49 protein-coding genes and 1 pseudogene are annotated in these 56,998 nt (G+C 66.5%); 19 read left to right on the top strand and 31 right to left on the bottom strand.

Translation table 11 applies throughout. From position 1 onward, the window contains the following. The first annotated feature begins 44 nt into the window (after positions 1-44). The 3 genes from AUL28_RS12235 (at position 45) to AUL28_RS22100 (ending at position 2,983) form a co-directional block, all read left to right on the top strand. Entirely contained in the window at positions 45-947 is a 903-nt protein-coding gene (locus AUL28_RS12235; RefSeq protein WP_058636498.1) for a sugar phosphate isomerase/epimerase family protein, read from the top strand. A 228-nt stretch (positions 948-1,175) separates the two neighbouring features. After that, positions 1,176-2,279: a branched-chain amino acid aminotransferase gene (locus AUL28_RS12230; RefSeq protein WP_062233031.1), complete on the top strand. Its 1,104-nt coding sequence runs from the start codon at positions 1,176-1,178 to the stop codon at positions 2,277-2,279. 260 nt (positions 2,280-2,539) lie between these two features. Continuing rightward, positions 2,540-2,983, top strand: coding sequence for a GNAT family N-acetyltransferase (locus AUL28_RS22100; protein WP_082640424.1), 444 nt, complete (start codon positions 2,540-2,542; stop codon positions 2,981-2,983). On the opposite strand, the gene AUL28_RS12225 is transcribed toward AUL28_RS22100, so the two are convergent. Together AUL28_RS12225 and AUL28_RS12220 are read right to left on the bottom strand one after the other, a co-directional pair. Further along, positions 2,978-3,934, bottom strand: coding sequence for an aminotransferase class III-fold pyridoxal phosphate-dependent enzyme (locus AUL28_RS12225; RefSeq protein WP_192843453.1), 957 nt, complete (start codon positions 3,932-3,934; stop codon positions 2,978-2,980). The genes AUL28_RS22100 and AUL28_RS12225 overlap by 6 nt on opposite strands. Beyond that, positions 3,849-5,124, bottom strand: a pseudogene (locus AUL28_RS12220) (RhtX/FptX family siderophore transporter). The gene AUL28_RS12225 and the pseudogene AUL28_RS12220 overlap by 86 nt, the downstream one beginning before the upstream one ends. Positions 5,125-5,561: 437 nt before the next feature. Here AUL28_RS12220 and AUL28_RS12215 point away from each other — a divergent pair. Then, on the top strand, positions 5,562-7,847 hold the full coding sequence (locus tag AUL28_RS12215; protein WP_062232907.1) for a TonB-dependent receptor: 2,286 nt from the start codon (positions 5,562-5,564) through the stop codon (positions 7,845-7,847). Positions 7,848-7,909: 62 nt separating this feature from the next. Next, positions 7,910-8,728 (top strand): GNAT family N-acetyltransferase, encoded by an 819-nt coding sequence (locus AUL28_RS23160; protein WP_062232904.1) that lies wholly within the window; start codon positions 7,910-7,912, stop codon positions 8,726-8,728. Between the two features lie 78 nt (positions 8,729-8,806). On the opposite strand, the gene dld is transcribed toward AUL28_RS23160, so the two are convergent. Further along, complete coding sequence (dld, locus tag AUL28_RS12205) at positions 8,807-10,570, bottom strand: D-lactate dehydrogenase (RefSeq protein ID WP_082640423.1); 1,764 nt, start codon at positions 10,568-10,570, stop codon at positions 8,807-8,809. Between the two features lie 176 nt (positions 10,571-10,746). Next, entirely contained in the window at positions 10,747-11,667 is a 921-nt protein-coding gene (locus AUL28_RS12200) for a LysR family transcriptional regulator (protein ID WP_062232902.1), read from the bottom strand. 154 nt (positions 11,668-11,821) lie between these two features. Between AUL28_RS12200 and AUL28_RS12195 the strand changes: the two genes are divergently transcribed. From AUL28_RS12195 to AUL28_RS12175, 6 genes are all read left to right on the top strand, one after another. Then, positions 11,822-12,958, top strand: a complete 1,137-nt coding sequence (locus AUL28_RS12195; protein ID WP_062232899.1) for an iron-containing alcohol dehydrogenase — start codon at positions 11,822-11,824, stop codon at positions 12,956-12,958. Between the two features lie 89 nt (positions 12,959-13,047). Next, the gene (locus AUL28_RS12190) at positions 13,048-14,361 is read left to right on the top strand and encodes an MFS transporter (protein ID WP_062232897.1); all 1,314 of its coding nucleotides are present in this window, start codon (positions 13,048-13,050) and stop codon (positions 14,359-14,361) included. A gap of 228 nt (positions 14,362-14,589) precedes the next feature. Continuing rightward, positions 14,590-15,537: a dihydrodipicolinate synthase family protein gene (locus AUL28_RS12185; RefSeq protein ID WP_062232894.1), complete on the top strand. Its 948-nt coding sequence runs from the start codon at positions 14,590-14,592 to the stop codon at positions 15,535-15,537. After that, positions 15,534-15,791 (top strand): hypothetical protein, encoded by a 258-nt coding sequence (locus AUL28_RS12180; RefSeq protein ID WP_062232891.1) that lies wholly within the window; start codon positions 15,534-15,536, stop codon positions 15,789-15,791. Before AUL28_RS12185 ends, AUL28_RS12180 begins: the two co-directional genes overlap by 4 nt. 234 nt (positions 15,792-16,025) lie before the next feature. Further along, the gene (locus tag AUL28_RS22090; RefSeq protein WP_082640421.1) at positions 16,026-16,169 is read left to right on the top strand and encodes a DUF1127 domain-containing protein; all 144 of its coding nucleotides are present in this window, start codon (positions 16,026-16,028) and stop codon (positions 16,167-16,169) included. Between the two features lie 378 nt (positions 16,170-16,547). Continuing rightward, positions 16,548-17,000, top strand: a complete 453-nt coding sequence (locus AUL28_RS12175; RefSeq protein WP_156419980.1) for a GNAT family N-acetyltransferase — start codon at positions 16,548-16,550, stop codon at positions 16,998-17,000. A 312-nt stretch (positions 17,001-17,312) separates the two neighbouring features. Here AUL28_RS12175 and AUL28_RS12170 read toward each other — a convergent pair whose 3' ends face one another. After that, positions 17,313-18,560 (bottom strand): porin, encoded by a 1,248-nt coding sequence (locus AUL28_RS12170; protein WP_058599681.1) that lies wholly within the window; start codon positions 18,558-18,560, stop codon positions 17,313-17,315. A 362-nt stretch (positions 18,561-18,922) separates the two neighbouring features. Further along, a complete protein-coding gene (locus AUL28_RS12165; protein WP_062232886.1) occupies positions 18,923-19,519 on the bottom strand; it encodes an IMPACT family protein in 597 nt (198 codons plus the stop codon). A gap of 461 nt (positions 19,520-19,980) precedes the next feature. Between AUL28_RS12165 and AUL28_RS12160 the strand changes: the two genes are divergently transcribed. After that, positions 19,981-20,244, top strand: coding sequence for a hypothetical protein (locus tag AUL28_RS12160; RefSeq protein ID WP_062232876.1), 264 nt, complete (start codon positions 19,981-19,983; stop codon positions 20,242-20,244). A gap of 315 nt (positions 20,245-20,559) precedes the next feature. Here AUL28_RS12160 and AUL28_RS12155 read toward each other — a convergent pair whose 3' ends face one another. The 8 genes from AUL28_RS12155 to AUL28_RS12120 all read right to left on the bottom strand — a co-directional run bounded on the left by AUL28_RS12155 (position 20,560) and on the right by AUL28_RS12120 (position 29,416). Beyond that, positions 20,560-21,186, bottom strand: coding sequence for a hypothetical protein (locus AUL28_RS12155; RefSeq protein WP_062232874.1), 627 nt, complete (start codon positions 21,184-21,186; stop codon positions 20,560-20,562). A gap of 421 nt (positions 21,187-21,607) precedes the next feature. After that, the gene (locus AUL28_RS12150) at positions 21,608-22,609 is read right to left on the bottom strand and encodes an SDR family oxidoreductase (RefSeq protein WP_062218780.1); all 1,002 of its coding nucleotides are present in this window, start codon (positions 22,607-22,609) and stop codon (positions 21,608-21,610) included. 316 nt (positions 22,610-22,925) lie between these two features. Further along, positions 22,926-24,251 carry an LLM class flavin-dependent oxidoreductase gene (locus AUL28_RS12145; RefSeq protein WP_062232872.1) on the bottom strand — a complete coding sequence of 442 codons (1,326 nt, stop codon included), beginning with the start codon at positions 24,249-24,251 and terminating at the stop codon, positions 22,926-22,928. 95 nt (positions 24,252-24,346) lie between these two features. Next, positions 24,347-25,090: an ABC transporter ATP-binding protein gene (locus AUL28_RS12140; RefSeq protein WP_062232870.1), complete on the bottom strand. Its 744-nt coding sequence runs from the start codon at positions 25,088-25,090 to the stop codon at positions 24,347-24,349. After that, entirely contained in the window at positions 25,087-25,902 is an 816-nt protein-coding gene (locus AUL28_RS12135) for an ABC transporter permease subunit (RefSeq protein ID WP_082640434.1), read from the bottom strand. Before AUL28_RS12135 ends, AUL28_RS12140 begins: the two co-directional genes overlap by 4 nt. 11 nt (positions 25,903-25,913) lie before the next feature. Then, positions 25,914-26,879: a sulfonate ABC transporter substrate-binding protein gene (locus tag AUL28_RS12130; RefSeq protein ID WP_062232861.1), complete on the bottom strand. Its 966-nt coding sequence runs from the start codon at positions 26,877-26,879 to the stop codon at positions 25,914-25,916. 345 nt (positions 26,880-27,224) lie between these two features. Further along, complete coding sequence (locus tag AUL28_RS12125; RefSeq protein WP_062232858.1) at positions 27,225-28,073, bottom strand: sensor domain-containing diguanylate cyclase; 849 nt, start codon at positions 28,071-28,073, stop codon at positions 27,225-27,227. A gap of 416 nt (positions 28,074-28,489) precedes the next feature. Beyond that, complete coding sequence (locus AUL28_RS12120; protein ID WP_062232855.1) at positions 28,490-29,416, bottom strand: DMT family transporter; 927 nt, start codon at positions 29,414-29,416, stop codon at positions 28,490-28,492. A 120-nt stretch (positions 29,417-29,536) separates the two neighbouring features. Between AUL28_RS12120 and AUL28_RS12115 the strand changes: the two genes are divergently transcribed. After that, complete coding sequence (locus tag AUL28_RS12115) at positions 29,537-30,007, top strand: Lrp/AsnC family transcriptional regulator (protein WP_062232852.1); 471 nt, start codon at positions 29,537-29,539, stop codon at positions 30,005-30,007. 86 nt (positions 30,008-30,093) lie between these two features. Here AUL28_RS12115 and AUL28_RS12110 read toward each other — a convergent pair whose 3' ends face one another. Both AUL28_RS12110 and AUL28_RS12105 read right to left on the bottom strand, forming a co-directional pair. Then, complete coding sequence (locus tag AUL28_RS12110) at positions 30,094-33,279, bottom strand: efflux RND transporter permease subunit (RefSeq protein ID WP_280137274.1); 3,186 nt, start codon at positions 33,277-33,279, stop codon at positions 30,094-30,096. Beyond that, positions 33,276-34,316, bottom strand: a complete 1,041-nt coding sequence (locus tag AUL28_RS12105; protein ID WP_244493509.1) for an efflux RND transporter periplasmic adaptor subunit — start codon at positions 34,314-34,316, stop codon at positions 33,276-33,278. The genes AUL28_RS12110 and AUL28_RS12105 overlap by 4 nt, the downstream gene beginning before the upstream one ends. 661 nt (positions 34,317-34,977) lie before the next feature. Here AUL28_RS12105 and AUL28_RS12100 point away from each other — a divergent pair. Then, a complete protein-coding gene (locus AUL28_RS12100) occupies positions 34,978-35,595 on the top strand; it encodes a ParB-like protein (protein ID WP_062232845.1) in 618 nt (205 codons plus the stop codon). Beyond that, on the top strand, positions 35,592-37,499 hold the full coding sequence (locus tag AUL28_RS12095) for a potassium transporter Kup (RefSeq protein WP_280137273.1): 1,908 nt from the start codon (positions 35,592-35,594) through the stop codon (positions 37,497-37,499). The genes AUL28_RS12100 and AUL28_RS12095 overlap by 4 nt, the downstream gene beginning before the upstream one ends. A gap of 338 nt (positions 37,500-37,837) precedes the next feature. Here AUL28_RS12095 and AUL28_RS12085 read toward each other — a convergent pair whose 3' ends face one another. From AUL28_RS12085 to AUL28_RS12025, 13 genes are all read right to left on the bottom strand, one after another. Beyond that, the gene (locus AUL28_RS12085) at positions 37,838-38,542 is read right to left on the bottom strand and encodes an ABC transporter ATP-binding protein (protein ID WP_062232839.1); all 705 of its coding nucleotides are present in this window, start codon (positions 38,540-38,542) and stop codon (positions 37,838-37,840) included. Then, positions 38,535-39,311, bottom strand: coding sequence for an ABC transporter ATP-binding protein (locus AUL28_RS12080; protein WP_062232834.1), 777 nt, complete (start codon positions 39,309-39,311; stop codon positions 38,535-38,537). Before AUL28_RS12080 ends, AUL28_RS12085 begins: the two co-directional genes overlap by 8 nt. After that, positions 39,308-40,360 (bottom strand): branched-chain amino acid ABC transporter permease, encoded by a 1,053-nt coding sequence (locus tag AUL28_RS12075; RefSeq protein WP_062232831.1) that lies wholly within the window; start codon positions 40,358-40,360, stop codon positions 39,308-39,310. Before AUL28_RS12075 ends, AUL28_RS12080 begins: the two co-directional genes overlap by 4 nt. Further along, positions 40,357-41,217 carry a branched-chain amino acid ABC transporter permease gene (locus AUL28_RS12070; protein WP_062232828.1) on the bottom strand — a complete coding sequence of 287 codons (861 nt, stop codon included), beginning with the start codon at positions 41,215-41,217 and terminating at the stop codon, positions 40,357-40,359. The genes AUL28_RS12075 and AUL28_RS12070 overlap by 4 nt, the downstream gene beginning before the upstream one ends. 102 nt (positions 41,218-41,319) lie before the next feature. Then, positions 41,320-42,501, bottom strand: a complete 1,182-nt coding sequence (locus tag AUL28_RS12065; RefSeq protein ID WP_192843451.1) for an ABC transporter substrate-binding protein — start codon at positions 42,499-42,501, stop codon at positions 41,320-41,322. 81 nt (positions 42,502-42,582) lie between these two features. Then, positions 42,583-43,341: a GntR family transcriptional regulator gene (locus AUL28_RS12060; RefSeq protein ID WP_062233017.1), complete on the bottom strand. Its 759-nt coding sequence runs from the start codon at positions 43,339-43,341 to the stop codon at positions 42,583-42,585. A 5-nt stretch (positions 43,342-43,346) separates the two neighbouring features. Continuing rightward, positions 43,347-44,324: a PDR/VanB family oxidoreductase gene (locus tag AUL28_RS12055; protein ID WP_062232826.1), complete on the bottom strand. Its 978-nt coding sequence runs from the start codon at positions 44,322-44,324 to the stop codon at positions 43,347-43,349. A gap of 23 nt (positions 44,325-44,347) precedes the next feature. Next, positions 44,348-45,421: an aromatic ring-hydroxylating dioxygenase subunit alpha gene (locus AUL28_RS12050; RefSeq protein ID WP_062232823.1), complete on the bottom strand. Its 1,074-nt coding sequence runs from the start codon at positions 45,419-45,421 to the stop codon at positions 44,348-44,350. Positions 45,422-45,599: 178 nt separating this feature from the next. Further along, positions 45,600-46,628, bottom strand: coding sequence for an alpha/beta hydrolase (locus AUL28_RS12045; RefSeq protein ID WP_062232821.1), 1,029 nt, complete (start codon positions 46,626-46,628; stop codon positions 45,600-45,602). 102 nt (positions 46,629-46,730) lie between these two features. Further along, the gene (gene pobA, locus AUL28_RS12040; protein ID WP_062232818.1) at positions 46,731-47,906 is read right to left on the bottom strand and encodes a 4-hydroxybenzoate 3-monooxygenase; all 1,176 of its coding nucleotides are present in this window, start codon (positions 47,904-47,906) and stop codon (positions 46,731-46,733) included. Between the two features lie 59 nt (positions 47,907-47,965). After that, positions 47,966-49,462 (bottom strand): AMP-binding protein, encoded by a 1,497-nt coding sequence (locus AUL28_RS12035; protein ID WP_082640417.1) that lies wholly within the window; start codon positions 49,460-49,462, stop codon positions 47,966-47,968. Positions 49,463-49,509: 47 nt separating this feature from the next. After that, the gene (locus tag AUL28_RS12030; RefSeq protein ID WP_062232814.1) at positions 49,510-50,349 is read right to left on the bottom strand and encodes a p-hydroxycinnamoyl CoA hydratase/lyase; all 840 of its coding nucleotides are present in this window, start codon (positions 50,347-50,349) and stop codon (positions 49,510-49,512) included. Positions 50,350-50,571: 222 nt separating this feature from the next. Then, positions 50,572-51,984 carry an aldehyde dehydrogenase gene (locus AUL28_RS12025; protein ID WP_062232811.1) on the bottom strand — a complete coding sequence of 471 codons (1,413 nt, stop codon included), beginning with the start codon at positions 51,982-51,984 and terminating at the stop codon, positions 50,572-50,574. Positions 51,985-52,130: 146 nt separating this feature from the next. Between AUL28_RS12025 and AUL28_RS12020 the strand changes: the two genes are divergently transcribed. Further along, positions 52,131-52,583 (top strand): MarR family winged helix-turn-helix transcriptional regulator, encoded by a 453-nt coding sequence (locus AUL28_RS12020; protein WP_062218813.1) that lies wholly within the window; start codon positions 52,131-52,133, stop codon positions 52,581-52,583. A 166-nt stretch (positions 52,584-52,749) separates the two neighbouring features. After that, a complete protein-coding gene (gene mhpT, locus AUL28_RS12015) occupies positions 52,750-53,958 on the top strand; it encodes a 3-(3-hydroxy-phenyl)propionate transporter MhpT (protein ID WP_244493508.1) in 1,209 nt (402 codons plus the stop codon). A 95-nt stretch (positions 53,959-54,053) separates the two neighbouring features. Here the strand turns inward: mhpT and AUL28_RS12010 are convergent, their stop codons facing one another. Continuing rightward, positions 54,054-54,908 carry a D-amino-acid transaminase gene (locus AUL28_RS12010; protein ID WP_062232786.1) on the bottom strand — a complete coding sequence of 285 codons (855 nt, stop codon included), beginning with the start codon at positions 54,906-54,908 and terminating at the stop codon, positions 54,054-54,056. A 24-nt stretch (positions 54,909-54,932) separates the two neighbouring features. Continuing rightward, a complete protein-coding gene (locus tag AUL28_RS12005) occupies positions 54,933-55,706 on the bottom strand; it encodes a 5-oxoprolinase subunit PxpA (RefSeq protein ID WP_062233011.1) in 774 nt (257 codons plus the stop codon). Positions 55,707-55,851: 145 nt separating this feature from the next. Here AUL28_RS12005 and pxpB point away from each other — a divergent pair, with 145 nt between their 5' ends. Together pxpB and AUL28_RS11995 are read left to right on the top strand one after the other, a co-directional pair. Continuing rightward, positions 55,852-56,574 (top strand): 5-oxoprolinase subunit PxpB, encoded by a 723-nt coding sequence (pxpB, locus tag AUL28_RS12000; RefSeq protein WP_062232783.1) that lies wholly within the window; start codon positions 55,852-55,854, stop codon positions 56,572-56,574. Further along, on the top strand, positions 56,571-56,998 hold a 428-nt coding region (locus AUL28_RS11995; protein WP_374701415.1), incomplete at its 3' end, for a biotin-dependent carboxyltransferase family protein. The genes pxpB and AUL28_RS11995, both read left to right, overlap by 4 nt.

Below are 56,998 nucleotides of genomic sequence, written 5' to 3'. Positions count from 1 at the left end.
CTTCGCTTGCGCGAAGAATGTCCGCGGCGCGGGGAGGAAACAGGATGAACAAGCTGGGTGTGCACGCTCTCGTCTGGGAGGCGGGGTGGAGCCATGAGGAATGCGCGCGCGCGATCGCCAAGACGGCCGAAGTCGGCTATGACTTCATCGAAGCTCCGGCGCTCGATCCGAGCCTGATCGATCCGGTCTTCACGCGCCGCCAGCTGGACCAGGCAGGCATCGGCATCAACTTCTCGCTGGGCCTCGATTTCGACAGCGACATTTCCTCGGGCGACCCGGAAAAGCGCGCGCGCGGCAAGAAGAAGCTGGAAGACGCGGTGGCTGTCTGCCGCGATTGCGGCGGCGAATATATCGGCGGCATTCTCTACTCCGCCTTCGGCAAGTATTTCACGCAGCCGACCGCCGACGGCATCCGCCAATCGGCCGAGACGCTGGCCGAGGTCGCCGAGATCGCGGCGCGCAGCAACATCACGCTCGTGCTCGAAGTGGTGAACCGCTACGAGACCAATATCTGCAACACGGCGGCGCAGGGCGTCGAAATGGCCAAGCTGGTCGGTGCGCCGAACGTGAAGGTCCATCTCGACGTCTACCACATGAATATCGAGGAATCTGATATCGCGCAGGCGATCATCGAGACCGGCGAGCATATCGGCTATTTCCACACCGGCGATTCGCATCGCGGCTATATGGGCTCGGGTTCGATCGACCTCACCAGCGTGTTCCGCGCGCTGGTGCGCACCGGCTACAAGGGGCCGATCACCTTCGAGAGCTTCTCGTCGCGTGTCGTCGGTCAGCCGCTGGAAGGCATTCTGGGCATCTGGCGCAATCTCTGGGAAGACAGCCACGATCTGGCCTCCCACGCGCTGATGTACACCAAGTCGCAGCTCAAGGCCGCGCAGGAAGCCGAGCGTCAAGCCAAGGAGCGCAGCCGCCTGCCGCTCGGCTGACGCTCGTCGCTTTCATCTTCCATCCTCGCCAGGACAGGGCGGCGACATCGTCGCCGCCCTGTCTTGGTGACTTAACCCACATCCCTTGGCCCGCTCGGGATGACCCTTCGGGCGATATGATGATGCGGATCGCGCCAACGGACCTGTTCGGCCGGTCCTCCTCGTATTAAACGGGGGAAAAGCGGCGTCCCGTTTCCCATGCGAGGGGCGCCTGATCTGGAGGCTTTCATGACCGTCGACGCACCCGGTATCCGCTTCGAACTCAAGAGAAGCCCCAATCCCGTGCCGGCGGCGGAGCGAGCCGAGGCGTTGAGCCATCTCACCTTCGGAACGCTGTTCAGCGATCACATGGCGGTCGCGCGCTGGTCGCAGGACCGGGGCTGGCATTCGGCCGAGATCACCGCGCGCGCGCCGTTCCCGATCGATCCGGCCAGCAGCGTCCTGCATTATGCGCAGGAGATTTTCGAGGGCATGAAGGCCTATCGCACAGTGGACGGGCGCGCGCTCCTGTTCCGCCCCGAGGAAAACGCCCGCCGCTTCAACCAGTCGGCCCGCCGCATGGCCATGCCCGAACTGCCCGAGGCCGATTTCGTGGCCGCCGTGGAAGGGCTGGTGGCCGTCGATCAGGATTGGCTGCCGGAAGGGGAGGCGAGCCTCTATCTGAGGCCCTTCATGTTCGCCAGCGAGAGCTTCCTCGGCGTGCGTCCGTCGCGCGAATATATCTTCTGCGTCATCGCATCGCCCGTCGGCCCTTATTTCAAAGGCGGGTCGAAGCCGCTGACGCTCTGGGTGTCGCAGAACTACAGCCGCGCGGCACGGGGCGGCACGGGCGAGGCCAAGTGCGGCGGCAACTATGCCGGCAGCCTCGCCGCGCAGGCCGAGGCCAGCACCAAGGGCTGCGATCAGGTCGTGTTCCTGGACTCGGCCGAGAACCGCTGGGTCGAGGAACTCGGCGGCATGAACCTCTTCTTCGTGATGGCGGACGGGCGTCTCGTCACGCCCTCGCTCGGCACGATCCTGCCCGGCATCACGCGCAAATCCATCATCGAGATGGCGAGCGCCGAAGGCCACATCGTGGAAGAGCGGCCCTATTCGTTCGACGAATGGCAGGCGGACGCCGCCAGCGGGCGCATGAAGGAAGCCTTCGCCTGCGGTACGGCGGCCGTCGTGGCCGGCATCGGAACGCTTCGCCATGCCGGCGGCGAGTTCACGATCGGCGACGGGCAGGTCGGCCCGACCACCGAAGCCTTCCGCCACAAGCTCGTCGGCATCCAGCGCGGCTCCGCGCCCGACAGTTTCGGCTGGACCCGCGAAGTCGCCCGCGCGGGGTGACAGGCTTGAGCGAAGCCGGTCACGCACCGGCTTCGCATTTCGGGATAGGAGCGATCAGGCCGCTCAACGACGTAACGTGGCGATCGATGCGATTTCACCAACGATCGCCACGTCTTGGGAATTGCAGTGTGGGTTGACGGGCTTCAGATGAACAGATGGCTCGTAATTTACATTATGGAACGATGACGTTTGGCGATTAACTCACATCAATATCCATCTTTTTAGGGCTGCGATGTCTGGATATGCGAGATAGAATATAAATGCAGATCAGCGCGGCACAGCATAGTGATGTAGCGGCTTGGTTGCGTCTGGCTGAAGAAGTGGTGCCGTTGTTCGGCCCCATGCCGGGATTCGATGCTGTTCTTGCTCGTGAGATCGCGCAAAAGCAGGCTTATTGCGCAAGAATAGGCATAGGTAACGCAGCCTTTACAGGATGTGTTCTCATCAGTAACAATGGTTTACAAATTGCGATCCGCTGGCTTGCAGTTTCGTCCGAGTTTCGTAGGCGCGGGATCGGTAAAATGCTTGTCGAGGCTGTTCTCTCTAGTGTGCTGTCTGAATCGATCATTCATGTCGACACGTTTGTCGCAGGGAGTTCGGGATCGGAAGCAGATAGGCGTCTCTATGAAAGCTGCGGTTTCTCACCATCGGAGATATTGGGTGAGGCTGACATGATCCGACAACGGTATGCGCGGAAGTTATAAAATCGGTCGCCGTATGCCGGCCTTCTCGAAGGTGTAGAACGTGCCGGTGCGCCCGACGCCCGACTGCACCTCGTCGAGGATCAGGGGAATGCCGAGTTCGTGCGTCGTGCGGCGGATCTGACGAAGCCATTCGACGGGCGCGGGGTTGACGCCGCCCTCGCCTTGCACCGGCTGCAGAATGATCGCCGCCGGGCGGTTCATGCCCCCTTCGGGATCGCGCATCGCGCCCTCGAAAACGGCCGTCGCCAGACCGGCGCTGTCCGCGCCATCGGTGCCGAAGGGGCAGCGATAGGCGTGGGGATAGGGCAGGAAATGCGTGCCGGGCATCAGCGTGCCGAGGCGCTCCTTCGGTCCGAGCGAGCCCATCAGCGAGAGCGCGCCCTGCGACATGCCGTGATAGGCGCCGCGAAAGGCCACGATATCCTGCGGGCCGGTCGCCGTCTTGGCGAGCTTGATCGCCGCTTCCACCGCGTCCGAGCCGCTGGGCGAGCAGAATTGGATGCGGGCGCCCTCGCGGAAGGCGGGCGGCAGGGTGGCGAAGAGCGCCTCCACGAAGGCGTCCTTCTGGGGCGTCGCAAGGTCCAGCGTGTGAAGCGGGATGCCCTGCCCCAGCGCCTCGCGCAGGCTTTCCACGATTTCGGGATGATCGTGCCCGAGGGCGAGCGTGCTGGCTCCGGCGAGGCAGTCGAGATAGGTGCGACCTTCGACATCGGTGACGCGCGAGCCGGACGCCGAGCGCAGCGCCAGAGGGAAGCGACGGGGATAGGAGCGGGCGTTGGACTCGCGCGCCTCCTGCCGTTGGAGGAAGTCGCGATTGGTGGGCGCAACTTGGGTCGTGATCGACTCCTGGAAGCGGGGTATGAGATCAAAGCGTGGAGGGCGCGTCCAGCGCGGCGGCGCGCCGGCCCTCCCACCGCACGCCGGGCAGGCGCGCGAGAATGGCGATCGCAACCGCGACGCCGACCAGCGACAGAAGCGTCGCGAGAGCAAACAGCGCACCGTATCCGACAGCATCGGCGATCCACCCGGCGACGCTCGTGCCGACGAGATAAACGACGACTTCGGCGCAGGTCAGGATCGTGAAGTCCGTTCCCGGCTGGCGCGAGGACGAGGCGCGCATGAAGAGCGCGTAGAGCGCGACGAGTTCCATGTAGCGGATCATCGTCTGGAAGCCGGACGCGCCCATGGCGACTTGGCCCCGGCAGGACGCCGAGGGCGCTCAGCGAGAAGACGAGGAAGCAGAGCGTGCGCAGGAGGCCGAGAAGTCCGAGCGTGGCGGCTAACCCGGTCCGGCGGATCAGGAGGGCGGCAAACGTCGCGCCGGCCAGCCCCGCACTGATGGCCGCCGCGCCGTAGAGCGTGCCGATCCAGGACAGCGGCACGCCGAGATCCACGAGATAGGCACCCTCCATGCCGCGCACGAGCCCTTCGCTGGCGCGGAAGGTCAGCGCGAAGAGAAAGAAGAGCCGCGCTTCGGGTCGGGCGAAGAAGGCGCGCAGGCTGGGGCGCGGGGTGGGCTCCGATCCGCCCGCTTCCCCCTCGCCCGCATCGGCGCGCTCGCGCATGAAAGGCGTGGCGAGGAGCGGCAGAAGCGACAGGATCGCGACCGTCAGGAGCGCGGCGGTCCAGCCGATGCGCTCGAACAGGACGAGCGAGAACATGCCGCCGATCACCACGCCGAGCGCCACGGAGGCCGCCTGAATGGCGTTTCCGGTGGCGCGCGTGGTGGCATCGAGCTGGCGCACGGCGAACCCGTCGGTCGCGATGTCCTGCGTGGCCGAAAGAAGCGTGATCGAAAAGGCGATGGCGAACAGAAGCACGGTCTGCGTCGGCGCGACGAAGGCCATGGCGGCGATCAGCGCGGAGACGAGAAGCTGGGTCGGCACGATCCAGCCCCGCCGATGCCCCAGACGCCGGATCAGGGGATAGCGATCCACCAGCGGCCCCCAGGCGAATTTCAGGACGGTCGGCACCATGAGAAGCGTGAACAGGCCGATCGCCGTGCGCGACGCGCCGCTGTCTCGCAGGAGGGGCGGCAGGGCGACGAGCAGGAGATAGGTCGGGATGCCCTGTGCGAGATAGAGCGCGGCGAGGACGCCATAAAGGCGGCGCGTCGGCTGGGCGGGAATCGAGATCGACATTGCGGGATCAACTGCCTGCCGAGTTTAGAACGGGATTAAATACTGACGGATACATCGGAATCGCCGCTCCGAAGCGCGCCGTGATCCCTAATGACTCTGTTTTTATTTCGCAAGCCATAACATGGTTTTCAAATTCATGTTTATGGGTCGCGCCCGCTGAAACCCCTTAAAGTTGGAATCCTGAGGAGAATTCCCCGAGTTTCTGGAACGGTTATCGTCTGAAGCGTGAATTCACGCGTTAGTTGACTCGATTTATCATGTTATGATAGCCGACTGCATAGGGCGTCTTCCATCGTACGGAGGAGTCTGATCCACGTCAAACGACAGCAAATCCACGCCATTCTCGTCCGATCTTCAGGATAGCGAAGTATTAACTCTGAATCCTCGTGTCTTGCTGAAGTGGACGCATCTGGCGTCCGCAGGAGCACAAATCCGCGATGCCCCCATTGTCCGCCCGCCGACGCGCGCTTCGCCGTTCGATTTCGCTGGTCGCGCTCGGCTGCGCGCTGACCCTGTCGTTCAGCGCCACGGCGCAGGAAACGGTCGCCGGCGCGGCCGAGCAAACCGCGCCCGCAGCCGTGGGCACGGGCGATGCCTCCGTCCTTCTCGACCCGATCGTCGTCACCGGCTCACGCGCGCCCCAGCGCCTGTCGGAGACGGCCCGCACGGTCTATGTGGTCGAGGGCCGGGAGATCGAGGCACGCGTGCGCTCGGGCCAGACGCTCCAGCAGGCACTGGGCCAGGACGTGCCGAGCTATGACGCCGCCAGCAGCGGCGCGCGCACCTCCTATGGCCAGAACCTGCGCGGCCGCCCGGCGCTCGTGCTGATCGACGGCGTGTCGCTGAATTCCGCGCGCGGCCTGTATCGCCAGTTCGATTCCTTCGACCCGTTCAACATCGCGCGGGTCGAAATCCTGTCGGGCGCGACCTCGCTCTATGGCGGCAACGCGACGGGCGGCATCATCAACATCATCACCAAGAAGGGCCGGGACGCCAAGCCGGGCCTGGGCGGCGAGGCGATGGTCGGCGCGGAAAGCGGCTTCCGGGGCTCGCGTGATGGCGACGGCAAGCTGGCCGGCGCGCTCACCTATAATGACGATCTCTGGGACGCCCGCCTCTCGATCGCCGGCAACAAGACCCGCGCCTTCTACGACGGATCGGGCACGATCTTCGTTCCCGATATCACGCAGACCAGCCTTGCCTTCAACGAGCGGGTCGATCTGTTCGGCACGGCCGGACTCCAGATCGACGAGAGCCGGCGCGCCGAGATCAGCGCGCAGCATTACCGCAGCGAGCAGGACAGCGATTACGGCCTTTTCTTCGGCACGAATTTCGCCGCGCTGCGCAACCCCAGGCTTTTCGAGACGCGGCAGGGCTACCAGTCCGACGTGCAGCCCGCGACGCGGCGCACCGGCGTCAACGGCTCCTACACCGACAGCGACTTCCTCGGCCAGGAACTCCTAGTCCAGGCCTTCTGGCGCACCGAGTCCATCGACTTCCACCCCTTCCCCGTCACCGTCCCGCTCTTCTATTTCAACGCCACTGAGCAGGACACGAACTTCTACGGCTTCAAGGCCGCGATGGTGTCGAAGCCGCTCGAGGGCCTGCGCATCACGTATGGCATCGACGGAGACCGGGACGAGTTCTCCTCCTCCCAGGCGGTGTTCGACAGCAGGATCGCCGCGCGTTCCGGCGCGCTGGACATGCGCCGCGTCGGCGAACTCGGCCTCTACCCGGCCATCGACGTCTCCACCATCGCGGGCTTTGCCGAGGCGAGCTATGAGGCGACGGACGCGCTGACGCTCATGGGCGGCGTGCGCTATCAATATGTGGATACGAAGGTCGGGGATTTCGTCGCGGCCGCCGCGCAGGTCAACAATTTCTTCGGCCGTGGCACGTCGGCCGACGCCATTCCCGGCGGCTCGGTCTCCTATGACGACCTGCTCTTCAATGCCGGCGCGACCTATCGCTTCGACGATCGCCAACAAGTCTATGCGAGTTTCAGCCAAGGCTTCGAGCTGCCCGACCCCTCGCGCTATTATGGCCTGGGCACCTACAGCCTTGTCGGCAACCGGCAGGTTCTGCGCAGCAGTGTCAATGTCGCGGACTCCGCGCTTCAGTCGATCAAGACCAATGCCTATGAGGTGGGTTATCGCTATGCGGACGGCATCGTCTCGGCGGAGGCGGCGGCCTATTACTCCCTGTCGGATCGCACCATCCAGCTCAACCGGCAGACGCTGAACATATCGCTTCTGGATCAGGACCGGCGCGCCTATGGCGTCGAGGGCCGTCTCGGCCTCCAGCTCGGCCATGGGTTCGACGCGGGCGTTCTCGGCAATCTCGTGCAGACCGAGGTCGACCAGAACGGCGACTGGCGGCGGGCGTCCGTGGGCGATGCCAGCACGTCGAAGCTCGGCGGCCATATCGGCTGGACCGACGACATCACGTCCGTCCGGCTCGAAGGGCAGCACGTCTTCAGCCTGTCGGACGCCGCCGGTTTCGAGATCAAGGGCTATACGCTCTTCGACCTCATGGGCAGCCATCGGTTTGAAACGGCCGATACGACGCTGAACTTCGGCATCCAGAACCTGTTCGACAAGGACTACACCACGATCTGGGGCCAGCGCGCGGTGGCGCTCTACGGCTCGCTCGCGGACAAGAGCGTCTTCGACTACAAGGGACGGGGCCGAACCTTCGCGATTTCGCTGAGCAAGGAGTTCTGACCCTGCGGCCATTCCCGCGCGGAGACGGCGACGAGCCCGGCGGGTCGCCGCCGGACTTCATCATGCGGTCCTGGCTGTTTCCGGGCGGTGAGCCGCTCGGCTCGACCCGCCGGGGCGCGCGGATCGTCGTGCGGGGAGAGGCCAGCGAAAGCGCCTTCCGGCTGGACCTCGACGGGCCGAAGGGCACGATCTCGGTCTGGCGGGACGGCGAGCCTGCATGGGCGGGCGAGGCGTCTCTCGAGCACGGTGCGCGGGAGCGTGCCGCGCTGTGCCGACAGCTCTTCGCCGCGCTCGAATGTGCGATGTGCGATCCCGGCCGGCCCGTGTCGGACGTCCGGCTCGGCGGCGACGCGCTTCTCGCGCTTGCGCCCGATCTCGCTGCCATGAGCCTTCTGACGGACGCGACCCATCCTGTTTTGCGCGATCGGGACATCCTGTCCTATCGCGCGGGATGGATGGGCGTTACGACCCCTTCTCGCGCCGGTGAAGTGCCAGGCAACGTTTCGGGCCGGCCCCAGCGCCCGCCCATGCCAACCGGCCCGCTCTATGTCAGATATATTCCCTGGCTTGGCCGGACGCTCTCGTTCGTCGCCGCCACGATGAACGACCTGCCCCGCCTTCACGGGTGGTTGAACGATCCCTGGGTCGATCGGTTCTGGCGGGAGGCCGGCTCGCTCGAGCAGCACCGCGCATATCTGCAACGCCAGCTCGACGATCCGCATACGATCCCGATCTTCATGCAGTTGGATGGCGTCCCCTTCGGCTATTTCGCAACCGTCGATCTATCCATGAAGCGCGCCGCGCTGGTAGTCCTCAGCCGCGAGCGCTTCGAGACCAGCCGGCTCTGGCTTCCCGCGCAAAGCGCGATGCCGCCTTCCTGATCGCCGCCGGGGTGAAAGCCGGCGCCGCGCGCAATCTCAATCGCTGCGGCCTCGCCGCTGCTACCGAGAAAGACGACATTATCGCAAGTGCACGGACCCTTCGCAGGCGCAAGCCTCCGCCGAGCCGTCGCCTGTGGTTTCGACCGCCGCCCAACCGCGCAGGCGCGAGGTCTTGCCGATGCCCGGGTTGAAGGAATTGGTCGGGTCGAGCTGGCGATAGAAGGCCTTGAGCGCGGGCTTGGCTTCGTAGAGATGGCCGACATTGTGCTCGGCGGGATATTCCGCGCCCCTCGCCTCCAGCGTCTCCAGGATCGCGTGTTCCAGCGCCTCGCAGTCCACGCCCTTATGGACGAGATATTCCTGATGCATCACCTGGCACAGGAAATGGCCGACATAGAATTTCAGCGCGATCTGCTTGTCGATCTCGGGGGGAAGCGTCTCGAACCAGTCCCGCGTATCGCGTGGCAGGGCGACGTCCAGCGCCACGATATCCTCGATGCGGTCCCGGTGGACGGCGCGGTAGCGCACCACCGCCCCACCCGACACGAAGCGGTTGAGAAGCGCGGCTTGCCCCTCGTCCTCTGTGCATTCCAGAAAGCCGCCGTGCGGCGCGGCGAGGCCAGTCGTAAAGACTGACGAGAGATAGTCGCGCATCTCCGCGATGCCCTCGCCGCCGGTGCGCAGGATCAGATGGTGGGTGTAGCGGTCCCGATAGTCGATGAGCCGCTGCGGCAGATGCTCCGGCAGGAGCCTGGAGACGCGCTGGAGCAGGTGGTCGGAGATGCTCTTGCCGAGCCCGAGCGCCTCGGTGACGCCATCGAACCAGCTTTTCGCCGCGAAGGCGCGCGGGACATTGACCGAGCCGAAGCGGCGGATGAAGACGAAAAGGTCCTTGCCATAGGTCTGGGCAGCGCGGAACGCGTCGGAATGCATATATTCGCCCGCGATCGGCAGATGCTGGAACTGGCCGAGCACATGCCGGCGGATCTGCTGGAGCACGGCCGGGTCGTTGGTGCCGACATAGAAGACCTGCTCCTGCGGCTCGGCGACGAACGTGTCCATGCGCAGGGCGAAGACGGCGATCTTACCCGCCGAGCCTGACGCCTCGTAATGGCGGCGAGGGTCGGCGTTGAAGCGCGCGGGCGTCGAAGCCTCGATGTCGCGCACATAGGTCGCGTATTCGCGGTCGGACGCCCAGGCGCCGTTCTCGTCATGAATGTCCGACGAACTGTATGTCCCGGCGTCCAGCCGGGCGAGGATGGCCTCGGGGGTTTCGCCCAGTTCGACGCCCAGATGGTTGACGAGTTCGAGCCGCCCGGCCTCGTTGACGCGGGCGAACAGGGCGAGCTGCGTGAAGGCCGGGCCGCGCTGCACCAGCGAGCCGCCCGAATTGTTGCAGATACCGCCCGTGACCGAGGCCCCGATGCAGCTCGATCCGATCACCGAATGCGGCTCGCGGCCGAGCGGCTTGAGCTTGCGCTCCAGACTTTCCAGCGTCGCGCCGGGCAGGCACAGAACCTGCGCGCCGTCGCGGATGAGATCGATCCGTTTGAGGCGCATCGTGTTGATGATGACGATGGGCCGGTCGTATCCGGTGCCGAAGGGCGTCGAGCCGCCCGTCAGCCCGGTATTGGCGGCCTGAAGGATTACGGCGACGTCGGCCTCCACGCAGGCCTGCAACACCCGCCATTGTTCCACCAGCGAACCCGGCTGCACGGCCGCCGCGATCTCGCCGTCGCCATAGCGATAGCCCGTGCGAAAGCGCCGCGTCGCCCGCGTGCCGACATGGACATGGGCCTCGCCGGCGATGGCGCGCAGGCGGGCGATCAGGGTTTCGGTCATCAAGGCAGCCTCCCGAGCATGGCCGCCCCACCACCCCCGGGCTCACCGGCGGACGAATGCGTGCGGACGGTGCTGCTCGGTCCCGGCGGGACAGCGCGCCCACTCTAGGGATCGGTGGAAGCGTGTAAATCCGGCGTTGTGCGATAAGGGTATAACGAACAGGGATATCTTACCCCTCAACGCAGGGTCAGAAGCCGGATGAATTCGGAGGCGGCGGGCGGCAGGGGCGTGCGTGTGCGCGTGATCAGTTCGTAGGCCTGGTTCTTGGAGCGCAGGCGGAAGGCCAGCGTGCGGGCGACGCCGAGGCTGGCGAAAACATTGGCGACGTCGTTGGACAGGAGCGCGACATAGTTCGGGCTGGACTGGACGAGCGACATGGTCGTGAAGGCCGAGCGCGTTTCCACGAGGGCGCGAGGAAAGGGGAGGTCGGCCTCGCGATATTCCTGCTCCAGCGACAGACGCATCGGCATCCGGGCCGTGTAGACGATCCAGCGCGAATCGGAAAAGTCCGCGAGCTGTACGCGCTTGCGCCCGACCAGCGGATGCGCGGGATTGGCGACCACGCTCAGAAGTTCGTCGTGAAAGGCGAAGGTGTCGTAGAGTTCGGGCGTCGCGCTGACCGAGCTGCGGCCGATCACGAGATCGAGGTCTCCCCGGTCGAGCTGGCGTAGAAGCTCGCCGCTCGTATCCTCCAGGATCTCGATCGACACGCTAGGAAACCGCTCGGTGAAAACGAGCACGGCCTCAGTGACGAGCGGAACCGCGCCCATGATCGTACCTACCCGTAGCCTCGCCCAGGCGCCGTCGGCGATATGGCGCAACTCCTCCCGGAAGCTGCGGATCTGCGAGATCATGACCTTGGCGTGCCGGATGGCGCAACTGCCCGCCGGTGTCGGCGTCAACCCGCGATTGGTTCGTACGAAGAGCTGCTGCTCGGCCGCTTCCTCGATTTCCTGGAGGCACTTGGTCGCGCGCGGCTGGCTCATGCCGATGCGCGCGGCGGCGCCCTTGAGCGAGCTCGCGTCGTCAATCGTGGCGAGGAGATGAATCTGACGCATGGTTAGGCGGCTGAGGCCACGCGCTGCTTGGTCCGGCATTCCTCTATTCCCGATTGTTATACCCGTATCGACATTCAGCGCATTTACGGCAAGGGATTTCTCCGTAATTTTGCCTAGACGCATGGGGAAATGACCGCCGGACGCCCTCAAGGGGGCGATCGTGGGCCTGTGCGCGGATTTCGGGAGGACGGGCGTGGCGCTCATCAATTACATCACCCGCGTGCAGTTCGGATATGGAACGCTCGCAACGCTGACGGACGAGCTGCCGCTGGCGGGCATCGGGCGCGCGCTCGTCGTCACCGACAAGCCGATCGCCTCGCTCGGACTGATCGATCGCATTCGCGCTCTGGTCGGCGACAAGGTGGCGGGTGTCTTCGATGAGACGCCGGGCAACCCGAACGAGGCAGCGGTTCGCGCGGCGACCGAGCTGTTCCGGTCCGCGGGAGCGGACGGGCTGATCGCCATCGGCGGCGGATCGGTGCTGGACCTCGCCAAGGCGGTCGCGGTGATGGCCGCCCATGACGGACCCTTGAAGACCTTCGCAGCCATTGAGGGCGGCACCGAGCGGATTTCCGCCAGAACCTTCCCGATGGTGGCGATTCCGACCACGTCCGGCACCGGCAGCGAGGTCGGGCGCGGCGCGATCCTCATTCTGGAGGACGGGCGCAAGGTCGGCCTCCTGTCGAACCATCTGGTTCCGAAGGTTGCGATCTGCGACCCCGAGTTGACGCTGAGCCTTCCCGCGCATCTGACGGCGGCGACCGGCATGGATGCGATCTCGCACTGTATCGAGACCTATCTCTCCGCCGCCTTCAACCCGCCCGCCGACGGCATCGCCCTGGAGGGCCTGCGCCGGGCTTGGGCGCATCTGGCAACGGCCACCGCCGAGCCCGACAATCGCGACGCCCGCGCCAGTATGAGCATCGCTGCGACCATGGGCGCGATGTGCTTTCAGAAGGGTCTGGGCTGCGTCCACAGCCTCAGCCATTCGCTGGGCGGGCTGAACCCCCGGCTGCATCACGGCACGCTCAACGCCGTTTTCCTGCCCGCCGTGCTCGAATTCAACCGATCCGCGCCCTCGAGCGTGGCCGAAGGCAAGTTCGACCGGCTGGCCCATGCGATGGGCTTATCCGGCGGCGACGACGTGGTGCCCGCCATCGAGGCCATGACGCGGCGCATCGGCCTGCCCGGCAAGCTCTCGGAACTGGGTGTGGAGGCCGATCTCTTCCCCGCCATCATCGCCGGCGCGCTCAAGGATCACTGCCACAAGACCAATCCGCGCGAGGCCTCGCCGCAGGACTACGAGGCGATGCTCGCCCGCTCGCTCTGATCGCGCGCGCGATCGACCGGCCCTTGCAGGGGTGGGAGCCCCCGCCAGCCAAGCCGCATCCCGACAACGAAGACATAAGTGGAGGAACGATGTCGAAGATCCAAGACGGGAGCCTGGAGGCTTCCACCATGAAAGCCGTTCTGTGGCGGCTCATTCCCTTCGTGATGCTTCTTTATTTTATCGCCTATCTCGACCGCGTGAATATCGGCTTCGCGGCGCTCACGATGAACGCCGATCTGGGCTTCTCCGCGACGGTCTATGGCCTCGGCGCGGGCATCTTCTTCATTGGCTACGCGTTGTTCGAAGTTCCCAGCAACATTTTCCTTCACAAGCTCGGCGCGCGGGTCTGGATCGCGCGCATCATGATCACTTGGGGGCTTCTGTCCGGCGCGATGGCGCTGGTCAGCGGTCCGATCAGTTTCTACGTGATCCGCTTCTTTCTCGGCGCGGCCGAGGCCGGCTTCTTTCCCGGCATCATCCTCTATCTCACCTACTGGTTCCCGGCGAAGACGCGTGGCAAGGCCGTCGGCCTCTTCATGGTCTCCATCCCGCTTTCGGCCATGATCGGCGCGCCGATCTCCTCGGCGCTTCTCGGGCTCGACTGGCACGGCCTCAAGGGCTGGCAATGGATGTTTATGCTGGAAGCCATCCCGGCCGTACTTCTGGGCATCGTAACCCTGTTCACCCTGACGGATCGCCCGGAACAGGCCAAGTGGCTACGCGCCGACCAGCGCGAATGGCTGGCGGCCAAGATGGAGTCCGAGCGCGGCGCGATCGCCTCCACCCATGGCGAGAAGTCGCTGAAGACCGCCCTTTTCGACAGGAAGGTCCTGGGCTTCGCCTTCATCTATTTCTGCGTGGTGCTGGGGTCCTATACGCTGGGCTTCTGGTTGCCGCAGATGATCAAGACCTTCGGCGACATGAGCAATCTCCAGATCGGACTGGCGACCGCAGGCGTCAACATGTTCGGCGTGGTCGCAATGATCTACTGGACCCGTCGCTCGGACGCCCGACAGGAACGCCTCGGCCATTTCGCCGCCGCCGTCATCCTGGCCGCCATCGGCTTCGGTCTCTGCGCGGCGACGCTCTCCACCCCGGCCGTCGCCATCGTCGGCCTGACCCTGGCAGGGATGGGCGTCTTCTCGGCGCTGCCGACCTTCTGGGCTCTGCCGACCACGTTCCTGACGGGCGTCGCCGCCGCCGCCGGCATCGCGCTCATCAACTCGATCGGCAATCTGGCGGGTTATCTCGGCCCCTTCGTCATGGGCTATCTCAAGGACATGACCGGCAGCTACGCGGCCGGGCTCGTCATCGTCTCGGCGCTTCTCGCCTGCGCCGCGCTCAGCCTGCTTCTTGTCGCCCGCATGAGAGCCCCTGCCCTCGGCACCCATCGCAGCGCGTAAACGGCCCTCCCGGCTCGAAACCTCCCCATGAGCCGAGCCCGCGCTCCCCCACCCTGTGGGGGAGCGTTTTTTCTTGGCGGGCTTCCCCTGAAAGCCCGCGCGAAACAGGGGGCGCTAGGCGGGGCCAAGGCCGCGCGCGGGCGGGCGTCGGCCGAAAATTCGCATCGATCCTTTATGGCGGGGTCTGCCAGAAATGGTCTTATCGAAACAACAGGACCCGTTCCTTCGATGAGTTCCGTATTCTCCGGCGTGGTCACCTCTCTGGTCACGCCCTTCAGGTCCAGCTTCGACGCCGACCTCGGCCCGTCTTCCGAAGTGGACACGTTCCGCGTCGCGGCCCTCACGCGCTGGCAGGCGCGCAGCGGCGTGCGGGCCGTCGCCCTCGCGGGCTGGGCCGGCGAGGGCTCCACCCTCCAGCGCGCCGAGCGCATCGCTCTGGTCGAGGCCGCGGTCTCGGCCAAGGGGCGGATGGCCGTGCTTGCCCATGTCGGCACGCCCAGCACCGCCCGCTCTTGCGCACTCGCCCTGGATGCCGAGGCGGCCGGGGCCGACGGGCTGGTGCTCGTCATGCCCTTCTACAACAAGCCCTCCTTCGCCGGCATCCGCGCCCATGTCGAAGCCGTCGCGGCCGCGACTGGGCTGCCCCTGTTCTTGGAGTTCGACGAGGCCGCGACGCGCGTGCATCTCTCGTCCTGTCAGATGGCGGAGCTTTCGCGGATTCGGAATGTCGCGGCGATGATCGACCATTCCACCAATCCGCTTCATGTCGAATGCATGAGCCGCGCCAAACCCGGTGTGGCCTTTCTGGCGGCCCACGACCCCACGTTCGCCGCCACAGCCCTCTTGGGCGCCGATGGCCTGTTCAGTGCCATGGCGAACGTAGCGCCTGACCTCGTCGTCGGTCTCTGGCGGGCGATCTGCGAAAACGATGTGGGGCTGGCGAGGGAATTCCAACGACGCCTTCAGCCTCTGGCCGACCTGGTGGAGGCGGAGGGTGCTGCGGCCTTGAAGGAGATGCTGCATGGGATCGTGGGATGCGACACGGCCGTGCGGCTGCCGCTGCACAGGCTCGGCCCGGACGCGCGCCGACAGGCGGCTCTGATACGCCAAGGGATCGAGGCGGTGATCCCACCCGTTCCGGCCACCCTTGAGATCGCCAGGGAGTCTGTTCGATGAGCGCGCTGTCCAAAGCCGAGTTCGAGCCGGACCCGTTCGCTTTCACGCTTCGTCCCGATGGGAACGGGAGCTGGATCGTCGAAGGCCCCTGCAATGGCTGCGGCGGCATCTTCGTTTCGCGTGAGGCTGCCTTGGAGTTCGTCAGGAGGGAGCGCCGCGCGATGGATGAGATGTCCCGGCATGTCGGCTTTGCCCCACGCGCCGATGGCCTCGGGGCATGGGCCGTCACAGCGGCGCGCCCGGTGCCCAGATAGGCTTACCCGGCCGCCCAAGGAAAACCACCCTCCTGGCCGGACAGAGCCGGGAACTCGATCCATGCGGCGACCGCATATCGGACGTGCTGAGGGCCGATAGCGAAAGGCTGCAAACCTCCTCTTCGAGCTTTTCGCTACTGCTTCATCAGCGGTAGGGGTAATTTCTTTTCATCGGAAGAACACGCACATGCCGGCCACCACCGATGAGAGGCCGGGCACGAAAGGAAGCTACCCATGTCCCTCGCTCGCTCCTTCAGCACCTGGCGCCAGTATCGCAACACGGCCGCCGAGCTGAACCGCCTGTCGCAGCGCGAACTCTCGGACCTCGGCATCGCACGCTCCGACATCCCGGCCATCGCCCGTCAGGCGGTCCGCTAAGAGTTTCCCCCTTTCGCTTCAGCTGGTCCTCCCTCATCTGAAGCGGACTGGCCGAGCGGTTCCTCCCACCTTTCGGCTTCTCTCCAACGCCCTTGCCGGTCCTCCCCCGGCAGGGGCGTTTTTCGTGGGGAGCACAGCCATTCGGCCGAGCCGGTTTCGAGCGGTGCGGATGGAGGGCCGCCTCTGCCTTGCTGAATGCTCCCACGGCCTCGCCGATCGGACGCGAGATGCAGAACCCCGTCTCTCCAAAGCGGGCGAGCGGCGTAGAAAACACCACCGCGGACAGCGCCGCATCCGGTTTCGATCCGAAGCGGATTTTCTCCGCTCGGGCGTCCGGTAGAGCCTCGCGACTATATTCTGCGAATGAGCGTAAGGAGCATGACCGATTCCCGCCCGGAATATACCCTCATACCGGCGACCGCTGAGGACTTCGACCGCCTCTTCGCACTGCGGGTCGCGGCCATGCGCGAGAGTCTGGAACGTATCGGACGCTATGACGAGCAGCGGGCTTTCGAGCGCTTTCGATCAACCTTCACACCAGAGCATACCCGCCTTATACTGGTAGCCGAAGAGCTTGCTGGTTGCGTCGCCGTGAAGCCGGAAGCAGACGGGCTGCTTCTCGAACATTTCTATATCGATCCGGCATTCCAGGGGCGTGGTTTAGGCGCTGCCATTCTCCGGCAGATTCTCGCGACAGCCGATGAGTCAGGCCAGTCCGTACGATTGTGCGTGTTGCAAAGGAGCGATGCGGGACGCTTCTACCGGCGCTTCGGTTTCAACGAGACAGCGCAAGACGATGTCGACATCCACCTTTTGCGCCTCCCCTCATAGGCTTGCCCGCCAGCGGGCGAATGTCGTTTCCCTGAACGATCGCTTTCCACCTGAACGCCGGTGGAGCTTTCGGAAGCGTACGCCTCGGACGCGGCCACCCCTTTTCTCCCCTTTGCGAGCTTCGTCCGCTTCAAGATGACGGGCTGCACCATACGACAAAAACGCAAAAAGGCCGCTCCGGGAAGGAGCGGCCAAGCTTGACCGCCGCGTGGACGAAACGCGTCCGGTCGTCGTCAGTCTGACTGGAGGTCAGGTCATGTGCCGGCGGACCGGCGAAACCTGCGGGCCGGAGCCCGCAGGAACTTGGTCGGATTAGAAGTTGCGCTGCAGGCGCAGGAAGCCCGCCACCTGATCGACGTCGCCGACCGGACCGCCGAAATCGACGTTCTTGTAGGAGACTTCGCCGAGCGCTGCGAAGTTGTTCGTGATCGCGTAGCCGACGTTGCCGACAGCGGCCCAGTATTCGCCCTGACCGATGAAGGTCACGCCGTTGATCGGGGTCACGAGACGCGAGTCGAAGGTCTTGCCGTACTGGCCGGCGATCGCGAGGCCGACCTTGCCGAACTTCTGCGCGTAGCCCGCACCAGCGGCCCACTCGAGGATGATCGGAACGCCGGCATTGGTCAGCTGGTTGCTGGACAGCGTGCTGACCGTGTTGATGGCGGTGATGCCGGCATAGACGGTCGGGTCGAAGGCGTAGTGACCCTCGATCTTCAGCTGCGAGTCGGCCGCGATCAGGTTCTTGAGGAGGACGCCGCCCTTCAGAGCGAAGGCGTCGTTGTTGCCGTCGCGCAGCAGCGTCGGGAAGGTGCCGACGATGGAGATCGGAACGCCGTTGATCGCGATCGTGTTCGTGATGCCGTTGGCGTTGACCGGGTTGTAGGTCTCGTCATAGACGGCCGAGAGGTAAGCACCGCCCCAAGCGCCCGAATAGACCAGCTTGGCATGGACATCGGGAACGATGTCGCCGGTGCGGTCGTCTTCGAGGCCGAGCGTGGCCGAGAAGCCGTTCACAGCGAACGTGTAGGACACCTGATTGGTGTTGAAGTCGCCGACCACGAGATCGCTATCGGTGAGCAGGCCGTCTTCCAGACCGCCGACGCCCGAGGTCCAGAGCGAGTCGCGGTAACCGACGAGCAGGCCTCCGAGCTGGACGTAGGCCTGATCCATCACGTAGCTCGCGCCGAGCGAGGAGTCGGGCTGGGCGATCGTGTTGTTCTGGGCCTGGACGCGAGCGAAGGCGCGCAGGGTGCCGAGTTCGGTCTCTTCGCGAGCGTCGAAGTTCAGACGGGCGCGGACCGAGCTGCCGGCCTGGTAGTCGTCGCCTTCCAGGTTACGAGCCGGATCGCCAGCCACGTTATACTGGAAACGGACATAGCCGCCGACGCTGAGGCAAGTCTCGGTGCCCGGGATGTAGTAGAAACCCTTGCCGTAGACGTCGCAAACGCGGACGTAATCGACCGGCTCAGGCTCGGCGACGACGACAGCATCGGCCGCGCGGGCACCCGTCATCGCCACGAGGGCCGCAGCGGAGCCAAGAAGAAGGCTCTTCAAATTCATAGTCTTAATCTCCAGCAGACTGTTTTTGGATGTGTTCGTTGGGCGCCTATGTCCAAAGCCATCCTTACCAAACTTTCATGTGGAGTCACGCGGGAACAGCACCGACACCCTTGTATGACAGCTTCGAAAGACTCCATTGATGCAATCATGCAACGTTTTCTATTGGTGCGTGTCGTTTGATGACACATTCGTGAAGAAAGCTATACTTTGGCTGTTGTGTAAACGTTACAGGCGTGTCGAAATGTCGTGGAGGCATCCTCGACCGATGGCTTGGGGGACTTAGCCAGTCGATGCGCCGGATGCAGGAGCATGGCGCTCGGTGCTTGCAATCGCGCCTCGTCGAGCGCGGCGACGCGCCTTCGTCAATCGTCGAAGCGCAGATGAGCGCGCCCATGGGTCAGATCGCTCACCAGTCGGGCCATCGTCTCCGCCATGTCTTGCGGAACGGCGAGCAACCATTGGGCCCCCGTCTCGCTGAACGTGGTGGCTTGAATCTCCACCCCGGCCTGAGCCGCGATGCGCGCCTGCAAAAGCGCGAGATCGCCGAACAGGCAGGTCAGCGTCGCCGCGACCATATCGCGAAGCGGGGCCTTCTCGCCCTCCCGCAGGCAGAGCGCGGCGGTTCCGCCATAGGCGCGGACGAGACCGCCGGTGCCCAAGCGAATGCCTCCGAACCATCGCGTCACCAGAACGGCGACGCGATCCAGCCCTTGTCCGTCGATCGCCTGCAGGATGGGCTTGCCCGCTGTGCCCGTCGGCTCGCCGTCGTCCGAGAACCGATAAGTCTGCCCGATCCGCCATGCCCAGCAATTGTGATGGGCCGTCGGATCGGCGTGCCGCGCCAGAAAGGCCTGCGCCGCCTCCGCGTCCGACACGGCATTGGCCACGGCAAGGAACCGGCTCTTCTTGATGTCCTGCTGGGCGTGTGACGCTGCGGTCAGCGTGTGGAGTGTGCTCATCGATCGCTATTACAGGCTGGACGGTTTCGAAGCCCTCACGAAGACCATGTCGGCTTCGTTTCCCTGCATAGGATGGCCGCTGCCGTCGAGAAAGACGGGATCGTCGCCAAGGCCGCCCAGCCTCCCTTCGTCTTCGGCAACCGCCAGCCCGCAAGCGAACTCCGCACCTCCTATGCTGTGTCGCATGAAAAGGTCGCGGCCGAGCTGCAGACCAAGGAGGTCTGCCGACGATTGCGGGCAAGGGCGGCATCACGATCCCGATGGGTGAACTCAGCCATCCGGCGGCCGAGGCGCATGCCGGACATGCACAATGTTCCGACCACCCCCGGAATGCAGCGGGCTGCGTATTCTAGAGGGGCTAGAGCGCCAACGGGACCCGTGGGCAAGCGGCCGACGTCATCCGCGTCTAGCTGGGCGGCCGTCTGCGGCCGAAGGACGCGGGCGTCATTCTGCACGAACTCGTGCCCGACATTCAGCGCACGGCCGGGTTGGTGTCGAAAATCTCGGCCGCCTGCCGCGAGCTGTCGGTGGGTATAGAGCAGATCAATCAGGCTGTTCAGCAGTTCGATCAGGTAACGCAGGCCAATGCCGGCGTGGCCAACCAGATGAGCGCGGCCGCCGACGCGTTATCCGGCGAAGCGCGGCTCTTCAGCGAGCGCACCCGCTTCTTCCAGCTGAATGCGAGAGCAAACGCCTCGACGGACACCAAGCCTGCGTCGGCGTAGGCGCCGAACGTCGTGCGAATGCCGACAGACGCCTTGCCCGGTTGGTCCTATCCGTCAGCCAGCGCGTAGTGTGTCCGGCATCGATCTGAGCTTGGACAACGGAAGCGGCTTCGAACGTATCAGCGCTGGTTCTCTGGGAAGCCGAGCGTCCCGGCCCCGCCACAGCTCGACCCCGCCGGCCTCAGTGCCAACGGGTTTGCCGTTTCCGAGGTAACGCCAACGCGCCCCGGTGAAATTCTTAGAATCCGCCGTGGAACCGAAAAAGGGCGCCGGGGCAGGCAACGAACTCTCAATCGGCTCATGCGCTTGCGCCGTCTAATCGCGGCGGTATCCTGTCCTTATCATCCCATAGGCCGATTGCCGACCGGTGACGACCAGTGTGCGGCCCTCCCAAATCTCTGAAGAACCTGTCATCCTCACACCACAGAGTTCATCGTCGTAAAATGCCGGATTGATGCCGATCACACCGCGGCAAGGCTTCCCGACCGTGTCTCCCGTCAGCGTGAATCGGTATTCGACATCCTGTTTGCTGGCCAGCAAGTGCTGCGTGAACGGAAGCCAGAAGGTGACGGCGAACCATCCGACGCAGAAGCCGACCGCTGCGGACGCGGCGAGGCCGACGAGAAACTCGACAGCTTCGACCATTGCGGATTTCGTCCGGTCGGTCGTATCGGGCCTCTTCATCGTCAGGAACTTCCAGCCCATGTAGGCGGCCAAGCCCGCTCCCAAACCGTGACCGTAGGGCCGGTATGTCGCGCTCGTCGCGGCGAGCCGAAGGAAGCGCAAGGGGTCGGGCGGCCAAAGGTCGAAGCGGATGATCGCGGCCGCCATACCCGAACAGAGAACTACGGAAGCGATATTGGCATAGGGAACGCGCGGCCGCCAAACCTTCCGCGTCGGCTTCCCCGCCTCCGACGAGACCGGCTCCGAACCATCGCTCATTCAGATCGATCCCACCATGGACATTCGCTGTCATACTTTTACGCGGGCGACGTTGTCAGAAAGGAAATCGTCCCGAATTTGCCTGATCGACGCGATCAGGAGGAAGCTCCTGCTTGGAAGCGGCCGTAAGGTTAACAACCCAGAAGCATTGCTCCGCAGCCGGATCCGAGTTCGATGCGCTGCGACGCGGTATGGGGAAAATGACGGGTTCACTAGACCTAGGGGATGCTTTGGAAGTGACTGTCGCTGCCGTTCTGTGCTCCGCCGAATGAGGTCGTGATCCACGGAATGGCGGATGCGCTTTCGTCCCGGCTCGATACGTCACATGCGTTTCGGATCGTCTTCGCTCACACGCAAGAACACCCCCGAGCGGGAAAACTGCCCGGGGGTGTTTTAGGAATTCGATGGGCTTGCAGCTAGCTCAGGCCGGCTGGCCGTTGCCACCGGTCGCGCCGAAGATCTGGCCGGTCGAGTAGCTGAGAAGCGGGTCGGCGGCGGCGACATAGAGGCCCGCGATCTCGGCGGGCTGCCCGGCGCGTCCCATGGGCGAGTCGGCGCCGAAGGTGCGCAACTTCTCCTCCGTCGCTCCGCCCGATATCTGGAGCGGCGTCCAGAAGGGCCCCGGCGCGACCGCGTTGACGCGGATGCCGCGCGGCGCCAGTTCCTTGGCCAGGCCCTTGGTGAAGTTCAGCACGGCCGCCCGCGTCATGGCGTAGTGCATGATCTCGGGCGAGGGATTGCCCGCCTGCTCGGAGGATGTGTTGACGATCACCGCCCCCGCGCCCATGCGCTCCAGCGCGGCCTTGGTCAACCAGAACGGAGCGTAGACATTGGTCTTCATCGTGTCGTCGAAGAGTTCGGACGAAATGTCGGCGATGGAGGCGCGGGTCTGCTGGAGCGCCGCGTTGTTGACGAGGATGTCGAGACCGCCCAGCTGGTCGGCCGCCTGCGAGACGAGGCTGCGGCAGAACTCCTCGGATCGCAGATCGCCGGGGATCGCGACCGCCTTGCGCCCTTCCGCCTCGATCAAGGCGACGACCTCCTTCGCGTCGGGTTCCTCGGCGGGCAGATAGTTGATGGCGACATCCGCTCCCTCTCGCGCATAGGCGATGGCCGCCGCGCGGCCGATGCCGCTGTCGCCCCCGGTGATCAAGGCCTTCTTGCCGGCCAATTTGCCGGACCCTTTGTAGCTGGTCTCGCCATGATCGGGGCGCGGGTTCATGCGCGAGGCGAGCCCGGGCCAGGGCTGCATGTCGGTCGGATAGGGAGGCTTGGGATAGGTGGCGGGATCCGGGGCGGTCGGCTCGGCGCCGGCGCCGCCCCCGGTTTGCGCGGATGCCGTCGTGTTCGAGGCAAGGGTCATGGCAGCGCCCGCGGTCAGGGCGGCTCCGGCCAGGAACGTGCGGCGGTTGGTGTCGGTCATGGGGCTCTTCTCCGTGTTCCAACCCGAAGGCCGCCATCACCGCGATGGTTCCCGATCATCCTGGTCGCAGATGTGGCGCGTTCCGAACCGGCAGGCCATGCCTGACTTGCGCAAAGCCTGCCAACGCGAACGTCCTGGGTCGCATCCACGCGATTCCCGAGAGCCCGTCCCTCGCGACGCTTCACGATGCAGAATGGACGAGCGATTTCCCCCGCCGCGACGGTGCCGGTCCGTGCGCTGCGTGGTCTGCGTCCGGTGCCTTGCCGACGGAAGCCATCCCTCGATCGCCCTCGACCGAATGGTTCGGCCCTCGGCTCTAGAAGAAGCGGTTGGCCGGTCGCGGCAGGCCGAGGTTTTCGCGCAGCGTCCGGCCCTCGTACTCCGTGCGGAACAGGCCACGGCGCTGGAGCTCGGGCACGACCTGATCCACGAACGCGTCGAGCCCCTCCGGCAGATAGGGGAACATGACGTTGAACCCGTCGCAGCCCTCGCTCAGCAACCATTCCTCCATGGCGTCGGCGATCGTCTTTGGCGTGCCCACGAAGGAGAGGCCGGCATAGCCAGCAAAGCGCCGGGCGAGCTGGCGCACGGTCAGGTTCTCGGCCCGCGCGATAGCAATCGCCCGCGCCTGCCCGCTCTTGGAGGCGTTGCTTTCGGGGATTTCGGGAAGCGGCGCATCGGGATCGAACCGGCGCGCATCGTGGCCGAGCGCGATCGACAGGGAGTCGATGGCGTTGTCGTCGTGAACGAGGCTGTCGAGAAGATCGCGCTTCTCGCGCGCCTCTTCGTCGCTCGCCCCCACCACCACGAAGGCGCCGGGCAGGATTTTCAGATGGTCGGGATCGCGCCCGATCCGGGCCATGCGCCCCTTCACGTCGGCACAGAGCGCGCGTGCATCCGCGAGGCCGTTCGGCGCGGCGAAGACGACCTCCGCCGTTTCGGCGGCAAGCTGGCGCCCCGGCTCGGAGGCCCCGGCCTGCACGATCACCGGCCACCCCTGGACGGGCCGGGCGATATTGAGCGGCCCGCGCACCCGGAAGAATTCGCCCTGGTGCGCCAGGACATGCATCCGCGCCGGGTCGAGATAGGTGCCGCTTGCCGCATCCCGAGGAAAGGCGTCGTCGGCGAAACTGTCCCAAAGGCCCGTCACGACGTCGAAGAATTCGCGCGCGCGGCGATACCGCTCGGCATGGTCCAGATGCTCCTCGAGGCCGAAGTTCAGCGCGGCGTCGGGGTTGGAGGTGGTGACGATGTTCCAGCCGGCCCGCCCCTCGCTGATATGGTCGAGCGAGGCGAAGCGCCGCGCGACATGGAAGGGCTCGTCGAAGCTGGTCGAGCCGGTGGCCACGAGGCCGATGCGGCTGGTGACCGCGGCCAGCGCCGACAGCAGCGTGAAAGGCTCGAAGGAGGTGACGGTGTGGCTGCGCCGAAGCGCCTCGGTTCCCATGTTGAGCACGGCCAGATGGTCCGCCATGAAGAAGGCGTCGAAGCGCCCCGCCTCCAGCTTGCGCGCAAGATAGGACAGGCGTGGGAACGAGAAGTTCGCGTCGCGCCAGGCGCCGGGATAGCGCCAAGCGCCCGCATGGATGCTGACGGGCCGCATGAACGCGCCGAGCCTCAGCGTCTTGCGTGCATCGATCATGGCCAATGGCCTCCTTGCTGCCGCCCGCCCCTTCGACGGTCGATCACCATTCGAAGCCTAAGCCCGCAACCTTGCGCCCCGTTCCAGATACGCGATCAGACGGCCGCGAGGATTTGCTTCTGCAAGGCCGTCGCGCGCGCATCGGCCAGATCCTCGCGCGGGCGTTCTAGCTCGACCTCGACATCGAGCGCGATCCGTCCGTTCTTCAGAACGATCACCCGGTCGGCCAGCGCGACCGCCTCGGCGACATCATGGGTGATCAGGACGGTGGTAAAGCCGCGCGCGCGCCAGAGGGTGCCGAGAAGACGGTGCATTTCGAGGCGCGTGAGGGCGTCGAGCGCGCCGAAGGGCTCGTCCAGAAGCAGGATGTCGGGGTGACTGACGAGCGCGCGCGCCAGCGCGACCCGCTGCTTCTGACCGCCCGACAGCACAGAGGGCCAGTCGCCACCGCGCCCGTCAAGACCGACATCGGCGAGTGCGGCCTCCGCCGCCTCCCGCCAGCCCGGTCCGCGCGCGAGCCCGACATTGTCGACGACGCTCAGCCAGGGCACGAGCCTCGGTTCCTGAAACAGGAGCCGGACATTGGAGCTGATGCCGGCCACCGCCCGCCCGCCCAGCTCGACGCGCCCACCATCGGGATGGTCGAGACCGGCGAGGAGGCGGAGGAGCGTCGACTTGCCGCCGCCCGAGCGGCCGATCACGGCCACGAACTCGCCGGCAGCGATCTTGAGATCGAAGTTCCGCAGGACGGGCGTTTGGCCAAAACCCTTCGACACGCCGGACAGGGTGATCGGAAGGCCCACCGAGGCGGCCTCGACGCTTCGACGCACCGCGCTCATCGGCTTCTCTCCGTGTTCGACTGCCAGGCCGGATGCCAGGCCAGCGCCCGGCGCTCGATCGCCCGCGTCGCCGCGTCGGCCAGCTTGCCGAGAAGCGCATAGACGAGGATTCCGAGGATCACGACATCGGTCTGAAAGAACTCGCGGGCGTTCATCGTCATGTAGCCGAGGCCCGACGAGGCCGAGATCGTCTCGGCGACGATCAGCGTCAGCAACATCAGGCCGAGCGCATAGCGCAGGCCCACCAGGATCGAGGGCAGAGCGCCCGGAAGGATGATGCGCAGAAGCTGCGCGCGCCGGTCGAGCCCATAGACCTCTGCCATTTCCACCAACTGCCGATCGACGGTGCGGACCCCGTGGAAGGTGTTGATGTAGATCGGGAAGAAGACGCCGAGAACCACCAGGAAGATTTTCGCCGTTTCCCCGATGCCGAACCACAGGATGACGAGCGGGATCAACGCGAGATGGGGCACGTTGCGGATCATCTGGACGGACGAGTCCAGAAGCGTCTCGACCGGACGCCAGAGGCCCGTGGCGAGCCCGAGCCCGAAGCCGAGTCCACCGCCGATCACGAGGCCGATCAGCGCGCGCTGGCTGGACGCCAGAACATTGGCCGCCAGGCTCCCGTCGAGAAGCGTGCGCCAGCCGGCGAGAGCCACGGCGGAGGGGGCCGGCAGGAGGCGTGCATTGACGAGCCCTGTTCGGGCCGCGACTTCCCAGACGATGAGAAGGGCGATCGGCAGCGCCCAGGGGGCCAGCGCCCGGCCAAGGCGGGCCGAATCGAGTTTGGGACGCGCGCGCGTCGCGGTCAGCGCCTCGACGCTCACGAGCCCGCCTTTCGCACGGAATCCGCGATTTTGATCGGCGCGGGGATCAGCCCGAGCGCATGGAACGTGTCGGCGATCTGCTGCTGCTCGGCGATCACGCTTCCATCGAGCGGCTTCACGCCGAAGGACTGGCGCTCCAGCGCGACCGTCAGGATATCGGCGGGAATGCCGACCGAGGGCGCAAGCTTGGCCGCCGCCTCACCCGGATTGGCGCGCGTCCATTCGTCGATCTCGCCGATGGCGGAGATCAGCGTGTCGATCGTCGCGCCATTCGCGTCCACGAAGGGCTTGGCTGCGAGATAGAACTGATGGTTCGAAACGATGCCCTCGCCGTTGCGCAGCGTGCGCGCTTCGACGGCGACTTCGGCCGCAGCCTGAAACGGGTCCCAGATCGCCCAGGCATCGGCCGATCCCTGCTCGAAGGCTGCTCTTCCATCGGCGGGCGGCAGGAAGGAGACTTTCACGTCGCCATAGGCGAGCCCGGCCTCTTCCAGCGCCTTGACGAGAAGGTAGTGAACGTTCGAGCCCTTGTTGAGAACGACGGTCTTTCCCTTCAGATCGGCGACCGACCGGAGGGGGCTGTCCTTGGGAACGAGGATCGCCTCGCCCTTGGGCGCGGGCGGTTCATGGGCGACATAGACCAGCGGCGCACCCGCCGCCTGCGCGAAGATCGGCGGCGCCTCGCCGGTCGATCCAAAGTCGATGGCGCCCACATTCAGGGCTTCCAGGAGTTGCGGCCCGCCCGGAAACTCGGTCCACTGGACGCTCCAGCCGAGAGGCGCCAGCTTCGCCTCGAGCGTTCCCCTGCCCTTCAGGAGAACCAGCGTGCCGTATTTCTGATAGCCGACGCGCAGGACCTTGTCGGCCGCTTGCGCCGGCGAGGCCGTCGTCAGAAGAGGCGATAGGCCAAGCGTCAGCGCTCCAACCAGGGCTGCGTTGAAAAGGCGGCGGGTGATACGCATGGATGGGCTCCGGCTTCGGCAGCGATAACCGGATGCTAGCGGGAAGCGGCGCTCGCACCGAAGCATAAATCCATCAAATCCACCCTATTAGTAGATATATTTTGCTCGCGCGGATCGTGGCTTGTGCGCTCGCCTCGAGACATGGACGAGGCGCGTCTTATACCCATCGTCCGTGAACTCGTTGCAGCCTCTGAGCTGGCCTTTGAAGCTCAAGCATCCAACCCTACGACCATCGTAGACAGCGGGGCTGTGAAAGGGAAAGGCGCGCAATGATGCTTCGATATGACCGGCTGTGGGTCCACCGTCAGGCTTGTACAAGCCTAGCTCACCTGCGCCTCGCAGCGATCAGGCCGCCCGGTCCCGCTTCGTGTCGTACATCGCGGCATCGGCGGCGGCCCGCAGATCGTCCGCGGTCATGCTCGGTTTCCAGAGCGCCGCACCGAGACTAACCCCGACCGGGACGCTGGTCTCACCAAACTCGATGGGCCGCATGAACTGGCGGCTGATCCGATCAAGAGCGACGGCGACCGCGCCATCTGTCGCGGAGGACAGAATGGCGGCGAACTCGTCGCCGCCGACCCGCGCGATCCTGTCCCTCTCTCGCACGCCGGACCGCAGCCGCACCGCCGTCTGACGCAGGACCTCGTCGCCCACTGCATGGCCGAACGTGTCGTTGATCGACTTGAAGCGATCGAGATCGGCCAATATCAGCGTGAAGGGAACGCCGCTGTCCATGGACTGCGCCATGGCGGCGGCAAGGTCGAGGTCGAAGCGGCGCCGGTTGGCGATGCCCGTCACGATGTCGATGAAGACAGCCGCCTGAAGCTCGATTTCGGCGCGCTTGCGATCGTTGATGTCGGCCGAAAGACCCAGGAGCTGTATGATCTTGCCGGTCTCATCGACCACCGGCGACAGAATCGTGCGCCACCAGCGCAGACCCGAGGGGGTTTCGGCCAATTCCTCGTACTCGTCCATGACGCCGGATGCGAGGCAGCGGCGATAATTGGTCTCCCACGCCTGAGCGCCCTCGAAGGACATGAACTCGGCCGCGGTCTTGCCGATGAACATCTCCTTGGTCAGGCCCGAGATCTGGCACAGAATATCGTTGATGCCATCATAACGAAGCACTCCGTCGTCGGTGATGGCGACCGAGAATGCCGGAACGGCAAGCGAATCCACGTTGATCTTCGACACCGTCCTCGGCCCCATTCCGCCAAGACAAATTGAAGGACGGGGGTAAAGATCGTCTGAAGAACAAATCTACTGTAGCTCTCTTCGAAATGTCGCGTGCATGACGGTTGGTGATGTCGAGCCTTGGCGGCCCAAACACCGACCTGCGCGACGTCCGCCCATCAGCATTCGAAGGGATTTCAGACCGGGCCGGTCGGAGAAGCGGGGATCGACCCGACGTCTCTCGAGACGCGGACGGTCAGCAGGTGAGTGACCCAAGGGCACAGCCAAGATCCGGTTCAGCCGCTTCCCTCCCGATCCCGGATCGCCCGTCCTTCCTCATCGACGATGACGGCGGCTGCCGACGCGTCCGTCAACCTCGTTCTCGGCGCCGGACGGGCGGACGGCTGACATCCCAACGCGTCCGCGCGAACATTTGCCTACCCAGCCCTGGCAAGCCGGGACGGGCCTGCCAGGCGGGTGTTGGCCATCGCGACGCCCAGCGCAACGGCCACGACGCCCACGATCGTCAGGAGGGTCGGTTGCTCGCCGAGAAGGGGAATGGCCGTGCCCGTCACCAGCACCGGAGCCAGAGCGCCCATCGTGGCGCAGCGGAGCGCGCCGAGATGGCGGACGGCAATGGCATAGACGAGGGTTGAGACGATGCCCGTGCCGATCCCCTGAACACCCGCGAAAACGAGCACCTGATGCGGGTCGATGGAGCCCAGATGGCTTTCGAAGACACCGCTCGCCTTCAGGAGCGCGATGGCGATCGCCGAAGGGTAGGTCACCAGCATCAGGCAGGTCATCGGGGTGACGGCGGCCAGTCGCATTCCCATCGTATAGGTGCCCCAGAGAAGGCTCGCGGCCAGCAGCAACGCGGCGCCCGCGATCACGTTTCCATCGACCACGCCCAGCCCAAGGACCAGCAGCGCGATGCCGAGGACGATGGTGGCGAGCCCCGGAAGGCTCGCTCCCCTTTGTCCGGTCAGGACACGGGCGAGGATCGCAACGGCCACGGGGGCCGTTCCGGCGACGAGGGCGCTGACATGGGCCGCCGAGGTGAAGCGGCCACCCGCCGCGACGAGGCCGAAGAAGGGCAGGCCCGCGCCCATCACGATCATCAGGGCGGGCGCGAGCCGAACGGATTTCAGTTCGCGAAGGCGCGCGGGCACGAGCGGCAGGAGGATCAGGGCCGGCACGGCGAAGCGCAAGAGCGCGACGTCGCTCGGCGTCAGAGCCGACGCGCCGATGCCTCGCATCGACAGGCTAAAACCCGCCCAGGTGACGAGAGCGGCGCACATGGCCGCCCATCCCAGCATCGAGTTCGACACGGGGCGCGCAAGGGTCGTCGACGCAAGCGACATGAGGCATTCCTCGCTGGGGTGATGCCCGCAGAATACCAAAACAGACGCGCCATATCCTGCCTATCTCAGCTATGATGGTGCTCCACATTGGTAGATTCTGCCACAAACAGGGGATCCATCATGGACGATAAGGACAGGCAGATCATCGCCGAGCTTCAGGCGAACGCCCGGCTGACGAACAGCGAGTTGGCCGAGCGCGTGAACCTGTCGCCCTCGCCCTGCCTGCGGCGCGTCCGCCTTCTGGAGGAGGCCGGAATCCTGAAGGGCTATACGGCGATCGTGGACACCGAGGCCTGCGGCTATCCCGTGACGGCCTTCGTCCGGATCCGGTTGCAGCCCCACAATGGAGAGACCGTGCAGGCGTTCGAGGCGGCCATCGCGAAGATCGACGTCGTGATGGACAGCTACGTGATGGCGGGAAACGCCGACTACATGCTCCGGGTCGTGGTGAAGAGCCTCAAGCACTACGAGACCTTCATCCGTTCCGATCTGCATTCCGTGCCCGGTGTCGCCTCGATCGACACGAGTTTTACCTACGGCCACGTGAAGCATTCGCTGGTGCTGCCGATCGACCGAGATCGCCACTCCTGACCCTTCGGAAATGCCGGACGTCGCAACCGGACGACGGAAGACAGGGTTCACGGGACGTTTCGCGGCAGCCGAGGCACGACATCCGTTCAAGCGTGCTCCACCGCCCCACGCCTACTGAAAGACAACCCCTTCATGCGATCCAGCAGGAGATAGATGACCGGCGTCGTGTAGAGCGTCAGCACTTGGCTGACGAGGAGGCCGCCGACGATGGCGTAGCCCAGCGGCTGGCGCAGTTCGGAGCCCGAACCATGGCCGAGCGCCAGCGGGATGCCGCCCAGAAGCGCGGCCATGGTGGTCATCAGGATCGGGCGGAAGCGCAGCCGCGCGGCTTCCACGATCGCCTCATCGGGCGTCTTGCCGGCCTTCTCTTCCTGAATGGCGAAGTCCACCAGCATGATACCGTTCTTCTTCACGATGCCGATCAGAAGAATGACGCCGATCATCGCGACCAGTCCGAAGTCGAAACCCGCCCATCGCAGCGCCAGAAGAGCGCCGAGCCCGGCGGGCGGCAGCGTCGAGAGAATGGTCAGCGGATGGATCAGGCTCTCGTAGAGAACGCCGAGAATGATGTAGACGACGACCAGCGAGGCGAGGATCAGGAGCGGCACGGTGGACAGCGAGTCCTGAAAGGCGCGCGCGCTGCCCGAGAAGCTCGTTTGCAGCGAAGCGGGAGGATGAAGCGCGGCCACCGCGTCTTCGATCGCGCGGGTGCCATCCCCCAGCGCGACGTTGGGCGCGAGGTTGAAGGAGATCGTCACCGCCGGGGACTGGCCCTGATGGGAGATCGACACGGGCGACACGCTGTCGGTGGTCCAGCGCGCGACGGCCGACAAGGGAACGAGCGTTCCGTTGGAGGCCCGAACCGACAGGCGGTCCAGCGTGCTGATTTGGCTCTGGAGATCGGGCAGCACTTCGAGCACGACATGGAACGTGTCGGTCTGGGTGGAATAGGAGGCGACCTGCCGCTGGCCGAAGGCGTCGTAGAGCGTCTGGTCGATCGCGGCAGGCATGACGCCGTAAAGCGTCGCCGCCGCGCGGTCGATCCGGATCGACAGGGTGGGCGCTTCGGCCTGCCGGTCGCTCCCGACGTCGCGCAGATCCGGCAGGGCGCGCAAGGCCTGCGTCACCTTGTCGGACCAGTCCGACAATTCGTCGATGCTCCCGTCCTGCAACGTGTATTGATACTGCGTCTTGGCGGGGCGGGCGCCGATATTGATGTCCTGCGCCGACTGCATGAAGAGCTTGATGCCCTGCTGGGCGTCGAGCGCCGTGCCCAGGCGCTCGATCACCTCGCGCGCGCTCGCATCGCGCTCGGCCAGCGGCTTCAGCGTGATGTTGACATGGCCCTGGTTGAGCGCGTTGCCGCCATTGCCGCCGCCGATATCCATGAAAACGCTGTAGACGGCGGGATCGCGCAGGATGATCTCGCTGACGCGCTCCTGCAATTTGGCCATTTCGGAAAAGGAAATATCCGGCGAAGCCTGCGACAGGCCGGCGATGAAGCCGGTGTCCTGCTCCGGGAAGAAGCCCTTGGGCGCTTGGTAGAAGAGATAGCCGGTGAGACCGACGGTGCCCAGAAAGGCCAGAAGCGTCAGACCCTTGTGGCGCAGAACCGGCTGGAGGCTCGCGATATAGAGCGCCGTCAGCCGCTCGAAGAAGGCCTCCCCCGCCCGGTAGAACCAGCCGCGCTTCTCATTGGGCACATTGCGCACGAAACGCGAGGCGAGCATGGGCGTCAGCGTCAGCGAGACGAAGGCCGACAGGACGATGGTAAGCGTCAGCGTCAGCGCGAATTCGCGGAACAGGCGTCCGACGATGCCGCCCATCATGAGGATCGGGATCAACACGGCGATCAGGGACAGGCTGATCGAGACGATGGTGAAGCCGATCTCGCCCGCGCCCTGCCGCGCGGCGGCCAGCGGCTCCATCCCGTCCTCGATATGGCGCGAGATGTTTTCCAGCATGACGATCGCGTCGTCCACCACGAAGCCGACCGCGACCACCAGCGCCATGAGCGACAGGTTGTCGAGGCTGAAACCGAGCACCCACATGGGCGCGAGCGCCCCCAGAAGCGCGATCGGCAGCGTGATGGCGGGAATGATCGTGGCGCGCAGATTGCGCAGAAACAGAAAGATCACGAGCACGACGAGAGCGATCGTCAGCCCGAGCGTGAACTGGACGTCCGAAACCGAGGCCCGGATCGTGGAGGTGCGGTCGGTGACGAGTTCGAGATGGATCGATTTCGGCAGCGAGGCCTGGAGCGCGGGCAACTGCGTCTTGATCGCGTCCACCACCTTGATGACGTTGGCTCCCGGCTGGCGGAACACATCGAGCGCGATGCCGCGCTGGCCATTGGTCCAATGCGCCATCTTGGTGTTTTCGGCGCCGTCCACGGCGCGGCCGATATCCCGGATGCGCACCGGGCCGCCGTTTCGATAGGCGATCACGGCGTCGCTCCAGGCCGAGGCGGAGGTGATCTGGTCGTTGGTCAGGATCGGAAAGCTGCGTGTGGGATCGTCGATATTGCCCTTGGGCGCGCTGAGGCTGAGATCGGAGATCGCGCTGCGCACGTCCTCCAGCGTCACGCCGGCTTGCGCGAGGCGGCCGGGATCGACCGCGATGCGGATGGCCGGGCGCTGGCGCCCGCCGATATTGACATAGGCGACGCCCGATACCTGACCGATCTTGGCCGCGACATTGCGCTCGATATATTCGTCGAGCTGCGGCAGGGTCAGCGTGTCGGAGGTGGCCGAAAGCTGCATCACCGGCGCATCCGCCGGGTTCACCTTATGCACCGTCGGCAGCGAGGGCATGTCCTTTGGCAATTGGCCGGAGGCTTCGCTGAGCGCCGTCTGCACGTCGCTCGCCGCCGTCTGGATGTCCTCGTCCAGCGCGAACTGCACCGTGATGGACGAGGTGCCGAGCGAACTGTTCGAGGTCAGTTCGGTGATGCCGCTGACCTTGGACAGCGCCTCCTCGATCGGCTGCGCGACGCTGGCGGCCATGGTCTCGGGCGAGCCGCCGGGCAGGCTGGCTTCCAGCTGGATCGTCGGAAAGTCGATCTGCGGCAGGGCCGACACGGGCAGGAAGGGATAGGAGATCGCGCCCAGAAGCAGGATGCCCGCCATAATGAGGGAGGTTGCGATCGGATGAAAAATGAAGAAGTCGAACAGGCTGCCCTTCGCCTTTACGGGCGGCTGCGCGGTCTCGTTCGCTCGTGGCTCGTTCGCTTGCGGCTTGGCGTGCGGCCCGTTCATCGCGGTGTCGCTCATGGCGCGCTCGTTTCGGCCAGTTCGCCGACGGGCGAACCCGACCAGGGCGTCACGCTGACAGGTGTCCCGTCCGCGATGCGCGACTGGCCGTCCATGACGATCTGCTCGCCCGCCTCGATCCCATTGGTCACCAGCGCACGAGCATCGGTGACGTAGGCCACCGTCACCGCGCGGCGAGCGACCTTGCCGTCCCCTTGCACGATATAGGCGTAGAGCCCGTTCGGACCGCGCGCCAGGGCCTTGTCGGGAACCACCACGCCGCGCCGATGCTCCAACGTCAGGCGCGTCGCCACCGGCAGGCCCGGCCAGAGGCGCTCCTGTCCGTTGTCGAATTGCGCGCGCAGGTGGATGGAGCCGTTCTCGGCGTCCACCGCATTGTCCATGATCGTCAGCCGCCCAGTCGCGAGCTTGCGGCTTCCGTCGGTGGTGGACACTTCGACGCTGGCAATGCCCGCCTTCATAGCCTCGCGAATGTCGCCGAACCGATCTCCCGGCGCCACGAAGGAGACGCCGATCGGGTCCATCTGCGTGATGGTGACGATGCCATTGGTGGAATTGGCGTCGATGATCGCGCCGACATCGACCTGCCGGAAGCCCGCGCGGCCGGTGAAGGGCGCGTGCACCGTGGCGAAGCCGAGTTGGGTCTGCGCGTTCTTGATGACGGCATCGTCATATTGGATCGAAGCCGCGAGCTGCTGGTTCGTCGCCCGCTTCTGTTCGAGGGTCGAGGCCGAGGCGACGCCCTTTTCCGCAAGGCTGGCATAGCGCTCGACATCGGCCTTGGCATTGGCGACCTGCGCTTCGTCCTGGGCCTTGCGAGCTTCGGCGGAGGCCAGATCGGCGCGCAGCTGCGTGTCGTCGAGTTTCAGAAGAACGGCGTCCTTCTCCACCGTCTCGCCCTCGGTGAAGGGAATGGCGATGACCTGCCCTCCTATGCGCGGGCGAACGGTGACGGATTGAAGCGGCGCCACCGTCCCGATCCCGTCGATCACCCGGTCGAGTTCGTCGCTCACCGCCGCGATAGCTGTGACAGGCACGGGGCGTTCGGCGTCGGACTGCTGCGCGCTGGAGGCGGCCCGAGCGCCGCCCGCGAACAGGCAGGCTGCCGAGAGGGCACCGACAAGAGCCCCGAGCGCCCTCGGGCTTCTCGTTCGTTCAGGCGGGACAGACAGCATGGCACGAACCCCTCACGGCAAGCTCACGGGAACGTGATGCCCTCGCGATGGTTCAATGGCCAACTCAATAAATGCGTCGGTCGGAACCCGTGCCCGTTTTTGAAATCTGCGGCTCCAAGGTGAGAGGTCGGCCCGGTCCAAGCCTCCGTTCCCGCGCACCGCCTGGCGAGACGTGTCCGACATTCGTGCACTCGCCTCGTACCCTGACCCCTTCGGGAGAAGGTCGGACCCATCAGGCCCGTTCGGCATGCCGAATGGCCTCCTCGCAGTCCGGTGGCGAGCGCCGTGCATCTCATCTCCCCTTCCCAGCCGGCCTCGCGGCCACGGCATGTAGCGCCCGCGTCACAGCGGATCGATGCGCTCTGCCGCACGCGCGAAGTCGGGGCGTCCAGGGCTGGTCGGTCGGCGCGACGGCGCTACGATCATCGCCGGCGCATTCGCATGTGCCGCACGGCGGGATGGCGAACACCGGGGCGGTTCGACCCCAGACATGCAGCTCCAACCTATCAGTGAAAGGCCGTCCATGCCGACCCACGTGCCGATCGGGTTTAAGCTCGAGGATTTGCGACCGACCCAGATGACGGTCGGCTTGCGGGAGGTCGAAGCGAAGCGGCGCCACTGGCGCGATGCCGACGACACGGAGCGGACCCTTCTCCTGCGCCGCCACGTGATCCCGGCCGTGATCGGCCCCAAGCAGCGGGCCTATATCGTCGATCATCACCATTTCGCCCGCGCCCTTCTGGAGGAAGATGCCGGTCCCGTCGGCCTTTACGTCTTGGCCGATCTGTCCGATCTGCCCAAGGGCGAGTTCTGGTGCTTTCTCGACAACAGCCACTGGTGCCACGCCTACGACGCGTCGGGCACGCGGTGCGATCTCGCCGACATTCCCAAACATCTGTCCGACCTCGCGGACGATCCCTATCGCAGCCTTGTCGGCGCTCTCATCCGGCGGGGCGGCTGCGCCAAGAGCGACAAGCCGTTTTCCGAGTTTCTCTGGGCCGATCATCTGCGCAGGCGGATCGACGAAACGCTGGTCAAGCAGGATTTCGACGCGGCCGTGGAAAAGGCCCTGGCTCTGGCGCGAGCGAGGGAAGCGCGCTCACTGCCCGGATGGTGCGCGGCAGGAGGCGACGGGCTGTGAGCCGCGCAGAGGCAACGAGCACCGCGCCAGCCACACCCCGGACGGGGCCCGCTCTCAAAACGCACCTCGCCCTCGCCCTCGCCGCGCTCGGCATCGTCTATGGCGACATCGGCACCAGCCCGCTCTATGCCTTCAAGGTCGCGGTGGGGGCGGCGGGCGGCGGCGCCCATGCTGCGATCGGCATCGCATCGCTGATCATCTGGTCGCTCCTCCTGGTGGTTTCGCTCAAATATGCCCTGCTCATCATGCGCGCCGACAATCGCGGCGAAGGCGGGGTGGTGGCCATGCTGGCCCTCTTGGGCGCGCGAAGCGCGAAGCCACGCAGCCGCCAGTCGGTGCTTCTGGTGCTCGGGCTGATCGGGGCGGCGCTGCTCTATGGAGACGGCGCGATCACCCCGGCCATCTCGGTGCTCAGCGCCGTGGAAGGGCTGAAGCTCGACGCGCCCTCCCTCGCGCCCCTCGTCCTGCCGCTGACGGTCGCGATCCTGGTGGGTCTGTTTCTGGTTCAGGCAAAGGGAACGGGCTTCATCGGGCGCATCTTCGGCCCGGTCATGCTGGTCTGGTTCCTGCTGATCGCGCTTCTCGGCGTTTCCGGCATCCTGCGTCATCCCGCCGTGCTGGACGCGCTCGACCCGTTGCGGGCCGTCGGCTTCCTCCTGCACGCGCCGCCCGCCATCAGTTTCGCGGTTCTCGGATCGGTGTTTCTGGCGGTCACGGGCGGCGAGGCGATGTATGCCGATATGGGGCATTTCGGCCGGTTTCCGATCCGGCTCGCCTGGTTCGCGGTGGCGTTGCCGGCCCTGGCGCTGAACTATCTCGGGCAAGCGGCTCTGGTCGCGAGCGATCCCTCAGCCCTCGCCAACCCGTTCTACGGCCTGGCCCCCGGTTGGGCCCATTATCCGCTGGTGGCCTTTGCCACCGCCGCCACTGTGATCGCCAGTCAGGCCATCATCTCGGGCGTGTTCTCGCTCACGCAGCAATCGATCCAGCTCGGCTTCCTGCCGCGCCTGTTCATTCGGCACACGGCGGCCGATCAGGCGGGGCAGGTCTATTTGCCGCTCGCCAACTGGCTGCTGGCGGGCGGGACGCTGGCCGCCGTTCTGATCTTCCGATCCTCGGACGCGCTGGCGGGAGCCTATGGCATCGCGGTGTCGGGCCTGATGGCGATCTCGACGTTTCTGGCCGCGCTGATCGCCCTGCGCTGGGGCTACAGCCTCGTTCTGGTCGCGCTGGTGAATGGCGGCTTCTTCCTGATCGACATGGTGTTCTTCTCCTCCAACGCCGTGAAGATCCTGGAAGGGGGTTGGCTTCCGCTCCTGATCGCCGGGCTCGTCGCCTTCATCATGCTGACCTGGCGCGGCGGCGTGGTTCTGGTGGAACAGGCACGCATTCACCTGCGCGAAGAGGAGCAGGCGTTTCTCACCACGCTGGACCATGCCGTGTCCTGTCGCACCGAGGGCATCGGCGCGTTCTTGAGCGCGGCCAAAACCGGCATTCCCCTGTCGCTGACGCATCACATCCGGCACAACCGAGCGCTGCAGAAGCGCGTTCTTCTCGTGTCCGTCGGCACGCTGGAGAAGCCTCACGTGCGGGCCGACGAGCGCGCGGAGGTGACGCAGATCGGACCTGACATGCACCGCGTCATCTTGCGGTTCGGCTTCATGGAGCGTTTCGACATCCCGGCTGGCCTCCGCAGCACCGGTCTTCTGACACCGGAGGAACTGGACGGCATCAGCTATTATATCGGCCGGGAAACCGTGATCCCCGATCCAAAGCTGAACGGCATGGCGCAGTGGCGCAAGCGCCTCTTCGTCTCGATGCAGCGCAACACGGCCCCCAACGGGAGCTTCTTCTGCATTCCCTCCGCGCAGTTGGTGGAGATCGGGACCGAAGTCAGGATTTGAGGGGGACCAAGCGGTCCCCCTTCCCTTCCGAGGTTGGAGGTCGGGATGTCCTGAAACGCGTGCTCTGGATTGGGCGGAACCCTGAAAGAGCGGCATGGGCGCGCTCGGTTGGCAGGTCTTGGTCGAACTCGGGGAGAGCGTTGATGACGCCCATCGTCATGCGACCCGTCGAGCTGGCTGGATCGACACAGTCCGGCGCGCAACAGCGATCCTTCACACCCATCTCGACCGTGACCCGTACGTCCATCGGGTTTCGGCCGGGGCGATCCAGAACCGGGCGAGCGGCCCTCGCTCCCCGTTCTGTAAGGGATTAACCTCGCAACTGATCGGGCAAAGCTCTACCGCCCGACGCCCAGATGCCGCTCGAAACGGGATGTGTCGGCCAGAAAGGCGGTGCTCGTCCCTCTCTCCACGATCAGGCCGCGATCGAGCACGATGGCCTGGTCGGCGAGCTTCAGGATACGGCGGGCCTTCTGCTCCACGATGATGGCCGACAGCCCGTCCTCACGCACGATGCGGGACACCGCATGGAGAAGCTCTTCGGCGACGACCGGGGCCAGCCCCTCCAGCGGCTCATCGAGGAGAAGCAGGCTGGGATTGACCGCGAGCGCGCGCCCGACCGCCAGCATCTGCTGCTCGCCGCCCGAGAGCTGGTTGCCGAGATTGCCCCGCCGCTCGCGCAGACGCGGAAACATCGTGTAGATCCGATCGAGGTTCCAAGGGCCCGGCCGCGCGACGGCGGTCAGGTTTTCCTCGACCGTGAGCGAGCGGAAGATGTTGCGCTCCTGTGGCACCCAGCCGAGGCCGAGCGCGACGCGCGCTTCCGGCGCACGGCGCGTCACGTCCTGTCCGTTCAGATGGATGCGGCCGCCATGGCGCGTGGTGACGCCGACCAGCGTGTTGATCAGCGTCGTCTTGCCCGTGCCATTGCGCCCGAGAAGCGCCAGAACCTCGCCGGCCTCCATCTTGAAGGACAGGCCAGCCAAAACGCGCGCCTCGCCGTAGCCGGCCTCCAGCCCTTCGACGCGCAGCAACTCAGACATCCTCGCCCTCCCCGAGATAGGCCGTGCGCACGCGCGGATCGGCGGCGATCTCCGCCACCGTACCTTCGGTGAGGAGTGCGCCCGCGACCAGCACCGAGATGCGGTCGGCGAAGGAGAAGACGAGATCCATGTCATGCTCGATGAGAAGGATGGTCACGTCCGCCGGCAAGGCTTTCACGATCGCGAGAATCTCGTGACGCTCCTCTTCCGGCACGCCCGCCGCCGGCTCGTCGAGCAGGAGAACGCGCGGGCGCAGCGCCACGGCGGTGGCGATTTCGAGAAGCCGCTGGCGTCCGTAGGCGAGATCGCCCGTCCGCCGCCCGGCAACGTCCGACAGGAGGAAGCGGTCGAGGAGTTCGGCGGCCTCGCGCGTCGCCGCCGCGTCCGCGCCGAGGCGCGGCCACCATCTCCCGCCCCCGCCCCCGCCCTCTCGCTCGGAGATCGCGAGGCTCACCGTTTCGAGCGGCGTCAGATCGGCGAAGAGCTGGTTGATCTGGAAGGTGCGCGCCAGCCCGCGCCGCACGCGGCCGTCCTGGCGCAGATGGGTGATGTCCTCACCGTCCAGCCGGATCGACCCCGCGCTCGGCGAGAGGACGCCGGTGAGGAGGTTGATGAGCGTCGTCTTGCCCGCGCCGTTCGGTCCGATCAGCGCCTGGCGCGCGCCGCGCTTGAGCGACAGGGAGACGTTGCTGGTCGCCACCAGCCCGCCGAAGCGTTTCTCCAGGCCGGTCGTCTCGAGCGCGAGGGGTGGAAGGGTCGCGGCGTTCATGGCGTCCTCCGGCGAACCAGTGCGCCGAGCCGTTCGAACAGGCGGCGTGGGGCCTGCGTCAGGCGCTCGCGGCCGAAAAGGACGATAGCGACGAGGATGAAGCCGATCCAGAACTGCCAATATTGCGGCGTGATGCCCGACAGCCATTCCTGCAGCACGCGGAAGATCGCCGCGCCGATCAGCCCGCCATAGAGATAGCCGGCCCCGCCGAGAACGAGCACGAGCAGCGCGTCGGCCGAGCGATGGAGGGCGAGAACGTCGAGCGAGACGAACTGCGTCGTCTGCGCCAGAAGCGCCCCGGCGACGCCGGCATAGGCGGCGGCCAGCGTATAGACCGCGACCAGCCGGCGTCGAGGAGCCATGCCAAGGGCCGCCGCGCGCAAGGGGTTGTTGCGGATGGCGATCAGTGAAAGGCCGAAGGGCGAATGGACAACCCGCCGCGCCACGAGAAACAGCACGAAGAGGACACCGAGACTGTAGGCATAGGCGACCTGCCCCCAGAGATCGAATTCGAAGAGGCCGAGCACCGGCAGCATGGTGATGCCGAGAAGCCCATCCGCCCCGCCCGTGATCCCGGCGAAGCGGTTTGCGGCCTCGAACAGCATCAGCGCGAGGCCAAGGGTGATCATCAGACGCGTGAGGTCGGAGCCGCGAAGCACGAGGAAGCTTGTGGCAAAGCCCAGCAACCCCGAGGCCGCTCCCGCGACGAGCAGCCCCGTCACCGGCTCGCCGTAGACGTCGCGCGCGAAGAGGCCTGCCGCATAGGCGCCGAAGCCGAAAAAGGCGGCGTGGCCGAGCGAGACGATCCCGGCATAGCCGAGGATGAGATCGAGCGAGAGGGCGAAGAGCGCGAGGATCGCGATTTCGTTGAGGAGAAGAAGATAGTCCGGCGCGACGACGAGGCTGGCGGCCGCCGCCGCCCAGAAGGTGATCTCGCCGAGGCCCCAGCGGCTGCGCCGGCGCAGGAGCGTGGAGGCTGCCGAGGCTTGGCCTTGCGCGCCCGCGAGCGGCAGGGGCACGGGCGGTGCGCTGCGATCCACCGCGCTCATCGCCCACCCTCCCGCGACACGAGCCCGTAGGGCCGCCAGAGAAGAAGCGCGACGGTCACGGCATAGACGGTGAAGGCGCCGAACTCGGGCACGTAATATTTGCCCGCGACATCCGCGATGCCGAGGATCAGCGCGGCGAGAAAGGGGCCGGTCATGGAGCTTGTGCCGCCCACCGTCACCACGACGAGGAAGTAGATCATGAACTTCAGGGGAAAGGTGGGGTCGAGACCGAGGATTTCGCCACCCAGCGCGCCGCCGAGGCCCGCGAGCCCGGAGCCGACCGCGAAGGTGGCGGAGAAGACGAGATTGACGGGAATGCCGAGCCCGCGCGCCACGCGCCCGTCATCGACCGCCGCGCGCAGCCGGCTGCCGAAGCGCGTGCGCGACAGCGTCCATTGCAGCGCGATCGTCAGCGCGGCGCAGACGAGGATGATGAAGAGGCGATAGACGCCGATCTGCACGCCCCCCAGCTCGAACCGCCCGCGCAGGAAGTCCGGCAGGAGGATGATCTGCTGGCTGGAGCCCATGAGATAGTCCACCGCCGCGATCGACATGAAGATGATGCCCAGCGAAAACAGGACCTGATCGAGATGGCTCGCCCCGTAGAGCCGGCGATAGAGCGTGCGCTCCAGCACCGCGCCGATCGCCGCGCTCGCGAGAAACGCCAGCGGAAGGCACAGAAGAAAGGGCACTCCGTAGCGCTGCGTCAGCACCACCGTGACATAGCCGCCCGCCATGGCGAAGGCGCCGTGGGCGAGGTTGACGAAGTTCATCAGGCCGAGCGTCACCGACAGGCCGCAGGCGAGAATGAAGAGCAGCATCCCATAGGCGATGCCGTCGAACAGGATGGTCAGCATGGCGGCTCCGGTTGGCCGGGACAGGCGACGGGGCGGCCCCGTGCGGGCCGCTCCCTTCGGGCGAATCGGGGCGGCGCGCTTCGGCCCCGCCCGGCAAGACGCCTATTTCTTCGCGGCCTTGACCGGGTCCTTGACCGCCTCGACCTTGTCGAACTCGACGTTCCAGAGCTGGCCGTCCTGTTCCTTCACCTCGCGGAAATAGACGGTCTGGACGATGTCGCGCGTCTCGGGATCGATGGAGACGGGGCCGCGCACGCTGGTCCAGCTCAGGCCCTTCATCGCGTTCACCAGCGCCTCGCCCTTGGCGTCGCCGCCCGTCTTCTTCAGCGCCTCGTAGATCAGGGCCATGCCGTCATAGCCGCCGACGGCCATGAAATTGGGCCTCATTCCCCCGTTCGCGGCCTCGAACGCCTTCACGAAAGCCTTGTTCTCCGGCGAATCGTGCGCGGCGGAATAATGATGGGTGGTGATGGTGCCAAGCGCGGCCTTGCCCATCTTGTTCAAGAGGTCGTCGTCGGTCACGTCGCCGGTCGCGATCAGGCGGATGCCGGCCTGGGCGAGGCCGCGATCGTCGAACTGCTTCATCAGGGCCGAGCCGACGCCGGACGGCACGAAGGAGAACACGGCGTCTGGCTTCGCGTCCCGCACGCGCTGAAGGAAGGGCGCGAAGTCCGGGTTGGCGAGCGGCACGCGGATCGATTCCACGATCTGCCCGCCCGCCTTGGTGAACGTGTCGGAGAAGGCCTTCTCGGCATCGAGCCCCGGCGCGTAATCGGCGACCAGCGTCACGACCTTTTCGATCTTGTTGTCCTTGGCCCATCTGGCCAGCGGCTCCGTCACCTGCGGCAGGGTGAAGGAAGAGCGCACGATGAAGGGCGACTTCTCGGTGATGACCGAAGTGCCCGCCGCCATGACGATCATCGGCACCTTGCCTTGCGTGGCGAGCGGCGCGGCCGCCATGGCGAGCGGCGTGTGGCCGAAGCCCGCCAGAACCTGCACCTTCTCGCGCGTCACCAGCTCCTGCGCGATACGGCGCGTCTGCTCGGCATTGGCCGTGTCGTCGCGCAGGATCAGCTCGATCTTGTGGCCCGCCACCTCGTCGCCATGCTCAGCCATATAGAGTTTGGCGCCGGCCTCCACCTGCCGCCCCGTCGAGGCGAAGGGGCCGGTCATCGGCAGGATCAGCCCGACCTTCACGGCATCGGCGGCAAGCGCCGCGCCAGCCGGCAGCATCAGCGCGGCCGAGATCAGAAGCGTCTTCAGGACTTGGCGGCGTTTCATCATGATGGGTTTCCTCCCCCTTTTGTCGTCGTATCGTGGCAAGCGACCGCGCCGGGCCTCCCCGCCCTTCGCGCGCCGGTGTCGTCAGCTGTCCGGCGGCCTGAGCCGGATCAGCGAGGCCCCTTTCACGAGGCCGAGTGCCCGGCGGTTTTCCAGCGCCAGCCGCAGGTTGCGGATGGCGAGCTTGGCGTGCTCGCGCATCAGGCTTTCGGCCCGCGCGCCCTCGCGGTGCTCGATCGCCTCGATCACGGCGCGGTGCTGCTCCTGCGCCAGCGTCAGGATGGTGCGCGCCTCGGACAGCTGCGACTGCGCCATGACGAAGGCCGAGGGCGAGGCGAAGGGAATGGCGGTCGCCCGCTCCATCTGGCGGGCGAGCGTCGGCGACTGCGCGAGGTCCAGAAGCAGCGCATGGAAGCGCGCGTTCAGCGGCACGTAGTCCTGGAACCCGTCGCCGGGCAGCCGATCCTCCGCCATCAGCGCGTCGATCTCGGCCAGACACGCGCGCGCTTGCGTCAGAAGCTCGGGCGACGCGCCCCGCTCGGCGGCGAGCCGCGCGCCTGTGCCTTCCAGGACGCCGCGAATTTCGATCGCGTCGAGAATGTCGCCTTCGGTGAAGGCGCGCACGGCGTAGCCGCCGGTCGGCAGCGCGTCGAGAAGCCCCTCCTCCTCCAGCCGCATCAGCGCGGCGCGGATGGGCGTCCGCGACAGGCCGATACGTTTGGCCATGGACGGCTCGGAGATGCGCTCGCCCGGTTGCAGCGCGCCCTCCAGCACCGCCTCGCGCAACGCGAGGAGCGCGCGCACGGTCTGCGACAGCGACGGCTCGGCTCCTTCGTCGGGCAGGGCGCTCATTCGAAGCGGTCGGGCGTGTCGAGGACGATGTCGCCTCGCACCACGCGGGAGACGCAGGTGCAGAGCTTGGCGTTGCCGGCCTTCTCCTCGTCGGAGAAGAACACGTCGCGATGATCGACCTCGCCCTCCACCGACACGATGTCGAGCGCGCAGATGCCGCATTCGCCGCGCCGGCAATCGTGGATCATCTCGACGCCCGCCGCCTCCAGCGCCTCCAGCATGGTGCGGTCGCGCGGCACCTCGATGACGCGCCCAAGGCGCGGGATCGTGATGCGGAAGGGCTCGGCGGCGTGAGCGCCGCTATTGCCGAAGGTCTCGAAGCGCAGTTCCTCTGGCGGGCGCCCGGCGCGCACCCAGGCCCGGCGCGCGGCCTCCAGCATTCCGATCGGCCCGCAGACATAGGCCTCGCCGCCGGGCGGAAGAGCCGCAAAGGCCGCGTCGAAATCGATGCGCTGCCCTTCGCTGTCAAGATAAAGCTCCAGCCGCTCGCCGATCGCCTCGCGCAACTCGTCCGCCAAGACAGCGTGCGCCCGGCTGCGCGCGGCGTAGAGCAGGCGGAACGCTGCGCCCTTGCGCTGAAGCGCGTGCGCCATGGAGACGAGCGGCGTGATGCCGATGCCCCCGGCCAGAAGCAGATAGGCGGGCCGGGCGGGCGACAGGGAAAAATGGTTGTGCGGGCCGCTGACGAGAAGGTGCGCGCCCGCCTCCAGCGCACCCATGTGGCGCGACCCGCCCCGGCTGTCCGGCAGACGCTTGACGGCGATGCGCCAGACGCCGTCCTCGCAGGGGCCGACCACCGAATAGGAGCGCCGGTCGGGGCGCCCTGCGATCTCCAGCGAAAAGCGCAGATGACTGCCCGGCGAGGGCGGCACGAAGCGCCCCGGCGGCGGCTCGATCTCCAGCATCCGCACGTCGGGCGAAAGGTCCCGCGCGGCACGCACCCGCGCGCGCATCCAGTCGTCGATCTCGGCCATGAGCCCTGCCCTCCCCGACCCGGCTATTCCGCCGCTTCCGCCGCCAGCGGTTCGAGCGGCCGCTCGGCCTGCACCATCCGGTCGATCAGCCGGTGCGCCCAGAGCGAGCCCATGTCGATGTTGAGATTGTAGAAGGGGGTGCGCGGATTGTTGTCGATCGCCGCCTGCTGCGCTTCCAGAACGAACACGTCCTGATCGTAGAGGCCGGTGCGCTCCGGATTGGCATGGGCGACGTTGATGCGCTGCGTCAGTGCCTCGTCGTCGGTCGCGAAGCTGCGCACGAAATTCCAGAAATAGTGGCAGGAGCCGTCGGTCTCGGGCGTGATGGCGGCGAGGAAGAAGCCGTTGACGCCTTGCGAGCGGTCGCCCTCCGGCGCGCCGGTGCCGATGGGCGCGACGCCGACATCCCCCGCGACGATCGAGGGCGCTTCGAAGTGGATGATCTGCCAGCGGTCGACAAGACCCGGCTTGCCGAGATTGCGCGCCCAGAAGGGCGGCGGCTCGATGCCCTTCATCCAGCGCGTGACCACCGCCTTGCGGTCGGTATGGGTCACGTCGAAGGGCGTCTGCGTCACATGCTCGTCGCCGATCGAGCCCGCATGGACATAGGTCTCGTGCGTGAGGTCGAGGAGATTGTCGATGATGAGGCGGTAGTTCGCCTTGAGCCCGTAATAGGTGCCGCCCTCGCCCACCCAGTCGGTGCCGTCGTTCCAGTGGAAGTCGGGCATCAAGGCGGGGTCGGCAAGCGCCGGGTCGCCCGGCCAGACCCAGAGGAGACGGTGGCGTTCGACCACGGGATAGCTGCGCACGCGCGCCGAAGGATTGATGGTGCGCTGGGCGGGCATGTGGGTGCAGCGCCCCGTGCCGTCGAAGGCGAGGCCGTGATAGCCGCAGATCACCGTGTCTCCGTCCAGACGCCCGAGCGACAGCGGCAGGAGCCGGTGCCAGCAGGCATCCTCCAGCGCGGCGACCGTCCCGTCCTCCTTGCGGTAGAGGACCATGTCGCGATTGCAGATCTTGCGCGGCGACAGCGCTCGGCCGACCTCGTGGCCCCAAGCGGCCGCATACCAGGCGTTGAGCGGAAAGGCGGCGTTCATTCCCATCACATCCTCCCAGAACGATGGAACACGACCTGTATACAGATCGGGCAGGCAGTCGGCAAGAACAGTTCTAATCAACCCGAAAATTCAGCTGGAACTGTGCGATGTCAAATGGGTTCGCGGCGGCCTGTATACAGCGAAGGCGACGGCCGGGACGCCCCACCCGCCGCGGGGCTCAGAGGCGCGACGACGCGCCCGACTGATCCGCCGCGCCCTTGATCGGCTCGCCCAGCGTCTTCTTGAACCAAGCCGTCACACGGTCGATCAGCGCGGGCTGATACCAGGGGAGATCGCCATGCGCGGCACCCTCGACGAGCACGTAATCCACCGGGTTGCCGCGCGCGCGCAGCGCTTCGAAGAGCTGTTGGCTCTGGATGGGCGAGACGAGCGTGTCGGCGCTGCCGTGCATCAGGAGCATCGGCGGCTTCTTCCCGTCGAGATGGCCCATCGCCCCCGCCGCCAGCGCCTTGGCCGGGTCGCTGGTCACCGGAGCGCCCGGGAATGTGTTGAAGGCCGGGCCGTTGACGAGAAGGGCTTCGGTGACGGCGGGCGAGGCGTGCACCTTATCCCGCTCGGGCGGAAAGCCCTCGCCGATATTGCGCACGTCCGAGATGCCATAGAGCGAAACGGCGGCCTGCACGTCGGACGGCTGATCGAGGAAATCGCCCGTGTCATAGGCTGTCTCGCCGCCGGTCGTCGCCAGAAGCTCCGCCAGCCAGCCGCCGGCGGAATCGCCGAGGACGCCGATCCGCTGGGGGTCGATGCCATAGTCCGCCGCATGGGCTCTGAGGTAGCGCACCGCCGCCTTGCCGTCTTCCAAGGGCGCGGGGAAGACGTTCGGCACCACGCGATATTCGGCCGCCGCCACGACGAAGCCGGCCTCGGCCAGCGCCGAGCGCATTTCGAAGAACTTCTCGTAATCGGCCGTCGTGAAGCCGCCGCCGGGCACATAGAGGATGGCGGGCTTCAGGTCGGGGGTGCGCGGCACGAGCAGGGTCATGCGCATCGCCCGGTTGGCGCGCATCGTGCGCACCTGCGAATAGACGATGCCGCCGATCTCGTCGATCTGCGGACGATCGCCCGTGACGCGGATCACCTCCGCGCCATCGGCATAGCCGGGCAAGGCGGTGTCGGCGGACGCGGCCAGCGCGGGGTTTGCGGCAAGTCCCAAGCTCAAAGTCATCAGGAAGTGGATCACCTTCATGGTCGCTTGCCTTTCTGGATCGATCGGGGCCGGGCGCGGCCTATTCGCGAGAGGGCGAGCGGGTTTCGATACCCGGTTGAACCCACGAACTGGCGCGCGGGTTCAGATGAGCGGCAGGCCGACATAGTTTTCGGCGAACGCCGCCTGCGCGCGGGGAGAGGTGCGGAGATAGTCGAGTTCTGCCAGCTGCATCCGTCGCTCGAAGGCGCCCGTCTGCGGGAAACGGTGGGTGAGCGAGGTGAACCACCAGGAGAAGCGCTCGGCCTTCCAGACGCGCGCCAGCGCCCGCGCCGAATAGGCGTCGATCCCCGCCACCGAGCGCTCGGCGTAATACTCCGCCAGCGCCTCGCCCAGCATCGAAACGTCCGACACCGCGAGATTGAGCCCCTTGGCGCCTGTCGGCGGGACGATATGGGCGGCGTCTCCCGCCAGGAACAGGCGGCCGTGGCGCATGGGCTCGGCGACATAGCTGCGCAGCGGCGCGATGCTCTTCTCGAAGGACGGCCCGCGCTGGAGCCGCGCGCCGAGGCTCGGGCCGAGACGCAGCGCCAGCTCGTCCCAGATCCGTTCGTCCGGCCAATCCTCCAGCCGCTGGTCCATGTCGCATTGGATGTAGTAGCGGCTGCGGGTCATGGAGCGCATGGAGGCCAGCGCGAAGCCGCGCTCGTGGCTGGCATAGACCAGTTCCTCGGCCACCGGCGGGCGCTCGGTCAGGATGCCGAGCCAGCCGAACGGATAGACGCGTTCGAAATGGCGCAGGATGTCGGCCGGGATGGCCGCGCGGCAGACGCCGTGAAACCCGTCGCAGCCGACCACGAAGTCGCAATCGAGGCGATGCTCGCCGGCCGGCGTGCGGCAGGTGACGGCGGGCCTGTCCGTTTCGATATCGTGGAGGCGCACCTCATCCGCCTCAAACAGGATCGTGAGCCCCCGCGCCTCGGCCGCCTCGAAGAGATCGTGCGTCACCTCCTGCTGGCCATAGACCGTGACGCAGGAACCGCCGGAAGCCGCTTCGAGGTCGATGCGGAAATCCTCGCCGTCGCTGGAGAGGTGCGTGCCGGAATGGCGCAGCCCCTCCCGGCGCAGCCTCTCATCCAATCCGAGCTTGGTGAGGCAGTCCACCGTGCCCTGTTCGAGGACGCCGGCGCGCACCCGCCCCTCCACATAGGCGCGGGTCTGGCGCTCGATCACGACGGCCTCGATGCCGCTGGCATGGAGGAGATGGGCGAGAATGAGACCGGCGGGGCCGGCTCCGACGATGGCGACTTGTGTGCGCATGGTGTCTCCCAACGGGCTGCGGCGGCGCGGTGCGTCTTCGGGCGGGTTCGGCGCGCCGGTCAGGGCATGAGGCTCTCGCGAAGCCGGTTCTTGCGGATTTTGCCCGTCGCGGTGCGGGGCAGCGCGTCCACGATCTGGAACGTCTTGGGCACTTTGAAGCGAGCGAGCCGTGCTTCGCAATGGGCGCGCAGCTCGCTTTCGCCTCCCTCGAAGCCAGGCTCCAGGATGACGAAGGCGTGGCCGACCTCGCCCCATCTGGTGTCCGGCACGCCGAGCACGGCGGCGGCCGACACGCCAGGATGCTCGGTAAGCGCGAACTCGACCTCGGCGGGATAGACGTTCTCGCCGCCCGAGATGAACATGTCCTTGCGTCGGTCGACGATCGTGACGAACCCGTCCGCGTCGCGCACCGCGATGTCGCCGGTGCGCAGCCAGCCGTCCGGCGTGAAGGCGCTCGCGCGCTCAGTTGGCCGGTTCCAGTAGCCCGGCGTCACGTGCGGTCCCTTGACGAGGATTTCCCCGGCCGTGCCGTCCGGTGCGTCCCGCCCTCCGGCATCGACGATGCGGATGGCGGTCGCCGGACCCGCCTGCCCGACCGTCCCGGCATGGGCCGAGATCAGCGCGGGGTCGAGCGGCATTCCGAGGATCGTGCCGGCCTCGGTCATGCCGTAGCCGTCCACCATCGCGACGCCCCGGTCCAGCCACCATCGAATGTTGGCGGGCGGATTCGGCCCCCCGCCCGTGAAGAGCGCCTTGAGCGACCAGTTCTCCGGGGCGAATCCGTCAGCCCCACGCAGCGCCGCCGCCATTTGGGGGACGCAGAAGTAATGCGTGATCCCCAGCGCGCGATCGGCAAGCCTTGCATTGGTGGTGGCGGGGTCGAAGCCCGGCGAGACCAGCACCGTGCCGCCCTGAAGGAGCGGCGGCCAAAATGAGGTGACGAGCCCAATCACGTGGAACATCGGGGACTCGGCGAGGAACACCGAGTCCGACGTGACATGGCCGAGCACGCCAAAATTGACGCCGGTGAAGAACAGCGTCTGCGGCGTCAGAATGACGCCCTTGGGCGTGCCCGACGTGCCGGACGTGTAGAGGATAACACAGGGCTCGCCGGCATCGCGCGCCGGGCCTCGCCCAGCCGGCTCCGCCGCCTCGCACCGCGCAGTGAAGGCGCCGACCTCCAGAACCCCAGCGCCCTTCGGCGGGGTGAAACCCACGGCCGCCCGGTCTGTGAGGATCAGCGCCGGGGTGCAGTCGGCGAGGATCGCGTCGAGCTCGGCGGGGGCGAGACGCCAGTTCAGCGGCGTGAAGATGATGCCGGAGCGCAGACACGCCTTGAACGCGATGGCGAGATCGGCCGAGTTGCGGGCGATGGCGGCGAGCCGGTCGCCCGGCCGCAGGCCGAGCGCGTCCAGCACGCCGCAAGCCTTCCCAATCGCCTCGTCCAAAGCCCGATAGGTCCAGCGCCGCCCGGTCGCCAGATCGACCAGGGCGGTCTTCTCCGGGCGCGCCTGCGCGTGCAGGCCCACCGGATCGGGGGCAATCCAGTCTTGCATGATTTGGGTTCTCCCTCCCAGTCGAACCGACGAAGAGCGAACCGTCGTCAGCCCTGACTCTTGGTCTTGTCGTAGGCGCCCAGACCCGGCTTGTAGGCCTTCTCGTCGATGAACTGGCGGATGCCTTCCTTGCGGCCTTCATTGTCGAAGGAATTGGCCGCCTCCTGAGCGCGCACGAGGTAATCCTCGGCTTCGTCATAGGCCATGATCCCGACGCGGCGCACGGCGTCCTTGGTGGCTTTCAGTGCGACCGGGTTCTTGGCGAGCAGCACCTTGGCCACCTCCGTCACCCGGTCCTTCAGGCGCTCCAGCGGCAGGCTCTCGTTGACGAGGCCCCAGGCGGCAGCCTTCTGCCCGTCGATCGGCTCGCCCAGCATCGCGTGGTACATGGCCTGCCGGAAGGGCATGAGTTCCACGGCGACCTTGGTGGCCCCGCCGCCCGGCAGGATGCCCCAGTTGATCTCCGACAGGCCGAACTTCGCCTCGTCGGCGGCGAAGGCGAGGTCGCAGGCGAAGAGCGGGCCGTAACCGCCGCCGAAGCACCAGCCATTGACCATGGCGATGGTCGGCTTCTGATACCAACGCAGCCGCCGCCACCAGCCATAGCTCTCGCGCTGGCTCTGGCGCACGCCGGCCAGACCCTTCGCCTCCGTCTCGCGGAAATATTCCTTGAGGTCCATGCCGGCAGTGAAGGCGCTGCCCTCTCCGGTAAGGACGAGGACGCCGACATCCTCGCGGAACTCCAGCTCATCCAGCACCTCCATCATGCGCCGATTGAGCGCCGGGCTCATGGCGTTGCGCTTCTCGGGCCGGTTGAAGCGCACCCAGGCGATGCCATCCGTGATGTCGGCGGTGACGATGTCGGCGGTGTTCACGGTCTCGCTCATGAGCGTCGTGTCCTTCGTGAATGTCGGAATTTCGGAAGAGTGCGCGCGGGGCAGCCTAGAGACTGTTTCGGAAGTTCCCGGCGGAGGATCGGCGCGGGATTTTCGGTTCAGGCCAAGGCGCCAAACGCAGTCGATGCTAGGTCAGCATCGGCTGACATTGGCAACGAGGGCCGGGACGAAAAGAACCGTCGAGCCGACCCGGCGGACTTTCGAAACAGTCTCCTAGATCGGGAAGTGGCCGGGCTCGGTTTCCACCGTGATCCAGCGCAGCTCGGTGAACTCGGCGATGCCGGCTCGGCCGCCGAAGCGTCCGTAGCCCGACGCCCCGGTGCCGCCGAAGGGCATCTGCGCCTCGTCATGCACCGTCGCACCGTTCACATGGCAGATGCCGGAGCGGATCTGCCGCGCGACACGCAAGCCGCGCGCGGCGTCGCGCGTGAAGACGGAGGCCGAGAGACCGTATTCGCTGTCATTGGCGATGCGGATCGCGTCCGCCTCGTCCCGCGCGCGGATCACCGCGACCACCGGGCCGAAGCTTTCCTCGGAATAGAGGCGCATATCTGACGTGACGCCCGTCACGACATGGGCGGGCACGAGCACGCCCTCCGCCTCCCCGGCCGCGACAACTCGCGCGCCCTTAGACACGGCGTCATCGACCAGCGCTTTCAGCTTCTCGGCCGTCTTCACGTCCACCACCGCGCCGAGCGGCGTTGCGCCCTTTCGCGGATCGCCCGCCGCGAGCGTTCGCACCTTGGCGGTGAACTTCTCGACAAAGGCGTCGGCCACGGCATCGACCACGATGAGCCGCTCGGTCGACATGCAAATCTGGCCCTGGTTGAAGAAGGCGCCGAAGGCGGCGGCCTTCACCGCTTCATCGAGGTCGGCATCTTCGAGAACCAGAAGCGGGGCCTTGCCGCCGAGTTCGAGCACGCAGGGCTTGAGGTTCTGAGCGGCCCGCACAGCCACGATGCGCCCGACAGCGGTGGAGCCGGTGAAGTTGACGCGGCGCACGGCCGGATGGTCGATCAGCGCGCCGACGACCTCGCTCGCATCCTCGGGCGCGTTGGTGACGAGCTGCACCAGCCCGTCCGGCAGGCCGGCCTCGGCCAGCGCCTCGACGATCAGCCCATGCGTGCGCGGGCACAGCTCGCTCGCCTTGAACACCACGGCGTTGCCGCAGGCGAGCGGGGTCGCGAGCGCCCGGACGCCCAGGATCACCGGCGCGTTCCAGGGCGCGATGCCGAGCACCACGCCCGCCGGCTCGCGGATGGCCATGGCGAGACATCCCGGCTTGTCGGACGGGATGACTTCGCCCGAAACCTGCGTGGTCAGCGAGGCGGCCTCGCGCAGCATGGAGGCGGCGAGCATCACGTTGAAGCGCGCCCAGTCCTCCGTCGCGCCGATCTCGGCCATCATGGCGGCCACGAAGGCGTCGCCCTTGGCGGCGAGCGAGTCGGCGGCCTTCAGGAGCGCGGCGCGGCGGGCATTCGGCCCGAGCGCGGCCCAAGCGGGCAGGGCCTTGGTGGCCATATCGACGGCGGCCCGCGCCTCGTCCGGCGTCTGCGCGCGCGCTTGGCTCGCGACCTCGCCGCTCATCGGATTCATCCGGCGAAACAGGTTTCCGGTGGCACTCATCTGGTCTCCTCCCCAGACATCCGAGGCTCTCGGGGAGATCTCGGATATTGCTATCTGAAATAGCGATTGACTGCTATATTTCATAACGGTATTGATCTGGCAAGAGGTTGTGGCGGCCGATTTCGAAAATCGGAGCGGGAGCGGGAATGGGAACGAAGGCCGGCAAGATCGATCTGATGGCGCGTCCCGTGCTGGACGATCTTCTCGGCTATCACCTGCGCCGCGCCTCGATCCTGGATCTGGCGGGCTTTGCAGAGGCGCTGGGCGACGAGATCAAGCCGGTCTCCTTCACGGTGCTCTGCCTGATCGAGGAGACACCGGGCATCACGGCCGCCGAGATCGGGCGTCAGGCGCGGCTTCAGCGGGCCAATCTCGCGCCCATGCTGGCGGAATTCGACGGGCGCGGCTTGATCGAACGGCGCGCCGATGCCGAGGACCAGCGCATCCAGCGCCTGCATCTCAGCCCTTTGGGTGCTCGGGCCGTGGCCGACTGGCGCGAGCGCGCACTCGCACAGGAAGAGCGCACGTTCGGCGCGCTGACATCGAAGGAGCGCGAGACGCTTCGCGGACTCCTGTCGCGCATCTGGAAAGACGTCTGACGCGAGCGGGCGCGGCCTGACGAGGCCGAGACGCCCAGCCGTCTGAGAAAACGGTTCACGAGGCTCCAGCCCGCCGATGGAGGCGGCATTCGCTTGGGAGCGATGCCGGGAGCGGGCCGAGCGAATGCATGACAGCCGCACAAGCGGCCTCTGGGAGGAGACGATCATGACCACAGCCACTCATGCCCGTGGAGGGACGCGCGCGCTCACGCTCGTGTTTCTCGCCGCGATCATCGAAGGCTTCGACCTTCAGGCCGCGGGGGTCGCCGCGCCCAAGCTCGTGCCCGCCTTCCGGCTGGTGCCCGACCAGATGGGGCTGTTCTTTTCGGCCGCGACCTTCGGCCTCGTCTTCGGCGCGCTCGGCGGCGGGGTGATCGCCGATCGCTGGGGGCGGCGCACCGGCCTTGCGCTGTCGCTTGCCGTGTTCGGCCTGTTCTCGATCGGCACTGCCTTTGCCGGCACGTTCGAGCATCTCGTTCTCATGCGCTTCCTGACGGGCGTCGGCCTCGGCGGCGCGCTGCCCAATCTCATCGCCATCGCGGCGGAATCCGTCTCGCCCGAGCGGCGCGGCCGGGCCGTCGCCTTCATGTATGCCGGCGTGCCGCTGGGCGGAGCGCTGGCGAGCCTCGTCGCGATGATGGGCCTGCATGACGATTGGCGGTCGATCTTCGTGGTCGGCGGCATCCTGCCGCTTCTTCTGATCGCACCGCTCCTGACATGGATGGCGCCGTTCCGCGTGACGCAGACCGGCAAAGGCTCGGCCCGCCGCCGCGACGTGCTTCTGGGCAGCGGCGCGCTGGCTCAGACGCTGCTGCTCTGGACCGCCTTCTTCTTCGGCCTCGTGGTCGTCTATCTCCTCCTCAACTGGCTGCCGCAAATCCTCGTCTCGCTCGGTTTTACCAGGGACACGGCCTCGCTGGTCCAGATCGTCTTCAATATCGGCGGGTCCCTGGGCGCGATCCTCGGCGGCCGCTTCCTCGACAGCCGACGGCCCGCCCTTTCGGCCGCCCTCTGCTTCGGCGGGCTGATGCTGGCGATCGCGCTTCTCGCCATGGTCCCGGCAGGCAATGTCGCGGCGGCGCTTCTCACCGGGGCGTTTGTGGGTGCGACGCTGATCGGCGTGCAGGCGCTGCTCTACGGCATCGCGCCGCAATGCTACCCGCTCGAAGTGCGCGGCGTCGGCGTCGGACTGGCCGTCTCGGTCGGGCGCTTCGGGTCGATCGCCGGCCCGCTCTTTGCCGGCTGGCTGCTGGCGAGCGGCATGGGCCCGCAGCAACTCCTCTATGCGTTGCTGCCGATCGCCGCGCTCTGCGGAGCAACGACCGTCGCCCTCATCCTCAGCCGAAACAAAGTCCCGAGCGCCATCCGGGCCTGAGCCGGGGATCGATCATCTCGGCCTCTGCCGGTCGACGCTCCGAAGCGCGCAAGCGCGGCGAGGATCGGCCGGCCGAATTCACGGCCAGCGTGAATTCAAAGGGCCGTCGCCAGCCGATCCGCGATGTAGAGGTCCCTCAGCCGGGCGGCTATCGGACCGGGGCGGCCGGAGCCGATCAGCGCTTCGTCGATCGACACGACGGGCATGGCGAAATTCGTGGCGGAGGTGATGAAGGCCTCGGCCGCCTCCTTGGCCTCGGCCACGGTGAAGGGCCGCTCGTCCACCGCGATCCCTTCGGCGCGGGCAAGGTCGAGGATGCTGGCTCGGGTGATCCCGTGCAGGATCGCGTTCGACAGGGGCCGCGTGACGAGGACGCCGTTCTTCGTGACGATATGGGCGGTCGCCGCGCTGCCCTCGGTGACGAACCCGTCCTCGACGAGCCAGGCGTCGTCCGCCCCTCGCCGCATCGCCTCCATCTTGGCCATGGAAGGATAGAGGAGCTGGACGGTCTTGATGTCGCGGCGCTCCCAACGCCAGTCCGGCACCGTGGCGATCGACAGGCCCGTTTTCGTGCGCGGATTGTCGAGGACGGGCTTGGCCTGCGTGAACAAAACGAGCGTCGGTTCGGCGCCCTTGGGAAAGGCGAAATCCCGGTCGGCCACGCCGCGCGAGACCTGGAGATAGATTAGCCCTTCGTCGAGCGCGTTGCGCCGGACGATCTCGCGATGGACGGCGAGGAGCGCCTCCTGCGACAAGGGACAGGGAATGGCGAGTTCCCCCAGCGAGCGGCGCAACCGCGCGCCGTGGCCGGCATAGTCGATCAGCTTGCCGCCAATCACCGCCGTCACCTCGTAGATCGCATCGGCGAAGAGAAAGCCGCGATCGAAGACGGAAACCTTGGCCTTGGTTTCGGGCAGCCATTCGCCGTTGAGGTAGACCGTGCGTGTCATGATGATCTCCGGGAAGCGCGGGCGTCAGCGGCGCGGGGCGGCGAAGGGGGCGAAGGACAGGCCGTGAGCCGCGAGCGCGGCGCGAAGCGCGCGCGCGGTGCCGACCGCGCCCGGCGTGTCGCCATGAATGCAGATCGTGTCGGCCTCGACGGGCAGACGCTCGCCGCCGAGCGTCGGTATGAAGCCGCCCTCGACCATGGCGAGAACCTGATCGACGCTGCGTTCGACCTCATGGATCACCGCCCCCTCGCGCTGGCGCGAGGTGAGCATGCCGGTCTCGTCATAGGTGCGGTCGGCATAGACCTCGCAGGCCGTGCGCAGGCCCGCCTTCCGCGCGGCCTCCATGGTTTTGGAGTAAGGCAGGGTGACGAAGACGAGATCGGGATCTATCGCCATGATCGCGCGCACGCAGAGCGCTGCGAGCTCGGCGTCTTCGGCGGCCATGTTGCCGAGCGCCCCGTGCGTCTTGACGTGGGTCATCGGCCAGGACAAGGCCGCCGCCATGCCCTGCATGGCGGCAATCTGATAGACGATCTGCGCCTCTAGATCCTCTGGTCGCTCGCCCGCGATGCGCCGGCGTCCGAACCCGTAGAGGTCCATGAAGGAGGGATGGGCACCGACCGAAACGCCCCGCGCCTTGGCGGACAGGATGGTTCGACGCATCACCGACGGATCGCCCGCATGGAAGCCGCAGGCGACGTTGGCGCTGGTCACGAGGTCGAGCATCGCCTCGTCGTCGCCGATCGTCCATGCGCCGAAGCTCTCGCCCATGTCGCAGTTGAGATCGATCGTGCGCATATCCCAGCCCTGCCCCATCGCCGCGTCCGAAGCTTGCGGCCCAGCATCCTTGCCTCCGACATACGATTGGTATACTGAAAGAGCAAGGGCCGGACTTGGCCCATGGCGGTGGCCGACGGCCGATCAGGGAGACGACGCTCGCGGCATGCCCCACCGATTTCCACGCATCCTGGCCTGCGGCGACAGCGCCCTGTCAGTGGAACTCTCGGACACGATCGACGAGGGCGTCAACGCGCGCGTCATCGCGTTGGCCGACAGCCTGGCCGTCGATCCGATCGCGGGTGTCGAGGACGTCGTTCCGACCTATCGCGCGCTTCTCGTCCACTACGATCCGGCGGTGCGACGTGGCGGGGATCTCGCGCCTCTTCTGTTGGATCGCCTCGAAAGGCTCACGGCCGCCCCTAATGGAGGGCGGCAGTTCGAGGTGCCCGTGGTCTACGGTGGCTCTGCCGGGGTGGACCTCGACGATCTCGCCGCGATGAAGGGCATGACGACGGACGCGCTGATCGCCCTGCACGCCAGATCGCACTACCGCGTGCACATGATCGGCTTCGCCCCGGGTTTCGCTTATCTCGGGGGGCTGCCGGAGGCGTTGCACACGCCGCGTCTGTCGGTGCCGCGCCAGCGCGTCGAGGCCGGCTCGATCGGCATTGGCGGGCGGCAGGCCAGCGTGAATTCCGTCGCCGGCCCGAGTGGCTGGCGCTTCATCGGCCGCACGCCGCTGCGCCTCTTCGACCCCGCCCGCCCGGAGCCCTGCCTCTTGCGGGCGGGCGATCGCGTCCGCTTCCGCCCCGTCGGGCCGGACGAGGGCGCGGCGTTGGAGCGGGCCGTGGCGAAGGGTGAGCCGATCGCCGGAGTGCCGCTGTGAGCGCGCTCGACATCCTGCAGGTCGGGCCGATGGCTTCGGTTCAGGACCTCGGCCGCAAGGGTTGGCTCCAGGCCGGCGTCTCGGGCGCGGGGCCGATGGACCCGCCGAGCTTTCGCATCGCCAACGCGCTCGTCGGCAACGAGCCGAACGCCGCAGGGCTGGAATTCGCCGGGATCGGTGGACGGTTCCAGGTCTCCGGCCCCGTGCGCTTCGCGGTGACGGGCGGCGACATGGACATCCGCAGGGGCGAGGAACGGCTCCACGCCTGGGAAAGCCACGACCTGCATCCCGGCGACGTCCTGACCATCGGAGCCTTGCGCGGCTGCGTCTGGGGCTATCTCGCCCTGTCGGGCGGTATCGACGTTCCCCCCGTCATGGGCTCGCGATCGACCCATCTTCGCAGCGGCATCGGCGGTCACGACGG

It is taken from the genome of Aureimonas sp. N4, assembly GCF_001463925.1.
Classification (GTDB): Bacteria; Pseudomonadota; Alphaproteobacteria; order Rhizobiales; family Rhizobiaceae; genus Aureimonas; species Aureimonas ureilytica_A.
The sequence above is the reverse complement of the archived record's forward strand: the minus strand, read 5'-3'. Positions and strand labels throughout refer to the sequence as shown.

Bases quoted from the DNA above. Each gene is read 5' to 3' on its own strand.
- AUL28_RS12235 (WP_058636498.1), top strand. From the start codon at position 45: ATGAACAAGCTGGGTGTGCACGCTCTCGTCTGGGAGGCGGGGTGGAGC.
- AUL28_RS12230 (WP_062233031.1), top strand. From the start codon at position 1,176: ATGACCGTCGACGCACCCGGTATCCGCTTCGAACTCAAGAGAAGCCCC.
- AUL28_RS22100 (WP_082640424.1), top strand. From the start codon at position 2,540: ATGCAGATCAGCGCGGCACAGCATAGTGATGTAGCGGCTTGGTTGCGT.
- AUL28_RS12215 (WP_062232907.1), top strand. From the start codon at position 5,562: ATGCCCCCATTGTCCGCCCGCCGACGCGCGCTTCGCCGTTCGATTTCG.
- AUL28_RS23160 (WP_062232904.1), top strand. From the start codon at position 7,910: ATGCGGTCCTGGCTGTTTCCGGGCGGTGAGCCGCTCGGCTCGACCCGC.
- dld (WP_082640423.1), bottom strand. From the start codon at position 10,570: ATGACCGAAACCCTGATCGCCCGCCTGCGCGCCATCGCCGGCGAGGCC.
- AUL28_RS12200 (WP_062232902.1), bottom strand. From the start codon at position 11,667: ATGCCGGACCAAGCAGCGCGTGGCCTCAGCCGCCTAACCATGCGTCAG.
- AUL28_RS12190 (WP_062232897.1), top strand. From the start codon at position 13,048: ATGTCGAAGATCCAAGACGGGAGCCTGGAGGCTTCCACCATGAAAGCC.
- AUL28_RS12185 (WP_062232894.1), top strand. From the start codon at position 14,590: ATGAGTTCCGTATTCTCCGGCGTGGTCACCTCTCTGGTCACGCCCTTC.
- AUL28_RS12180 (WP_062232891.1), top strand. From the start codon at position 15,534: ATGAGCGCGCTGTCCAAAGCCGAGTTCGAGCCGGACCCGTTCGCTTTC.
- AUL28_RS22090 (WP_082640421.1), top strand. From the start codon at position 16,026: ATGTCCCTCGCTCGCTCCTTCAGCACCTGGCGCCAGTATCGCAACACG.
- AUL28_RS12175 (WP_156419980.1), top strand. From the start codon at position 16,548: ATGACCGATTCCCGCCCGGAATATACCCTCATACCGGCGACCGCTGAG.
- AUL28_RS12170 (WP_058599681.1), bottom strand. From the start codon at position 18,560: ATGAATTTGAAGAGCCTTCTTCTTGGCTCCGCTGCGGCCCTCGTGGCG.
- AUL28_RS12165 (WP_062232886.1), bottom strand. From the start codon at position 19,519: ATGAGCACACTCCACACGCTGACCGCAGCGTCACACGCCCAGCAGGAC.
- AUL28_RS12155 (WP_062232874.1), bottom strand. From the start codon at position 21,186: ATGAGCGATGGTTCGGAGCCGGTCTCGTCGGAGGCGGGGAAGCCGACG.
- AUL28_RS12150 (WP_062218780.1), bottom strand. From the start codon at position 22,609: ATGACCGACACCAACCGCCGCACGTTCCTGGCCGGAGCCGCCCTGACC.
- AUL28_RS12145 (WP_062232872.1), bottom strand. From the start codon at position 24,251: ATGATCGATGCACGCAAGACGCTGAGGCTCGGCGCGTTCATGCGGCCC.
- AUL28_RS12140 (WP_062232870.1), bottom strand. From the start codon at position 25,090: ATGAGCGCGGTGCGTCGAAGCGTCGAGGCCGCCTCGGTGGGCCTTCCG.
- AUL28_RS12130 (WP_062232861.1), bottom strand. From the start codon at position 26,879: ATGCGTATCACCCGCCGCCTTTTCAACGCAGCCCTGGTTGGAGCGCTG.
- AUL28_RS12120 (WP_062232855.1), bottom strand. From the start codon at position 29,416: ATGTCGCTTGCGTCGACGACCCTTGCGCGCCCCGTGTCGAACTCGATG.
- AUL28_RS12115 (WP_062232852.1), top strand. From the start codon at position 29,537: ATGGACGATAAGGACAGGCAGATCATCGCCGAGCTTCAGGCGAACGCC.
- AUL28_RS12110 (WP_280137274.1), bottom strand. From the start codon at position 33,279: ATGAGCGACACCGCGATGAACGGGCCGCACGCCAAGCCGCAAGCGAAC.
- AUL28_RS12100 (WP_062232845.1), top strand. From the start codon at position 34,978: ATGCCGACCCACGTGCCGATCGGGTTTAAGCTCGAGGATTTGCGACCG.
- AUL28_RS12085 (WP_062232839.1), bottom strand. From the start codon at position 38,542: ATGTCTGAGTTGCTGCGCGTCGAAGGGCTGGAGGCCGGCTACGGCGAG.
- AUL28_RS12080 (WP_062232834.1), bottom strand. From the start codon at position 39,311: ATGAACGCCGCGACCCTTCCACCCCTCGCGCTCGAGACGACCGGCCTG.
- AUL28_RS12075 (WP_062232831.1), bottom strand. From the start codon at position 40,360: ATGAGCGCGGTGGATCGCAGCGCACCGCCCGTGCCCCTGCCGCTCGCG.
- AUL28_RS12070 (WP_062232828.1), bottom strand. From the start codon at position 41,217: ATGCTGACCATCCTGTTCGACGGCATCGCCTATGGGATGCTGCTCTTC.
- AUL28_RS12065 (WP_192843451.1), bottom strand. From the start codon at position 42,501: ATGATGAAACGCCGCCAAGTCCTGAAGACGCTTCTGATCTCGGCCGCG.
- AUL28_RS12055 (WP_062232826.1), bottom strand. From the start codon at position 44,324: ATGGCCGAGATCGACGACTGGATGCGCGCGCGGGTGCGTGCCGCGCGG.
- AUL28_RS12050 (WP_062232823.1), bottom strand. From the start codon at position 45,421: ATGAACGCCGCCTTTCCGCTCAACGCCTGGTATGCGGCCGCTTGGGGC.
- AUL28_RS12045 (WP_062232821.1), bottom strand. From the start codon at position 46,628: ATGAAGGTGATCCACTTCCTGATGACTTTGAGCTTGGGACTTGCCGCA.
- pobA (WP_062232818.1), bottom strand. From the start codon at position 47,906: ATGCGCACACAAGTCGCCATCGTCGGAGCCGGCCCCGCCGGTCTCATT.
- AUL28_RS12035 (WP_082640417.1), bottom strand. From the start codon at position 49,462: ATGCAAGACTGGATTGCCCCCGATCCGGTGGGCCTGCACGCGCAGGCG.
- AUL28_RS12030 (WP_062232814.1), bottom strand. From the start codon at position 50,349: ATGAGCGAGACCGTGAACACCGCCGACATCGTCACCGCCGACATCACG.
- AUL28_RS12025 (WP_062232811.1), bottom strand. From the start codon at position 51,984: ATGAGTGCCACCGGAAACCTGTTTCGCCGGATGAATCCGATGAGCGGC.
- AUL28_RS12020 (WP_062218813.1), top strand. From the start codon at position 52,131: ATGGGAACGAAGGCCGGCAAGATCGATCTGATGGCGCGTCCCGTGCTG.
- mhpT (WP_244493508.1), top strand. From the start codon at position 52,750: ATGACCACAGCCACTCATGCCCGTGGAGGGACGCGCGCGCTCACGCTC.
- AUL28_RS12010 (WP_062232786.1), bottom strand. From the start codon at position 54,908: ATGACACGCACGGTCTACCTCAACGGCGAATGGCTGCCCGAAACCAAG.
- AUL28_RS12005 (WP_062233011.1), bottom strand. From the start codon at position 55,706: ATGCGCACGATCGATCTCAACTGCGACATGGGCGAGAGCTTCGGCGCA.
- pxpB (WP_062232783.1), top strand. From the start codon at position 55,852: ATGCCCCACCGATTTCCACGCATCCTGGCCTGCGGCGACAGCGCCCTG.